The sequence below is a fragment of the Pseudomonas sp. Lb2C2 genome, assembly GCF_052112205.1.
Classification (GTDB): domain Bacteria; phylum Pseudomonadota; class Gammaproteobacteria; order Pseudomonadales; family Pseudomonadaceae; genus Aquipseudomonas; species Aquipseudomonas kilonensis.
Genome location: NZ_JAUTYW010000001.1, coordinates 632,516 through 689,196, shown reverse-complemented (window position 1 = coordinate 689,196; position 56,681 = coordinate 632,516). Strand labels below are relative to the sequence as shown.

The 56,681-nt window shown below is 60.0% G+C and carries 55 protein-coding genes (2 of these 55 running past the window's edge); 33 read left to right on the top strand and 22 right to left on the bottom strand.

What is annotated here, in order from left to right; translation table 11 throughout:
* On the bottom strand, positions 1–150 hold the 5' portion of the coding sequence (locus Q7F16_RS02930) for a type II toxin-antitoxin system PrlF family antitoxin (RefSeq protein WP_079303373.1). It extends 108 nt beyond the left edge of the window; 150 of the gene's 258 nt are visible here — the first part of the coding sequence; it begins with the start codon at positions 148–150; its stop codon lies beyond the left edge, outside the window.
* A 180-nt stretch (positions 151–330) separates the two neighbouring features.
* Between Q7F16_RS02930 and Q7F16_RS02925 the strand changes: the two genes are divergently transcribed.
* Positions 331–738 (top strand): ACT domain-containing protein, encoded by a 408-nt coding sequence (locus Q7F16_RS02925; protein ID WP_046062431.1) that lies wholly within the window; start codon positions 331–333, stop codon positions 736–738.
* Positions 739–919: 181 nt separating this feature from the next.
* On the opposite strand, the gene Q7F16_RS02920 is transcribed toward Q7F16_RS02925, so the two are convergent.
* Positions 920–1,420: an Lrp/AsnC family transcriptional regulator gene (locus Q7F16_RS02920; protein ID WP_046062430.1), complete on the bottom strand. Its 501-nt coding sequence runs from the start codon at positions 1,418–1,420 to the stop codon at positions 920–922.
* Between the two features lie 119 nt (positions 1,421–1,539).
* Here Q7F16_RS02920 and Q7F16_RS02915 point away from each other — a divergent pair, with 119 nt between their 5' ends.
* From Q7F16_RS02915 to Q7F16_RS02900, 4 genes are all read left to right on the top strand, one after another.
* A complete protein-coding gene (locus Q7F16_RS02915; protein ID WP_046062429.1) occupies positions 1,540–2,574 on the top strand; it encodes a histone deacetylase family protein in 1,035 nt (344 codons plus the stop codon).
* A 50-nt stretch (positions 2,575–2,624) separates the two neighbouring features.
* Positions 2,625–3,680: an ornithine cyclodeaminase gene (locus Q7F16_RS02910; protein ID WP_409555595.1), complete on the top strand. Its 1,056-nt coding sequence runs from the start codon at positions 2,625–2,627 to the stop codon at positions 3,678–3,680.
* A gap of 175 nt (positions 3,681–3,855) precedes the next feature.
* A complete protein-coding gene (locus Q7F16_RS02905) occupies positions 3,856–5,271 on the top strand; it encodes an amino acid permease (RefSeq protein ID WP_409555594.1) in 1,416 nt (471 codons plus the stop codon).
* A gap of 96 nt (positions 5,272–5,367) precedes the next feature.
* Positions 5,368–5,913, top strand: coding sequence for a hypothetical protein (locus Q7F16_RS02900; RefSeq protein ID WP_046062426.1), 546 nt, complete (start codon positions 5,368–5,370; stop codon positions 5,911–5,913).
* 42 nt (positions 5,914–5,955) lie between these two features.
* Here the strand turns inward: Q7F16_RS02900 and Q7F16_RS02895 are convergent, their stop codons facing one another.
* On the bottom strand, positions 5,956–6,591 hold the full coding sequence (locus Q7F16_RS02895; protein WP_046062425.1) for a hypothetical protein: 636 nt from the start codon (positions 6,589–6,591) through the stop codon (positions 5,956–5,958).
* A gap of 313 nt (positions 6,592–6,904) precedes the next feature.
* On the opposite strand from Q7F16_RS02895, the gene Q7F16_RS02890 reads away from it, so the two are divergent.
* The 4 genes from Q7F16_RS02890 to Q7F16_RS02875 all read left to right on the top strand — a co-directional run bounded on the left by Q7F16_RS02890 (position 6,905) and on the right by Q7F16_RS02875 (position 11,228).
* A complete protein-coding gene (locus Q7F16_RS02890; protein ID WP_046062424.1) occupies positions 6,905–7,882 on the top strand; it encodes a helix-turn-helix transcriptional regulator in 978 nt (325 codons plus the stop codon).
* Positions 7,883–8,019: 137 nt separating this feature from the next.
* Entirely contained in the window at positions 8,020–8,895 is an 876-nt protein-coding gene (locus Q7F16_RS02885) for a transporter (RefSeq protein WP_024618960.1), read from the top strand.
* Between the two features lie 22 nt (positions 8,896–8,917).
* Positions 8,918–10,081: an MFS transporter gene (locus tag Q7F16_RS02880; RefSeq protein ID WP_046062423.1), complete on the top strand. Its 1,164-nt coding sequence runs from the start codon at positions 8,918–8,920 to the stop codon at positions 10,079–10,081.
* Positions 10,082–10,115: 34 nt separating this feature from the next.
* Entirely contained in the window at positions 10,116–11,228 is a 1,113-nt protein-coding gene (locus tag Q7F16_RS02875) for a class II histone deacetylase (protein WP_409555593.1), read from the top strand.
* A gap of 98 nt (positions 11,229–11,326) precedes the next feature.
* On the opposite strand, the gene Q7F16_RS02870 is transcribed toward Q7F16_RS02875, so the two are convergent.
* From Q7F16_RS02870 to Q7F16_RS02845, 6 genes are all read right to left on the bottom strand, one after another.
* Positions 11,327–11,827: a lipocalin-like domain-containing protein gene (locus Q7F16_RS02870; RefSeq protein WP_079303377.1), complete on the bottom strand. Its 501-nt coding sequence runs from the start codon at positions 11,825–11,827 to the stop codon at positions 11,327–11,329.
* A gap of 71 nt (positions 11,828–11,898) precedes the next feature.
* On the bottom strand, positions 11,899–13,221 hold the full coding sequence (locus Q7F16_RS02865; RefSeq protein ID WP_409555592.1) for an NTP/NDP exchange transporter: 1,323 nt from the start codon (positions 13,219–13,221) through the stop codon (positions 11,899–11,901).
* Between the two features lie 70 nt (positions 13,222–13,291).
* Positions 13,292–14,338 (bottom strand): SDR family oxidoreductase, encoded by a 1,047-nt coding sequence (locus tag Q7F16_RS02860; RefSeq protein ID WP_409555591.1) that lies wholly within the window; start codon positions 14,336–14,338, stop codon positions 13,292–13,294.
* Positions 14,339–14,383: 45 nt separating this feature from the next.
* A complete protein-coding gene (locus Q7F16_RS02855; protein WP_052719931.1) occupies positions 14,384–14,644 on the bottom strand; it encodes a DUF2790 domain-containing protein in 261 nt (86 codons plus the stop codon).
* Between the two features lie 128 nt (positions 14,645–14,772).
* Positions 14,773–16,146 carry a heavy metal sensor histidine kinase gene (locus tag Q7F16_RS02850; protein ID WP_409555590.1) on the bottom strand — a complete coding sequence of 458 codons (1,374 nt, stop codon included), beginning with the start codon at positions 16,144–16,146 and terminating at the stop codon, positions 14,773–14,775.
* Positions 16,146–16,850, bottom strand: a complete 705-nt coding sequence (locus tag Q7F16_RS02845) for a heavy metal response regulator transcription factor (protein ID WP_046062417.1) — start codon at positions 16,848–16,850, stop codon at positions 16,146–16,148. The genes Q7F16_RS02850 and Q7F16_RS02845 overlap by 1 nt, the downstream gene beginning before the upstream one ends.
* A 548-nt stretch (positions 16,851–17,398) precedes the next feature.
* On the opposite strand from Q7F16_RS02845, the gene Q7F16_RS02840 reads away from it, so the two are divergent.
* From Q7F16_RS02840 to Q7F16_RS02805, 8 genes are read left to right on the top strand one after another with little or no spacing between them, the layout of a single operon-like run.
* Positions 17,399–19,624, top strand: coding sequence for a type VI secretion system Vgr family protein (locus tag Q7F16_RS02840; RefSeq protein WP_409555589.1), 2,226 nt, complete (start codon positions 17,399–17,401; stop codon positions 19,622–19,624).
* A 16-nt stretch (positions 19,625–19,640) separates the two neighbouring features.
* Positions 19,641–20,099, top strand: a complete 459-nt coding sequence (locus Q7F16_RS02835; protein ID WP_409555588.1) for a DUF6484 domain-containing protein — start codon at positions 19,641–19,643, stop codon at positions 20,097–20,099.
* A gap of 12 nt (positions 20,100–20,111) precedes the next feature.
* Positions 20,112–21,254 carry a DUF2169 family type VI secretion system accessory protein gene (locus Q7F16_RS02830; RefSeq protein WP_409555587.1) on the top strand — a complete coding sequence of 381 codons (1,143 nt, stop codon included), beginning with the start codon at positions 20,112–20,114 and terminating at the stop codon, positions 21,252–21,254.
* Positions 21,251–22,315, top strand: coding sequence for a 3-oxoacyl-ACP synthase (locus Q7F16_RS02825; RefSeq protein WP_409555586.1), 1,065 nt, complete (start codon positions 21,251–21,253; stop codon positions 22,313–22,315). Before Q7F16_RS02830 ends, Q7F16_RS02825 begins: the two co-directional genes overlap by 4 nt.
* Positions 22,312–23,229 carry a DUF4150 domain-containing protein gene (locus tag Q7F16_RS02820; protein WP_003201902.1) on the top strand — a complete coding sequence of 306 codons (918 nt, stop codon included), beginning with the start codon at positions 22,312–22,314 and terminating at the stop codon, positions 23,227–23,229. The genes Q7F16_RS02825 and Q7F16_RS02820 overlap by 4 nt, the downstream gene beginning before the upstream one ends.
* Entirely contained in the window at positions 23,229–24,095 is an 867-nt protein-coding gene (locus tag Q7F16_RS02815) for a hypothetical protein (protein WP_200899326.1), read from the top strand. The genes Q7F16_RS02820 and Q7F16_RS02815 overlap by 1 nt, the downstream gene beginning before the upstream one ends.
* A gap of 15 nt (positions 24,096–24,110) precedes the next feature.
* Positions 24,111–25,370 (top strand): TIGR02270 family protein, encoded by a 1,260-nt coding sequence (locus Q7F16_RS02810; protein WP_409555585.1) that lies wholly within the window; start codon positions 24,111–24,113, stop codon positions 25,368–25,370.
* A gap of 60 nt (positions 25,371–25,430) precedes the next feature.
* Complete coding sequence (locus Q7F16_RS02805; RefSeq protein WP_046062411.1) at positions 25,431–26,210, top strand: SDR family NAD(P)-dependent oxidoreductase; 780 nt, start codon at positions 25,431–25,433, stop codon at positions 26,208–26,210.
* 29 nt (positions 26,211–26,239) lie between these two features.
* On the opposite strand, the gene Q7F16_RS02800 is transcribed toward Q7F16_RS02805, so the two are convergent.
* On the bottom strand, positions 26,240–27,121 hold the full coding sequence (locus Q7F16_RS02800; protein ID WP_409555584.1) for a LysR family transcriptional regulator: 882 nt from the start codon (positions 27,119–27,121) through the stop codon (positions 26,240–26,242).
* Positions 27,122–27,273: 152 nt separating this feature from the next.
* Here Q7F16_RS02800 and Q7F16_RS02795 point away from each other — a divergent pair, with 152 nt between their 5' ends.
* The 11 genes from Q7F16_RS02795 to Q7F16_RS02745 all read left to right on the top strand — a co-directional run bounded on the left by Q7F16_RS02795 (position 27,274) and on the right by Q7F16_RS02745 (position 39,529).
* Positions 27,274–28,482 carry an MFS transporter gene (locus Q7F16_RS02795; protein ID WP_409555583.1) on the top strand — a complete coding sequence of 403 codons (1,209 nt, stop codon included), beginning with the start codon at positions 27,274–27,276 and terminating at the stop codon, positions 28,480–28,482.
* A gap of 136 nt (positions 28,483–28,618) precedes the next feature.
* Positions 28,619–29,638, top strand: a complete 1,020-nt coding sequence (locus Q7F16_RS02790; protein WP_028236876.1) for a LacI family DNA-binding transcriptional regulator — start codon at positions 28,619–28,621, stop codon at positions 29,636–29,638.
* Positions 29,622–30,626, top strand: a complete 1,005-nt coding sequence (locus tag Q7F16_RS02785; RefSeq protein WP_046062408.1) for an ABC transporter substrate-binding protein — start codon at positions 29,622–29,624, stop codon at positions 30,624–30,626. The genes Q7F16_RS02790 and Q7F16_RS02785 overlap by 17 nt, the downstream gene beginning before the upstream one ends.
* Positions 30,627–30,641: 15 nt before the next feature.
* Positions 30,642–31,496, top strand: a complete 855-nt coding sequence (locus Q7F16_RS02780; RefSeq protein ID WP_409555615.1) for an ABC transporter permease — start codon at positions 30,642–30,644, stop codon at positions 31,494–31,496.
* Positions 31,493–32,287 carry an ABC transporter permease gene (locus Q7F16_RS02775; RefSeq protein WP_046062407.1) on the top strand — a complete coding sequence of 265 codons (795 nt, stop codon included), beginning with the start codon at positions 31,493–31,495 and terminating at the stop codon, positions 32,285–32,287. Before Q7F16_RS02780 ends, Q7F16_RS02775 begins: the two co-directional genes overlap by 4 nt.
* Complete coding sequence (locus Q7F16_RS02770; RefSeq protein WP_046062406.1) at positions 32,284–33,315, top strand: ABC transporter ATP-binding protein; 1,032 nt, start codon at positions 32,284–32,286, stop codon at positions 33,313–33,315. The genes Q7F16_RS02775 and Q7F16_RS02770 overlap by 4 nt, the downstream gene beginning before the upstream one ends.
* Positions 33,316–33,340: 25 nt before the next feature.
* Positions 33,341–34,171: a phosphodiesterase gene (locus tag Q7F16_RS02765; RefSeq protein WP_046062405.1), complete on the top strand. Its 831-nt coding sequence runs from the start codon at positions 33,341–33,343 to the stop codon at positions 34,169–34,171.
* 178 nt (positions 34,172–34,349) lie between these two features.
* A complete protein-coding gene (locus Q7F16_RS02760; protein ID WP_046062404.1) occupies positions 34,350–35,669 on the top strand; it encodes an OprD family porin in 1,320 nt (439 codons plus the stop codon).
* Between the two features lie 194 nt (positions 35,670–35,863).
* A complete protein-coding gene (locus tag Q7F16_RS02755; RefSeq protein ID WP_235399579.1) occupies positions 35,864–36,676 on the top strand; it encodes a MipA/OmpV family protein in 813 nt (270 codons plus the stop codon).
* A 126-nt stretch (positions 36,677–36,802) separates the two neighbouring features.
* Positions 36,803–37,276: a (2Fe-2S)-binding protein gene (locus Q7F16_RS02750; RefSeq protein WP_014338368.1), complete on the top strand. Its 474-nt coding sequence runs from the start codon at positions 36,803–36,805 to the stop codon at positions 37,274–37,276.
* Positions 37,277–37,288: 12 nt separating this feature from the next.
* Positions 37,289–39,529 carry a xanthine dehydrogenase family protein molybdopterin-binding subunit gene (locus tag Q7F16_RS02745; protein ID WP_409555582.1) on the top strand — a complete coding sequence of 747 codons (2,241 nt, stop codon included), beginning with the start codon at positions 37,289–37,291 and terminating at the stop codon, positions 39,527–39,529.
* Positions 39,530–39,575: 46 nt separating this feature from the next.
* Here Q7F16_RS02745 and Q7F16_RS02740 read toward each other — a convergent pair whose 3' ends face one another.
* From Q7F16_RS02740 to Q7F16_RS02725, 4 genes are all read right to left on the bottom strand, one after another.
* Positions 39,576–40,484: an AraC family transcriptional regulator gene (locus tag Q7F16_RS02740; protein WP_095962736.1), complete on the bottom strand. Its 909-nt coding sequence runs from the start codon at positions 40,482–40,484 to the stop codon at positions 39,576–39,578.
* A 243-nt stretch (positions 40,485–40,727) separates the two neighbouring features.
* The gene (locus Q7F16_RS02735; RefSeq protein ID WP_046062400.1) at positions 40,728–41,474 is read right to left on the bottom strand and encodes a YkgJ family cysteine cluster protein; all 747 of its coding nucleotides are present in this window, start codon (positions 41,472–41,474) and stop codon (positions 40,728–40,730) included.
* A gap of 227 nt (positions 41,475–41,701) precedes the next feature.
* A complete protein-coding gene (locus Q7F16_RS02730; protein ID WP_409555581.1) occupies positions 41,702–42,778 on the bottom strand; it encodes an alpha/beta fold hydrolase in 1,077 nt (358 codons plus the stop codon).
* 187 nt (positions 42,779–42,965) lie between these two features.
* Positions 42,966–43,928, bottom strand: a complete 963-nt coding sequence (locus tag Q7F16_RS02725; RefSeq protein ID WP_409555614.1) for an AraC family transcriptional regulator ligand-binding domain-containing protein — start codon at positions 43,926–43,928, stop codon at positions 42,966–42,968.
* A 67-nt stretch (positions 43,929–43,995) separates the two neighbouring features.
* Here Q7F16_RS02725 and Q7F16_RS02720 point away from each other — a divergent pair, with 67 nt between their 5' ends.
* Positions 43,996–44,850 (top strand): sterol desaturase family protein, encoded by an 855-nt coding sequence (locus tag Q7F16_RS02720; RefSeq protein WP_409555580.1) that lies wholly within the window; start codon positions 43,996–43,998, stop codon positions 44,848–44,850.
* Complete coding sequence (locus tag Q7F16_RS02715) at positions 44,847–45,440, top strand: NADPH-dependent FMN reductase (protein WP_409555579.1); 594 nt, start codon at positions 44,847–44,849, stop codon at positions 45,438–45,440. The genes Q7F16_RS02720 and Q7F16_RS02715 overlap by 4 nt, the downstream gene beginning before the upstream one ends.
* A gap of 28 nt (positions 45,441–45,468) precedes the next feature.
* Here the strand turns inward: Q7F16_RS02715 and Q7F16_RS02710 are convergent, their stop codons facing one another.
* Positions 45,469–46,980: a methyl-accepting chemotaxis protein gene (locus Q7F16_RS02710; RefSeq protein ID WP_046062395.1), complete on the bottom strand. Its 1,512-nt coding sequence runs from the start codon at positions 46,978–46,980 to the stop codon at positions 45,469–45,471.
* Positions 46,981–47,160: 180 nt separating this feature from the next.
* On the opposite strand from Q7F16_RS02710, the gene Q7F16_RS02705 reads away from it, so the two are divergent.
* Positions 47,161–48,309 carry a MalY/PatB family protein gene (locus Q7F16_RS02705; protein WP_046062394.1) on the top strand — a complete coding sequence of 383 codons (1,149 nt, stop codon included), beginning with the start codon at positions 47,161–47,163 and terminating at the stop codon, positions 48,307–48,309.
* Between the two features lie 57 nt (positions 48,310–48,366).
* Here the strand turns inward: Q7F16_RS02705 and Q7F16_RS02700 are convergent, their stop codons facing one another.
* Entirely contained in the window at positions 48,367–48,771 is a 405-nt protein-coding gene (locus tag Q7F16_RS02700; RefSeq protein WP_046062393.1) for a VOC family protein, read from the bottom strand.
* Positions 48,772–48,958: 187 nt separating this feature from the next.
* On the opposite strand from Q7F16_RS02700, the gene Q7F16_RS02695 reads away from it, so the two are divergent.
* On the top strand, positions 48,959–49,816 hold the full coding sequence (locus Q7F16_RS02695) for an SDR family oxidoreductase (protein WP_409555578.1): 858 nt from the start codon (positions 48,959–48,961) through the stop codon (positions 49,814–49,816).
* 178 nt (positions 49,817–49,994) lie between these two features.
* On the opposite strand, the gene Q7F16_RS02690 is transcribed toward Q7F16_RS02695, so the two are convergent.
* From Q7F16_RS02690 to Q7F16_RS02680, 3 genes are read right to left on the bottom strand one after another with little or no spacing between them, the layout of a single operon-like run.
* Positions 49,995–50,444 (bottom strand): DUF421 domain-containing protein, encoded by a 450-nt coding sequence (locus Q7F16_RS02690; RefSeq protein WP_046062391.1) that lies wholly within the window; start codon positions 50,442–50,444, stop codon positions 49,995–49,997.
* A gap of 7 nt (positions 50,445–50,451) precedes the next feature.
* Entirely contained in the window at positions 50,452–50,970 is a 519-nt protein-coding gene (locus Q7F16_RS02685; RefSeq protein WP_046062390.1) for a hypothetical protein, read from the bottom strand.
* 9 nt (positions 50,971–50,979) lie between these two features.
* Entirely contained in the window at positions 50,980–51,480 is a 501-nt protein-coding gene (locus Q7F16_RS02680; RefSeq protein ID WP_409555577.1) for a CinA family protein, read from the bottom strand.
* Between the two features lie 167 nt (positions 51,481–51,647).
* On the opposite strand from Q7F16_RS02680, the gene Q7F16_RS02675 reads away from it, so the two are divergent.
* A complete protein-coding gene (locus Q7F16_RS02675; protein ID WP_409555576.1) occupies positions 51,648–52,259 on the top strand; it encodes a Yip1 family protein in 612 nt (203 codons plus the stop codon).
* 163 nt (positions 52,260–52,422) lie between these two features.
* Here the strand turns inward: Q7F16_RS02675 and ligD are convergent, their stop codons facing one another.
* The 3 genes in view from ligD to Q7F16_RS02660 are tightly spaced (each overlapping or abutting the next) and all read right to left on the bottom strand, a layout consistent with a single transcriptional unit that may run on beyond the window.
* Positions 52,423–55,005 (bottom strand): DNA ligase D, encoded by a 2,583-nt coding sequence (ligD, locus tag Q7F16_RS02670; protein ID WP_409555575.1) that lies wholly within the window; start codon positions 55,003–55,005, stop codon positions 52,423–52,425.
* The gene (locus tag Q7F16_RS02665) at positions 55,002–56,165 is read right to left on the bottom strand and encodes a carboxylate-amine ligase (RefSeq protein WP_409555574.1); all 1,164 of its coding nucleotides are present in this window, start codon (positions 56,163–56,165) and stop codon (positions 55,002–55,004) included. Before Q7F16_RS02665 ends, ligD begins: the two co-directional genes overlap by 4 nt.
* Positions 56,137–56,681 carry the 3' portion of a methyltransferase gene (locus tag Q7F16_RS02660; RefSeq protein WP_409555573.1) on the bottom strand. The gene runs 469 nt beyond the window's last position, so 545 of the gene's 1,014 nt are visible here — the last part of the coding sequence; its start codon lies off the right edge, out of view — the gene reads right to left on this strand; it ends in the stop codon at positions 56,137–56,139. Before Q7F16_RS02660 ends, Q7F16_RS02665 begins: the two co-directional genes overlap by 29 nt.

Below are 56,681 nucleotides of genomic sequence, written 5' to 3'. Positions count from 1 at the left end.
CAAGAAGTCCAGCATCTGGAATACGGCACAGTCTTCTTTCGAGGGTTCAATCCCTTCCAAATGCCGTGATCGGTCCACCTTAAAAAGAAAACCATTCAGAAAGGCTACGGTTTGAAGAACGGACCATGCCATGGCCCCCAGATACTTCATGTACACCGCATCATGCCCTACACGCGCTTGGCGCTCTCATATCGCTAAGCCCCCATTCGTTCGCCATATGCTCAACATCTGCAACATTAGATTTGCTAATCCTGCATCATAAAAATTAACTTTTCTTATCAGAAAAATCGCGGAGACTAGGGACGTCAACAATCAATAGAGCCTTATGAAATGTCGGGTGAAAAATCAATAGCAAAACTACTCCACGGCATGAGCCCTTCATTGAATGAGGGTAACTATGTCTTCTGCACTGTCAAAAACAGCAACATCCTTGAGGGGCAGGAAGTGCTGGGGAGCTTTCGGGAGAAGGAAGGCGTAACGGTAATCCTCGAGCAATCCGCAGCTCTGGCGCTTGGTCTTGAATTCGAATATGTCGCCGCCTGGATTACCTTGACCATCCACTCGGCGCTGGATGCTGTTGGCTTGACGGCTGCCTTTGCAACCGCTCTGGGCAATGCTGGCATCAGCTGTAATGTCATCGCGGCTTACTACCACGACCACATTTTTGTGGGCAAAGATGATGCGCAGAAAGCAATGGATGTTCTGCAGGAGCTCGCGCGATCTGGATCTGGTGACTAAAAAGCACCTCGAAGCATTCGCGGAGCGCTATTGAAAATGCTTGGCGCAAAGGCAAAAGCCACTCTCAATGCCCATTGTTGTGCCTCATCGGAGTTACCCTCCTCCCCGCCTATGCTGAGCATCCTTTGATGCAAACGGCTTAAAGCAGTGTGCTTAATAGAGGGCAAGATCGTCAACCCACTCACTCCTTGCTCGATTTGGGTATCGCAATACGGCTACTGGTCTTGACCTCGCGCAACGCCAGGCTCGACTGAATGGATGCGATACCCACCTGGCGCCGGAGCACCTGCTCGATAAAGTCACTGTAGCTATCAAGATCCTCTGCCAACACTTGCAACACGTAATCGGCATCGCCGGTGATCTTGTGGCAAGACAACACTTCAGGTAATTGCGCAATCACCGCCTCGAAGGCGTCGGGAGCGTGATCGGCGTGGGTGGAAAAACGGATGTGCACGAACGCCATGATATCCAACCCCAGCATGCGTCGATCAAGGTTGGCCTGATAGCCCTTGATCACGCCCGCTTCCTCCATTCTCTTACGTCGGCGCCAGCAAGGCGTGAGGCTTAACGACAGGCGTTCACTGAGCTCGGCGTTGGAAATGCTCGCATCATCTTGCAGCAATGTGAGTATCGCCAGGTCCGTCTCGTCGAGGCTGATGCGTTTGGATGATTTTTTCTGCATTTTGCGAATCCTGAGTAAAAACGCCCGAAAAATCTAGAAAACCACGAATATAAAGCAAAGAAAGCGCATCCAGTCCAGAACAGAATATTTGCACTGGTTCACATTAACGGATGCGCAGAATGTTTACAGTTTTCAGTGATTCCCACCGTTTGCACCACGGCACCGAATTGAAAGACGGCGTGCTCAAGCCGTCGTTCGAACAGCCCAGCCGGGCCGATACCGTCCATGATCGAGTCAAGCAGGTAGGCCTTGGCCAGATCGTCGAACCACGGGCATTTGACCGGTCGTGTTACGTCAATGCCCACAGCGAGCGCTACGTCAGCTTTCTTGAAAGCGCATGGTCGGAATGGTGTGCGACCGGGCGTACCCACGACGCCTTGCCGCTGGTATGGCCAGTGCGCGATTTGTCCAACGATCAAGTCCCGACTTTCATCGACGGAAAGCTCGGCTTCTTCGCCATGGATGCCGGTTCTCCGATTACCGCGACCACATGGCAAGCCGTAAAGACCAGCGCGGACATCGCCCTCACCGGCCTGGCGCTGATCGATGAAGGCCACGACAGTGCCTTCGCCCTGTGCCGTCCGCCCGGCCATCACGCAGCGCGTGAGTACATGGGCGGTTATTGCTATCTCAATAACGCCGCCATTGCCGCACAACAGGCCATCACTCAAGGCGCAAAAAGTGTCGCTGTACTGGACGTCGACTTCCATCATGGCAACGGCACCCAGAATATCTTCTACGAACGCAGTGATGTCATGTTCGTGTCGTTGCACGGCGAACCTGAGGTGTCTTATCCGTACTACTCAGGCTTCAGTCACGAAGTCGGCGTCGGCCATGGCGAAGGTTACAACCTCAACTACCCGTTGCCGAAAAACACCACCTGGGAAAGCTATCGCAATGCCCTGCTCCACGCCTGCAGGAAACTCCAGCAATTCGCCCCTGAAGTACTGGTTATTTCACTCGGCGTCGACACGTTCAAGGACGACCCCATCAGCCACTTCCTGCTGGAAAGCGAAGATTTCATCGGCATCGGCGAGCTGATAGCGGGTGTGGGTTGCCCCACTCTGTTCGTGATGGAAGGCGGCTACATGGTCGATGAAATCGGAATCAATGCGGTCAATGTGCTGCATGGTTTCGAGAGCAAACGCAGCTGAGTCATCCCCTGCCCCGCAACGTTTTTACTAATGAACCGGAGAATAAAAACATGACTCTTTTCATAGACGTCGATCATGCCGCACGCCTGTTCGCCACGGTGGGCATCCGTCGCGCAATCCGCGAAATGGCAGATTACATCGAAGCTGATTATTCACGTTGGGCGCAGTTTGATAAGTCGCCTCGCACCGCCAACCATTCGGCCAAGGGTGTGATCGAGTTGATGCCGACCGACGATGGCCAGCGGTACTCGTTCAAATACGTCAATGGTCATCCGGACAACGGTCAAAGCAACTTGCTGACGGTCATGGCCTTCGGGGTCCTGGCCGATGTCCACAGCGGCTATCCAACCCTGCTCAGTGAACTGACGCTGACCACCGCTGTGCGCACGGCGGCGACCTCCGCCTTGGTCGCGAAGTCCCTGGCGCGCCCGGATGCAAGCATCATGGCCATCATCGGCAATGGCGCCCAGAGCGAATTTCAGGCCCTCGCCTTCCATGAAATGCTATCGATCAAGGAACTGCGCATATTCGATATCGATCGTGACGCCTCGCTTAAGTTGAAGCGCAACCTGGCCGCGTTCCCGGATCTTGAAGTAATCCTGGCCGGCTCTGTGCAAGAAGCGGTCAAGGGCGCAGACATCATCACCACGGTCACTGCAGATAAAGCCTACGCAACGATTCTGACGCCCGAGATGATCGAGCCCGGCATGCATATCAATGCCGTAGGGGGCGACTGTCCGGGGAAAACCGAGCTGCACGCCGAGATCTTGCGTAACGCCCGGGTCATCGTTGAATTTGAACCTCAGACCCGGATTGAAGGTGACATCCAGCAATTGGAAGCCGACTTTCCCGTCGTCGAGTTTTTCCGGATTGTTCAGGGCGAAATCAAGGGCCGCGAGAACGACGCACAGGTCACCGTGTTTGATTCGGTGGGCTTTGCCCTCGAAGACTTTTCGTCATTGCGCTACGTGCTAGACCTGGCCCAGGAGCATGCAATCGGTGAGCGCATCCACCTGGTGCCGACGCCTGCCAACATAAAAGACCTCTACCAAATCCTGGATCAGCAGCCAGCAATCGTCCCCTCACGCCTGCGCACAGTGAGCTGAAAACCCTAGGCGATGCCCCTGAGCAAAGTGCCAAGGGGCTACGTACCACTGTGGGTACGCGGCAAATCTCGCTCTGCAAAAACAACCACCGTCAGTAGCCGTTGCATCTCTAACAAATACGCAAGACACCACTTTTCTGCCAAAACTCAAAAACATAAAATCAAGAGGTTTTGTAATGAAATCAACTCCCTCAGGGCTGATTGAACAGCCCGCGCTGCAGCGCACCCTCAGCAATCGTCACATTCAGTTAATGGCCATGGGAGGCGCCATCGGTACAGGCCTGTTCATGGGGTCCGGGAAGATCATTGCCCTCTCGGGCACGTCGATCATCCTCATCTACATGATCATCGGTCTGTTCGTTTATTTCGTCATGCGTGCCATGGGCGAAATGCTGCTCTCGAACTTGAACTTCAAAACCTTCGCGGATTTTGCCGGTGCCTACCTCGGCCCGCGCGCGGCATTCTTCCTTGGCTGGTCGTATTGGTTGAGCTGGAGCGTCGCGGTGATAGGTGATGCCGTCGTGGTCGGCGGATTTTTTCAGTATTGGTTCCCCGATGTACCTGCCTGGATACCGGCCATCGGTATGCTGATGACACTGTTCGCCTTGAATGTGCTGACGGTCAGGCTTTTTGGTGAAGTGGAGTTCTGGTTCGCGATCATCAAGATCATTGCCGTCATCACCCTGATTGGCGTCAGCATGGTGCTGATTGCCAGCTCCTTTGTCTCACCCAGCGGTGTTACTGCTTCGCTGAACCACTTGCTGGATAAACAAGCCGCGTTCCCCAACGGCCTGTTCGGTTTCTTTGCCGGTTTCCAGATGGCAATCTTCTCATTTGCCGGCACCGAACTGATCGGTACTGCCGCCGCCGAAACCCGCAACCCCGAGAAGACGCTACCGAAAGCCATCAACTCGATTCCGCTGAGAATCATCCTGTTTTATGTGCTGGCACTGGCCTGCATTATTGCAGTGACTTCGTGGCAACAGGTTTCGCCCAACAAGAGCCCTTTCGTCGAGCTGTTCCTGGTTGCAGGTTTTCCCGCGGCAGCCGGTATCGTCAACTTTGTGGTGCTGACGTCTGCCGCTTCCTCGGCCAACAGTGGTGTATTTTCGTCTAGCCGCATGCTGTTCGGACTGGCCAACCAGGACAACGCTCCGGGGATTTTCCGACGTCTGTCGAGCAATAGTGTGCCTCTGCTGAGCCTGGCGTTCACCACACTGTTAATGCTCGTGGGGGTGCTGCTGCTTTTCATCGTTCCTGAAGTGATGACCGCATTCACCATTGTTTCTACTGTATCGGCAATCCTGGTGATTTTTACTTGGTCGACCATCCTTGCATCGTATATCGCCTATCGCAAAAAGCGACCTGAGCTGCACGCGAAATCGGCCTATAAAATGCCTGGCGGCGTACCAATGGCCTGGTTTTCCTTGGCGTTCCTGGGCTTTGTTCTTTGTCTGCTGGCATTGAGACCTGATACCCGTATTGCGTTGGTGGTCATGCCGGGTTGGTTCATCTGGTTGGCAATTGCTTACCAACTGACCTGTTCCAGAAAACCTAAAACCGCTGCCGAAGCTGCCAGTCAATACGGCTGAGATGTTTGGGTGCAGCGTAAACCGCAACTCATTCTTGATAGCTTAAGGCCATCTGTCGATAATCACGCCTTCTAAAAAAGCACATAAGGATTTGCTGTGAAGAAGCTCTACTTGGCTCTACCGTTCTGCGCGCTGCTGCTACAAGGCTGTGGCGTGACCATGACCCGCTATGAACCCAACTTTCAGAACGTTCAGCAGCTCAAGCAAAATGCACCCATGCAGCCCTTGCGCGAGACGCAGGTGAATGCGGATTCAGGTCAAGGGTCGCTGATGGTACGCCTGAACCCGATTTCGTCGCCCGAGGGCAGTGTTCCACTGCACATCCAGGCCGCGATCAACGATGAGCTCCGTCAGGCCGGTCTGTTGGACCCTCGTGCTGACCGGCAGCTGCAGGTTCAGTTGGTCAAGAGCCAGCTCACCGCAGGCATGAGCAGCGGCCATGGCGAAGTGGCTGCGCGCTTCACGCTGCGTAAAGGTGATCAGGTTCTATACGAAACCACTAAGGATGTGCAGCGTGATTGGGACAGCAGTTTCTTCGGTCCGATCGCCATTCCGGCGGCCGCGAACAACTACAACCCTATGCTGCAAGACTTGCTCAAGAGCTTGTACAGCGACCCGCAGTTCACTCAAGCGTTGAAGTGATCAAAAAAAAGAGCCGCGATTGCGGCTCTTTTTCTATTGGTGTCAGCCCCGTGGAATATGGGTGTCGACAGCGGAGTATTTTATGCGGTTGTTGTCGACCCAGTTCTTCAACAGCGCATTGACCTGGCGGTTGAAGGTGTCGGTGATGGCCGCCTTGGGCGTATTACCTGCCAGGGGCAGGAACCAGATGCCCATCCAGGTGTTGACCGCATCATGATTGCTGGTCTTGCCCAACGGCTGACCCTGCTCGTCCAGGGTTTCCAGGCTCATGGTGTATTGGTCGGTCGCCAACGCAGGAATGATCGTGAACGTGAAGCCACTGAGGAACGCCAGGACCATTTGTCCACCGCCTGGCGCATGGTTGTAGACCTTCAATCGAAGACTGTAATCGCCTGGTTGCTTCTGGAATTCGTCAAAGACCACGCGCCCAAAAAGCCCTGATTCATCGAAGGTTCGCTTCAGGTCGGGTTTGAGCATGTCGCGAGCCTGCGGCACCTCGGTGGCCTTGGCATTGTCGGGATCGCCCTGATAGAAATCGAAATCGACATAGACATTCGGCTTGTTCGAGTAGCTGGCCATCGAAGGCAGATTCACGGGGGCTACTTCATCTTTGGTGAAACTGGCGCATCCACTCAGGCTCAAGGCCAAGACGAGGCCCATGGCTTTTGCAAATTGCATATCGACTTCCTTGCGTAATTTGACTGATGCCGCTCACAGAGAGGGGCATGAATTCTAGCGGGATACGCTTAAAAGCAAAAGGCCATCACCTAGGGGCCTACGCCGGCCACCGTTTGGACTTGCGGATTTCATATCTGGCGTCCACAGGCGGAAGAGCTCCCTCCGGGCACTATCATCATGCATCTGTAGGATGGCGATCCTCCTTGAACCCGCCGATACTCGACCCAGGCCCTGCCCCACGTCAAAACGACGTTCCGGCCCTCAATGACTTCGTGACGAAAACAATAAAAATGTCGCACAGAGGTACATACAAATGAGCCGTCATGATCATGGTCACGCCTGCCTCCTCGAGGCCTTCAGCGCAATGACACTGGAGCTTCAGCGCCTGGCGCAGGACAAAGACATCGAGCATTTCCACGAAGCAGCACTGAGCTGCATCAGCCAACTGCTGCCCTTCGACAGCGCCTGGTGGGGCCGCGGAGCAATGATTGACGGATTACCCGAAGAACACAGCTCCTATCTCCACAAACTGCCCCGTAGTTATCTGTCGGACTGGCAGTCGATTCGTCATATCGATGTGACCGTCACCAGGGCTCACGATGTTCCCGGGCAAGCCGTCGTTGTCGACATGCGTAACCCTGCCAGCGGCCCCGGGCTCAACTGGCTCGGCGAGACCTACGCCATTGGCGAATTGCTGTGCGTGGTGTACATCGACCCGCAAACCCATCTCAGCGATCACCTCGCGCTCTATCGCGCGACCGACGCGGCACGCTTTACCGAGCAGGACTGCCTGCTGTTGAACAACCTCATGCTGCACCTGGTGGCGGCGGTGTCCGCCAATCAGATTCGCACCCTGGTGGCCATGCGCGAAGCTCTCACCCACCCACGCAATCTCGCGCTAGCCGTGTGCGACCGACGCGGCACCCTGCACTGCGCAGAACGAGGCTTCGTCGACTTGCTGTTGAGCGAATGGCCGGACTGGAGCGGTCCTTGCCTGCCGGTGGCGATGGACGCCGACGGCTATGAAGGCAAGCACTTGCAGGTCGAGGCCTCGACGGTCGGCGATCTGCTCCTGCTGGCCGCCCGCAGCCGCACGGTGCTGATGCAACTGAGCCCACGGGAAAACGCCGTGGCCCAAGGCTTCGGCGAAGGCAAGACCTACAAGGAAGTCGCCCGCGACCTGGGCATGTCCCCCAATACCGTGCGCCACCACATCCGCGCTATCTACAGCAAGCTCGGGGTCAAGGACAAAGCCCGTATCGCCCATTTGCTGCATGCCCCGCCTGACTGATCCGCACCGCTGACTCGCGCTGACTTTTTCGCTGTCGTTTTGACGGCCACGGGACACCTTTGCCCTTTTTTTGCCCCTCTGCCACCTACGGGCGAGCCATTGCCCAAACAACAACTCAAAGAAGAGATGCAATACCCATGACCAACACGTTCACTCGCAATACAGCGCTGGCCCTGATCGGCGGCTTGTCGAGCCTGCACGCCAGTGCCGCCGACCTCAACGCCCGGGATTTTTTCGGCGCGCCTTCGGGCACCAACCTGGGCCTGCTCTATCTGCCGGCAAGCCGAGCTGACGACTTCCATGGCCCGGCCGACAGCACCGGCAAGGCCGACCTGAAGGTCAACGCCATGGCTTACCGCCAGGTATTTTTCACCGACATCTGCGGCACGCTATGTACGCCACAGTTCATCGTGCCCTTCGCCGACATCAACGCGCGCCTGCCAGGTGCCAGCCAACACACCGGGGAAAGTGGCTTTGGCGACCCTCAGGTCGGCGGCACCCTGTTCTTGATCAATGACCCTGCCTCACGCACTTACAGCGGATTGCTGACGCTGATTACGCTGCCGATTGGCGAATACCACAACGACAATCCAGATGTATCGCCCGGCGCCAATCGCTGGGGGGCCACCTTCGTTTACAACTACACCCAGGGCATCGGCGAAAAATGGGTGTTGGAAGCCAACCTCGAAGCCCAGCTCTACGGCAAGAACGACGACTACTTTGGCAGCGATCTGAAGCAGGACCCGTTGTATCGCCTGCAAGCCTTTGCCTCTTACGACTTTACGCAAAGCACCTACGGTGCTTTGCGGCTGATCCACGCCGATGGCGGTGAACTGCGGATCAACGACCAGCGTATCGATGACACCCACAAGCGCTACACCCAAGTGGGCTTCGAAGTCGGCCACTGGCTGGATAAACAGAACCAAGTGATGTTCGGCCTTTCCCAGAACGTCGCCACCGACAACGGCTATCACGGCACCGACGCACTGCTGCGTCTGGTCCATGTGTTCTGAACTCATTTATCGGAGCTTGCCCATGAACACCCAGACCCAACCGCTGGTGGATGAGCGTGTGCGCGTATCATCTCAACGGGCGCTGCTGGCAGCCATCGTGCTGTTCGCCGCGATCACCCCGACCATTCTCATGACCGCACCGGCCATCGCGGCGCAACTGGCGACTCAATGGCAGTTGAGCCCGTCACAGATCGGCGATCTGTTCTCCACCGAACTTGGCGCCATGAGCCTGGCCACCCTGCCCGCCCTATGGTGGCTGAAACGTATCGACTGGCGCCGCGCCGCATTTCTGGCTGGTGTCGTATTCATTGCAGCAAACCTTTTATCAGTGCTTGCTGCCGACTACTCGATACTCCTGGCATTGCGCTTTTGCAGTGCCCTGGCGGGCGGTTCATTGATGATCATCTGCCTGTCCAGCGCCGCGTCAACAGCCAATCCCGGCCGAGTCTATGGGTTATGGGTGCTGGGGCAACTGGTCGTCGGGGCGATCGGTTTGAGCATTCTGCCTCGGCTCTTCGAACACTTCGGGCTATCGGCGTGCTACGTGATCCTCGCAGGGTTGATGGCGGTCTTTTTGCCACTGGCCCGCTATTTTCCGCAAGGCAGCCCGTCGGCTGAAACAAGCGCCGAGCACGTCGCCATCGCCTCGCGGTGGAAAGCCGCACTGGGCATTCTGGGGGTCTTGAGTTTCTACATTTGCCTGGGCGGTGTGTGGACCTTTATTGGCTCCATCGCCACCCAGGCAGGTATCTCCGCCGAGTCCAGCGGCAGGGTTCTGGCGCTCGCCACGGTGATGGGTATTGTCGGAGCGGGCTGTGCCTCACTGATCGGCGACCGACTGCCACGCTTGCTGCTGTTGCTGCTGGGTTACGCGCTGATGGCCGGCTCAGTGCTATTGCTGCGGGGCCAACCCGAAATAATGCGTTTTGCCGTGGCGGCGCTGCTGTTCAAGTTCACCTGGACCTTCATCCTGCCGTTGATCCTCGCCTGCCTGGCCGACCTCGACCGCTCCGGAAAACTGATGAACGCCTCCAACCTGGTGATCGGCGGTGGCCTGGCTATCGGCCCGACAGTGGCGGGCCGGCTGATCGAAGCCAGCGGCGGTTTCCAATCGCTGCTGATCGGCGGGACGTGCATCACCCTGCTGTCCCTGGCGTTGATGCTCGGCAGCCGCCCAAACGCATGAATGGCCTTATTACCCTAAAGAAAATGGAAAGACGATGAGCCGAAAAAGTGCATTTTTCTTCGACGAACTCAGCCTCTGGCACAGCGCCGGGCTGCACGCCTTGACCTTGCCGGTTGGAGGATGGGTGCAACCACCTGCCGCCGCGGGCCACGCTGAATCGCCGGAAACCAAACGTCGCCTGAAGAGCCTGCTGGACGTTTCCGGCCTGACCCGTCATTTGCAGGTACGCAGCGCCAACGCGGCGACCGATGAAGATCTGCTGCGGGTTCATACACCCGGTTACCTGCAACGCTTCAAGACGATGAGCGATGCCGGGGGCGGTGAATTGGGGCCGCACGCGCCCATCGGGCCTGGTAGTTATGAAATAGCCACGCTTTCTGCCGGGTTGGCCATCGCAGCGGTCGATGCCGTGCTCGTCGGGGAAGTCGATAACGCGTACGCACTGTCGCGCCCGCCGGGCCATCACTGCCTCGCCGACAGTGCCATGGGCTTTTGCTTCCTGGCCAACATTGCCATCGCCATTGAAGCCGCAAAAGCCCGCCGTGGCCTGGGCAACGTCGCGGTGATCGACTGGGACGTACACCATGGCAACGGCACGCAATCCATTTTCCAAGAGCGTGGTGATGTGCTGACCATTTCACTGCACCAGGACGGCTGTTTCCCGGCAGGTTACAGCGGTGAAGCTGATCGCGGCCGCGACGCGGGGTTGGGCGCGAACATCAATATTCCGTTGCCGCCCGGCAGCGGCCATGAGGCTTACCTGTACGCGATGGAACGCATCGTGATTCCTGCGCTGGAGCGCTTCGAGCCCGCATTGATTATTGTCGCCTGCGGTTACGACGCCAACGCTGTCGATCCGCTGGCTCGCATGCTATTGCACAGCGACTCGTTCCGGCAAATGACCAGCCTTGTGCGCAAAGCCGCTGAACGCCTGTGTCAGGGCCGTCTCGTTCTGGTCCACGAAGGTGGGTATTCCGAAGCGTATGTGCCGTTTTGCGGGCTGGCGACCCTTGAGGAACTGGCGGGCGTGAGGACTGCGGTCACAGATCCCATGTTGGAATTTGTACAATTACAGCAACCGAAGGAGGCGCTTGCGGCGTTTCAGCGGCACTTGATCGATGAGTTGGCCGAAGCACACCAGGCCTAGCAGCTGACAATGTGGCGGGTCAGCTCCACGGCCCGAGCGTGACGCAAAATCCGATGCCATGACAGGCATCGGATTTTTTTCGGGAAGACGCTTCGCAATTACCTGACACGCTCAAAAACGATGTGAACCTTCGCCCCATCCGGGCGGCGAAAATCTTCTACCATTCGGTTGCCATCGACCTTCAACTGCAGGTCGTCCCGGGTGCGCACAGCGCCCACCCAGTTCGGGAACGTAGACCCTTCGACAGTGTTGCCTGTGAACTCACCGTTCTGGTCGACGGTATATCGCCCGAAAAACCCGATGCTCCCCGCCATCGCTGCCCGGTTTTCCTCATCGGTGCCTTCGCCACGAACGTTGGATCGAAACGCCGGCACGCGTGGATCCGTGAGTACTTCGACAAACGTCAGCTCTGGCGTGAAGACGAGCCAACCATGAGGATCGGGGCCATAAGCATTCGATTTAATGCCCTGGCTCTCAACGGTTGCACTGACCATGCGCCATGTTCCGACCACGGAATTCTCTTTGCCCGCAAACACACTGGAGCACCCCGAGAAGGCAATCACCGCTACGACCGCCAGTACCTTGTTTTTCAGACTCATCCGCGTCACCTTTCCTCGCCGCAACGACGCGGCAGACAATAGAGTGGGTTTCATTCTGGTCGGCACGGTCTTCATGCCCTGGCCGAGATGGTCGCCAAACGTAGCTCCCGCAACGTGGCATTATCCGCCTTCCGCCCCAGTTGCCAGCCCAAGTAACCCCACAGCAGTGCGCAACAGGCGCCGATTATCGCGGCCAGACCGGCCCCCTGCCCTAGCAGGTCGAGCAGACTCTTGGCCCAGCCGCTCATGGCGTCCCCTGCGCGATAAACCACGGTGTCGATGAAGTTCTTGGCCTTGTATTTACTCTCGGCATCCAGCGGCGCGAACAGCATTTCCCTGCCCGGTCGGACGAACGCGTACTCACCGATTCGTCGCACGATCATCACCGCCGCCAGCAGAGCGAACCCCGGCGCCAACGCCAGGCCGAGGAAGCCAATGCACATGAGCAGCGGCACGACGGCCAACAAAGCGCGCACTCCCAACTTCGGCGCGATGCGGCCGGTGATGAACAGCTGGGACAGCAACGCACCGGCCTGCACGATGATGTCGATGGTGCCGAAGATACGTACTTGCGCCGCGCGATCGGGATAGAGCTCGGCCACCAGGCGCGCCTGTTCGAAATAGAGAAAGGTGCTGACCGTCGCCAACAACACGACAAACCCGGCGATGCCCAACAGGTAAGGTGACCTGAGCACCGCCGTCAGGCCACTGAACGGATTACCCTGCAATGGCTGCCGGGGGCTTTGCGTCGGCGCAGCGCCGGGACGGCCAGCCCCGCCCGTTTCGCGCCACCCCATCAACACCCGTTTCAACACCAGCGTGGCACCGAGCAACAAGGCCGCCAGAAACATCAATCCCGAGGCGCCGAGGGGGCCGATGAGCAGCGCGCTCAGGGCCGGACCCAACAGACCGCCGACGCTGGCGCCCGCGGCGATGAAGGCGAACAGACGCTTGGCCTGCTCGCTGTCGAATACATCTGCCATCAGGCTCCAGGCCACGGATACGACGAACAAGTTATAAACCGAGATCCAGACGTAAAAGACCCGGGCCAGCCAGACACTGTCCGGCTGGAACTGGAATAACTCGACGAACATCAGCAGGTTGAAACCGAAGAAGCCGTACACCCAGTCGATCAGGCGCAGGCGCGGAACTCGGGAACTGAGCCAGGCGAACAACGGCACGGCTGCCAGCATGACCAGGAAGGTCGCGGTAAACAGCCATTGCAGATTCTCCACCCCCGCCGCGATGCCCATCGATTCACGGATTGGGCGCAGCATGAAGTAACCGGTGAAGAGACAAAGGAACAGCAGGAACCCACACAGCGCCGGACGCAACTCACCGTCGCGGGCGTTCAGGGCGAGACTCAGCCGGTGCAAATAGGGAGGCGCAGTCATAAGGAACTCCGGGGAGATGGCAACAAGACAAAGGCCAAGCGCGGGACGGACGCCCGCGCCCAGGGTTGCATCAGCGATAGGTCACACCGGTCAGTCGCTCGGAGACGGCCCAGAGTCGTTCGGCATCGGCCTGCGTGCTCGCGGCGGGCGGTGTCTTGGCGAACCCCAACGGACCGCGTCTTTCTCCGTCAGCGGTCGGGCCGTAGTAAGCCCCGCCCATGGCCTGTGCAGCAGTGGCGGCATATAAGGTGGGCAACGCCCCTTGTGCCGCTGAGTGGTACGCGTCACGGTCCTTTGCCCAGCGCCGACCGAACTCGCTGTCGAGACCTGGCCCCCGTGCGACCAACTCGGTGACCGCAACGCCGGGATGCGCCGCCATGCTGCGAATGCCCCAGTTTTCAGCATCACTGCGTCGCTGCAAGGCAAATGCCCAGTGCAGGACGGCCAGTTTCGATTGTGCGTAGGCCGCGTACGGGTCGTACTTCTGCTCGCTCTGAAGGTCATCAAGGTTCATCGCGCCGCGCGCTGCGGCAATGCTGGACAGGCTCACCACGCGGGCATCCTGGCTTTGACGCAGGAGCGGCACCAACAGGCCGGTCAGCGCGAAGTGCCCCAGGTAGTTGGTGGCCAACTGAAGTTCAAAACCATCCGCGGACGTGCCCCGCTCGGGCGGCGCCATGACGGCGGCATTGTTGATCAATACGTCGAGGCGCGGCAGCCGCTGATTGAGACGCTGGGCCAGGTCGCGCACCGATGAAAGATCAGCCAGGTCCACGTTCTCGAACAGCACCTTGGCGTCGGGCACGGACTCGCGGATACGCGCAATGGCCTGTGCGCCGCGCTCCGGGTTGCGCGCGGCGATGATGACCTCGGCGCCGGCACGCGCCAAGGCCAGCGCATCCTCGTAGCCCATGCCGCTGGTGCCACCGGTGATCAGGACAATCCGGCCTTTCTGGGACGGTATGTCGCTGGTCGACCAGTCTGGTTTCGGTGTAATGCGATCGGAAGCTTCGATACTCACCGCACTGAGCAGCGCGACGCCCGCGGCGAGGATTCGAGTCAGTCTTCCAAGCCGGCTCATGCGGCCAATGGTGGGTGTTGTTATGCTATTCCACATGGTGATGGTCCCTGTCTGAATAAATGAACCGGCATCGCCGGACGGTCACTGTGTCGAGCACGCCTGCGCCAACTGCAGAAAGCTGACGCGTTTCTTTACCCCTTGGGTGTTCAAGTAGGTCATCTTGGCTTGCACGACCTCGCATACCGGCGATGTCGCCGCCTCGATATGAATGACCCTGGCGATGTCCAGCGGCATGCCATATTCGTAGGCCGGGAACTGCGTTTGCTCTTTGGCGAGCAGCGGCGAGCCGCTCAAGGAGATGACTGCCAGCAGGCCGGCAATCGACAGGTTTCGAATGTTCATAGTGGGCTCCACGACACTGTCCTCGTTGGGATGGTCGTGGCACTCTAGGCGGGGGCGACTGACGTCAAGGTGACTGCTGGCTGACGGGAAGATGTCAAACGCGGGCGGACTTTACTCGCAGGCGGCGACTAGCGCGTCGCCTGGCTCATCAGGGAAAATCCAAACGTATTGAGCCCATCCTTGCTGTGGGCGAACACCCGCCCACCGTGCATGGACGCCACCGCCCGCACGATGGAAAGGCCCAGGCCATGGTGGGCATCGCTTCGCGCCCTGGCGGTGTCGGCGCGATAGAAGCGCTCGAACAAACGCTCCAGGTGCACGTTGTCGATGGGCTCCCCGGCATTGGAAACGCTCACCTCGACCTGCATGCCGTGGCTGGCCAGCGTCACCGTGATGGTGCTTGTCGGCACCGCGTATCGCGCCGCGTTCTGTATCAGATTGGCCAGGGAGCGGTGAAAGAGGCGTCGGTCGATGCACACGCGCATGTCACCTTGGATCACCACGCTCAGCTGTTTGTCGTGCAGGACCGGCTCCAGATACTCCACCGTCTTCGACGCCTCTTCATAAAGCGAGACATCACTGAGCTCGGTTGCCCGCTGCCCACTCTCGGCCCCGGCCAGGAACAGCATGTCATTGACGATGGTGCCCATCCGTTCCAGCTCTTCGAGGTTCGACTGCAGCAAGTCCTGAAGCTCGCTCACCTCGCGCCCGTGGGCCAATGCCACCTGGGTCTGTCCGATCAGGTTGGTCAGGGGCGTTCGCAGCTCATGGGCCACATTGGCGTTGAACCCTTCGAGCTGACACCAGGCCGCTTCCTGGCGCGCCAAGGCGCCGTTGAATGACACCGCCAGTTCCTGCAATTCGCCTGGCAGCGCCTCGGTGTCCAGTCGTTGCTTCGAATCCCCCGGCGGCAGGCTGTTGGCTTGACGGCTCAAGCGCCTCACCGGTCCCAGGCCAAAACGCGCGATCCAGTAACCGAGCAGCGCAACCAGCCCGATGCCCAACGCCGAGGTCAGGATCAATATCTTGGTGAAGTGGTCCAGGGTCTTCAGAAACGGCGTTGAATCCAGCCCCACGATAAAACGCAGTTCCGGACGGTTGCCCATGGGGGGAATGGTCTTGAGCAACACCATCATGGGCCGCTCTTTCTCAGGCAGGTCGACGGTAAACAGCCCATCGGCACGCTTCGACCAATCCTGGCCGTCCGGCATCGCCCCGCCGTAACTGAAGGCTGGGTTGTCCACCAGGATCCAATAGCGGACCCGTTCATCCGCAGGCGTCAGGCCGTCGAGCTTCTGGCGCAAACCGACCCAGAACGTCGGCGAATCGTATTTGGCGAGCACCGGGTCGAGCACGGAATGGCGCAGGATCAGCTCGTTCTGCATCTGCTCATCGAGCGATTGCTTCAAGGAACAGCGCAACAGCGTCGCGCTGATCGACATGATCAGCAGGACAGCGAGGGCGAACATCAGGGCAAGCCGCTTGGCGATCGATCTTTTCATCAAGGCGTTCCACTTTGCCTGCTATCGACCTCGCGGCTTTCCAGCACATACCCCATGCCGCGGACGGTATGTAGCAGCTTGCGCGGATACGGGGTATCCACCTTGGCGCGGACGCGCTTGATCGCAACCTCGACCACGTTGGCATCACTGTCGAAATTCATGTCCCAGACCTGCTCGGCAATCATCAACTTGGAAAGGATCTCGCCCTGATGCCGCGCCAACAGGCTTAACAGGGAGAACTCCTTGGCCGTCAGGTCCAGCCGCAGCCCTCCCCGGGTCACCTTGCGCGCTTGCAGATCGACCTCCAGGTCGTCGATGCGCAAATGCGTCAGGTCAACCGTGTCACCGGCGCGACGACGTATCAAGGCCTGGATGCGTGCGACAAGTTCGGCAAACGAAAAAGGCTTGCCCAGGTAATCATCGGCCCCCTCGCGCAGTCCTCGAATGCGGTCATCCACCGTCCCCCTGGCCGACAACATGATGACCGGGGTTTTCTTGTGCAGGCGCAGTCCTTGCAACACGTCGTAGCCGTCCTTGCCCGGCAGCATCACATCCAGGATCACGACGTCGTAGTCCCATTCCAGTGCGTAATGCAGGCCATCGATACCATTTGTGGCAACGTCGACAATGTAGCCAAGCTCGGTCAAACCACGATGGACGTAGGAGGAGGTTTTTTCTTCGTCCTCGACAATGAGCAAACGCATCGGGTAACGCCTCTCTTAAAACGGTGCCACAAATTAGGAGACCCAATAGTCGATCCCCGATGTTTGGCTGGGTGCTGATGCTTCAAGCCCCCTGCAAGATCGCCTGGATGTACATTTTCCCCAGTCTAGGCCGCGAAGGTGTCCGCAGGCTGACCGCTTCCTGACATTCTTGTCAGAAAGGCGTCAAGGGCCGAGTCCGTCATTCTTCCTGAGTTATTCGATTTTGGAATTACAGTTATAGCTAACGAAACTACGTGGAGGACCTTCCGTCACCTATCTTGACGTCAGGTATCGGTCCCAACCGGGGCGATGCTGGAACGTTATCTAACGGGCTCCAGACATACGTTAATCGGCAGGATAAGGATCTGCTCGTACGTTCAGTTTGATTGAAGACCGCAAGACCGATAAGGAGATCCCCCTGTGGTGGATGTGCAGCAATTGTTGGACTCGATTCCCCCTGGCATCCCCTATGGCGACGACTATGGGTGCGATGCCACCCTCTTTACGACGGCCAACTGACGCCCGAACCCGAGCCAAGGAAGCCGCTCATGGCAATCACGCAAAACACCCGTTTGGTACAGGTCGACAGTCCTCTCGGCGGCGATGTCCTGTTGTTGCAAGGCATGGACGGCAGCGAAGAGCTGGGGCGGTTGTTCCACTACGAATTGGACCTGACCTCCGAAGACCGGGCGATCACGTTCGACCAGTTGCTGGGCAAGCCGATGGGCCTGACCCTGGAGCTGTACGACGGTGGCAAACGCTACTTCCACGGCATTGTCTGCAGTTGCCGGCAACTGACCGGGCACGGCCAGTTCGCCGGTTATCGCGTCAGTCTACGGCCCTGGTTCTGGCTGCTCACGCGCACCTCCGACTGCCGGATTTTCCAGAACAAGACCGTGCCGGACATCATCAAGCAGGTGTTCCGCGACCTCGGATTCTCCGATTTCGAGGACAGCCTGAGCGGCAGCTACCGCGAGTGGGAATATTGCGTGCAGTACCGCGAAACCAGCTTCGATTTCGTCAGCCGGTTGATGGAGCAGGAAGGCATCTATTACTACTTTCGCCATGAAGAGGCGCGTCATGTGCTGGTGTTGGCCGACGCCTATGGCGCCCACACCACGGCACCCGACTATGCCTCGGTGCCCTTCTATCCGCCCGATCGGCAAATGCGCGAGCGCGATCATTTCTACGACTGGCAACTGGCGCGGGAAGTACAACCTGGCTCGCTGGCGCTGAACGACTATGACTTCCTGCGCCCGCGCGCCAGCCTTGAGGTGCGCTCCAGCGTGCCGCGCAACCACACCAACGCCGACTACCCGCTCTACGACTACCCGGGTGAATACGTCCAGAGCAACGATGGCGATCACTACGCCCGTACCCGCATCGAAGCCATTCACAGCCAGTTCGAGCGTGTGCAATTACGCGGTCGCGCCCGCGGCATCGGTTGCGGTCATGTGTTCACGCTGACGGGATACGACCGTGCCGACCAGAACCGTGAATACCTGGTGGTGACCGCCCGTTATCAGATCCGTCAGGATGCCTATGAAAGCGGCCAGTCGGACGTCGACGAACAGTTCGTCAGCGAGCTGGACTGCATGGATGCCAACCAGGCCTTCCGCCCTCTGCCCCTCACGCCCATGCCCATCGTCCGTGGGCCGCAGACCGCTGTGGTGGTAGGTCCCAGTGGCGAGGAGATCTGGACCGACCAGTATGGCCGGGTCAAAGTGCATTTCCATTGGGATCGCCATGACCAGTCCAACGAAAACAGCTCCTGCTGGATTCGCGTGTCCCAGGCCTGGGCCGGCAAGAACTGGGGCTCCGTGCAGCTCCCGCGGATCGGTCAGGAAGTGATCGTCAGTTTCCTCGAGGGCGATCCGGATCGGCCTATCATCACCGGCCGCGTCTACAACGCCGAACAGACCGTGCCCTACGGATTGCCGGCCAATGCCACCCAGAGCGGGGTGAAAAGCCGTTCAAGCAAGGGCGGTTCACCGGCCAACTTCAATGAAATCCGCATGGAGGACAAGAAAGGCGCCGAGCAGCTGTTCATCCACGCCGAAAAAAACCAGGACATCGAGGTCGAGAACGACGAGACCCACTGGGTGGGCCACGACCGCAGCAAGACCATCGACAACGACGAGACCGTGCACGTCAAACACGACCGCACCGAAACCGTCGACAACAACGAAACCATCACCATCGGTGTGGATCGCAAGGAAAAGGTCGGCAATAACGAAACCATCTCCATCGGTGTGAACCGTACCGAGGATGTCGGCAGCAATGAGAAAATCACCATCGGCGCCAATCGCACCGAGAACGTGGGCAGTAACGAGACCATCACCATCGGTGCCGACCGCACGGAAAAAGTCGGTGCCAACGAGAAAATCACCATCGTCAGCAACCGTACCGAGGACGTGGGCGGCAACGAAACCATCGGCATCAGCGGCAACCGTAACGAAACGGTCCAGGGCAACGAAGGCATCGAGATCAGCGGCAACCAGAGTACCCAGATCGGCCAGAACGAGTCCCGCGACGTGGCCCAGAACCGCAGCACCAACATCAAGCAGAACGACAGCCTGGACGTGGGCAAGCACTTCTCCCTCAACGCCGGCGACTCCATCAGCCTGACCACGGGCGCGGCGAGCATCACCATGAAGAAGGACGGCACCATCGTGATCAGCGGCAAGAACATCACCATCGACGGCTCCGGCGCCATCAACATCAAGGCGAACAAGAACGTGGTCGTCAAAGGCCAGAAAATCCTGCAGAACTAGCCACGGAGTGGGCGCCATGACCGTTGAATATCATTTAGCCGTTTCCTCCACCGCCACGCCCTCGCGCGTGGATGGCGTTGTGATTGGGGTGCTGCTGGATGTGCCCAGTGCAGATGCCCCTGTGGTGGCCTTCCCTGGCTGCCCCGGTGAAACCGGCCTCGCCGCGCGCACCACCACCCCACTCGCCCGTGAAGACATCGGCGCCCAGGTCGCGCTGATGTTCGAGGCCGGCGACCTGACCCGGCCGCTGGTGATCGGTCGCATCCAGCGTTTGCCGCAAACCACAACGCCAGCCGTCGCCCACCTGGACGGCGAGCGCCTGGAGTTCACCGCGGAGCGGGAAATCGTCCTGCGCTGCGGCAAGGCGAGCATCACCCTCACCCGCGAGGGCAAGATACTGATTCGAGGGACCTATCTTTCGAGCCGATCATCCGGTGTGAACCGCATCAAGGGCGGCTCGGTACAGATCAACTGAGGCAGTGACACCATGGAATTGGTAAACAAGACCCGCTTTGTCGGCGGCTATACGACCTCAACCGATAAAACGGGCCGTGAATGGCTGGTCGTGGTGGCGAAAGGAACCTATGGTATTCCAGATCACCCTGGACATCCGCTGCGCCTGCTCGAACAACAGGTTCCGCTGATCATGGCCGATGTATTCCCAGGGGAGCCCAGCGAATCAGCCGCGTTATACGAAAACGATTTTGCGCTGCACAAGCCCCGCTGCGATGTTCTGCTCAATGGTCACTGCCACGCCCCCAATGGAGAGCCGGCGACGGAGGTGAACGTGGCGCTGAAAGTGGGGACTCTCGTCAAAGCATTCAAAGTGATTGGGGCACGAATCTATGAGGATAGCGCCCTCTCACACTCGATAAGCAAACCTGTTCCATTCACCACGATGCCGATTACCTACGCGCAGGCTTTTGGCGGCGTGGATCGCACGCATGCAGACCCGGCGAAACACAAATGGTACCCATGGAACCCGGTTGGAGCCGGATTTTACCCCGCAGCAAACAGTGCCCAGACCAATGGCTTGCCGCTCCCAAATACCGAAGAACTGGACAGGCCGGTCACCGCCCCCCACGAACATTACAAGCCAATGGCATTTGGCCCGATTGGTCGAGCATGGCGGCAGCGTATCCAATGGGCCGGCACTTATGATCAGGCGTGGCTTGATCATCAATTTCCATTCCTTCCCGAAGATTTTGACTTGCGCTATTTCCAATGTGCACCCGAGGACCAGCAAATCGATTATCCCCGGGGGGGCGAAGAGGTCGCGTTGCTTAATCTGAGCGATAAAGGCCGTTCGGCATTCAGGCTTCCGGCAAACCTGAAACTAGCGGTGCTTGTCGTTTTTCACGACGACAGCACACGGGAAGCAGCCGCCGTGGTCGACACCGTCATTCTTGAACCTGGCGCGAATCGCCTGACGCTGACATGGCGAGCCTCTTCGCCCCTCGGGCGCAACATCAAGGAGGTGGCCAAGGTCATCGTCGGGCAAACCGCCGATCAGTTCGAACAGGCCAAGGCCAACGAAGAACGCATGCGAGGAAAACAACACTTCAAGTCATTGGCTCAACTCATCGCGTGGACTAAGGAAGCCTATCCTCCCGCGGAAGAGGAGATATGACCCCCATGCAGGGGCACGCCCTCTTCATCACCAGCATGGGCATGGCGTGTCCCGTGGGCTTATGCGTCGCCAGCGCCTGTGCTGCCAAGCGCGCCGGGCTGTCAGCACTCCAGGAGCTGCCGTTTTTTGACAACGCGTGCGAACCCATCGTCGGCGCGGCTGTGCCCAGCCTTGACCTGGCGCTGCCGGCAGCAGCGCGCATGTCCGGACTCATGATGCATGCACTGGTCGAGTTGATACAGGGTGCGCCGAAGCTGGATTGGACAGAAGTGCCATTTCTCCTGTGCCTGGCTGAACCGGAGCGCCCCGGAATCAATATCAGGGAAATAGCCCAGGCCGTCATACAGGACATATCTTCCAAGTTGGGCATACAGTTCCATCCAACGCATTCCAGGGTCATCCCCTCCGGCCATGTTGCCGGCATGCATGCCCTTCATGAAGCCAGTCGATTAATGCAGGAAACACGGGTTCCCGCCTGTGTGGTGGCAGGTGTTGACTCGCTGCTCAGCGCCTTGACGCTGCAGTGGCTGGACGAACATCGCCGGCTGAAAACGGCCACTCACAATGACGGCTTGTTTCCTGGTGAAGGGGCCGCGGCCATCCTGATTCAGGCCTATCGGCAACCTGGTACCTGCCTGCAAATCTCAGGCCTGGGCTTTGGGCAAGAAGAGGCGTCTCTTTTGTCGAGCAAACCCCTGCGAGCAGGCGGGCTGACCGACGCCGCTCGTACGGCGCTCGCACAGGCCAAACTGGGTCTGCATGAAATTGATCTGCGCCTGTCTGATGTCACGGGAGAGCAATACGGGTTCAAGGAACTTCCGTTGATGGAGGCCCGGCTTTTTCGAACAGTCCGAAAAGAGGATCAACCACTGTGGCATTGGGCAGAGGCCATGGGTGACACCGGGGCCATTGCTGGAATCGTCCAATTGATACTCGCCGACCAGGCGTTTCGCAAAGGCTATGCACCGGGAACCACCGCGATCTGTCTGAGCAGTGCCCTGGCCGGCGCACGCGCCGCCGCCGTCGTGCGCGACCTTAGCCAGCCAGAGGGGGACCTATGAGCTGCGACGTTTACGCAAATGGCGATGAGATTGCCTGCAAAGCGGGTGGCGGCAAGGTCATCGCGGCGTTCCCGGATGTCTGCCTGACACCACCACCGCCTCCGGGAGGGCCAATCCCGGTGCCCTATCCAGACACCTCGTTTTCCAAGGACATGAAGAAAGGCAGCAAGACCGTCAAGATCGAAAACAAGGAGATCATGTTAAAAAATCGCTCCTTCTATAAAACCTCACCGCTGGGCGATGAAGCCGCCACAAGGAGCCAGGGTGCCGGCGTCATCACTCACGTCATCACCGGCAAGACCTATTTTGTCTCATGGTCAATGGATGTTCTTTTCGAAGGCCAGAACGTAGACCGACATACCGATCTCACCACATCGAATCATGCCAGCCCCGCAGCGAATGCGGCCGTGCCCATGGTCAACACCGCCAAATACAGTCCGGTGCAACAAGACGCCAAGGTGCCGGGCAAACACAAATGTGAATGTTGTGGCGGCGCGGCGCACTCCAAGGCTCAAGCGAACGGGGAGTACATGACGGAGGAGCAATTCTACGGCACCGCACAAAATCCCAAGAATGCAGCTGTCCTCGCCAAAGTCCGGGCCAACCCCAAGTGCAGGCACCTGTTGCCACCCGCCGGAAAGCAACCGAGCGGCTGCAATAAGTACTACGTAACGAGCAAACGGGAGAAGGCCAACATTGAAAATGATTGGGCGATTAACAGACCAGGCTATATGCGTTGGAAAACAGAAGTGGGCCAGGGAGAGCCGGTGGCGCATAGAGTCCCCAAGGCGGCCGGAGGTTGTCCGGCCGGGCAAGGGAATCTCGCCCCTACTGGCAAGAAGTGTGAGAAGCTCGAAGGAGAGCTGAGTGCACTTCAAGAGACACGCATCAATAGTTTTCCAAGGCCCGAATGATGAAAGCCTCTATTTACAAGCACACCCAAAGACCTGGTTTCCTTCAAGACAGCTTCTATTGGAAGGGGCGTGGATATCACTACAGTGGCCCCACTCCGGCAGAAGTGTTGTCACCTGACGGATGGATGAGCAATGACCCGTGGATTGCACTTGCTGCGATTCTCGAACAGGCCAAGCACGGCGATTACAGCCACGTATCCCAACTGCGCAAATGGATAGTGGACCCCAGTTGCGATCCAACGCTGGTATCGGCCTGCCTCGGCCTGACCGCTGATGCAGGGCTCGACACTGACCTGGATTTCCTTGCCGAGCTCATACTCGAAGGCCCCACTTACCTTCGCATCGAGGCGTGCCTGGCAGCCCAGTGGTCTGGTGTGCTGTGGCTGATACCTTTCATGGTTGAGGCATGGCGTACGTTTGCACGTCGGGCCGACCGAGCCGCCGTGGAAGCCAATTTAACCAATCTGCTTGACCCCATCGAAAACGAACCCGAGTTCTTTGACAGTGGCCTGAACGAAGTCGATTACAAAGCGGCTGTCGATTCACGACTTAGCGAACTGCAGAACGCTTATGGCAGCGATCGCTGCTCAATTTCCGGGGGGATGCCCGTCGACATGAACAAACAAGTCTGGGTCATGAGAAAGTCCCTGGTTCCTTCAGGCACTGACGAATGGATCGATTGGAGCAACTTTCTTATCTGGAGGCGTAAATTCGAGGTGTATTCCGGCGTCGACTGTTCCAGCTTCTACGGAAAAAACGGCGAGTTCCAACCGCTGAATGCGGCCGCTGTCCTGGACCGGTACATGGCCTCTCCCCTGCACTTCGAAGTCGGTAAACGTTACTTCTTTGGAAACCTGGTGCCGTAACAAGACAGAGACGTCATGGTCCCCATCTCATCAATGATCGAGCAACACGCCGAAGAAGCTTGCTTCCTCATCCTCCTGCACGATCACGCCGTGCGCGCGCCCCACTATGACCTTGACGACCTCAGCAAACTGGACGAACGCATCGACGCTCATCTCGATGGTCTGCGCATTGCTGGCTCAACAGGCCTGGAGACTCTGCTGACCCAGCTCGGCCCGCACACCGTCGGCGAGATGTTCGCCAGTGTGCTGCTGGCCTTCGAGGCGGCCAATGCGAAGGGGCTGTCGCTGCTCAGCGAGCACTTAAGAAGTGCCACGGAAACTGAACGAGGTTACCTGATGGCCCTGGGGTGGCTCGACTGGGAACGGGTATCGCCCTGGATCGAGCGCATGCTCGCCTCCCCCGAGCCTTTGTTTCACCGCCTCGGCCTGGCGGCCTGCGGCATGCATCGCCAGAATCCCGGCCCTATTCTGCTGACCGAACTGGCTCACGCCGACCCCAGCGTGTTGGCACGTGCCGCCCGTACTGCCGGCGAACTGCGCCGGCGTGACCTGCTGCCGACGATTCGTACCCATCGTCTACATGAGAATGCGGCCACGCGCTTCTGGGCCAACTGGGCCACCGCACAGATGGGCGACGAGCAAGCCCTGGAGCCATTGCGACAATTCGCCGAACAACCGGGCGAGTTCCAGTATCGCGCGCTCTGTGTATTGCTGGCTTGGCAGGAACGCGAGCCCAGCGTTGCCTGGATACGCCAGTTGGTACAGGATCCCAGGGATCGGCGCATCGGCATCCAGGCCCTTGGGCTGCTAGGCGATCCGGTCTGCGTACCGTGGTTGATCCAGCAGATCAGCGACCTGCCCTATGCCCGGGTCGCCGGTGAAGCCTTCAGCCTGATCACCGGCGCTGACCTGGCGCTACTCGACCTGGAACTGCAGGCCTTGCCGGATTTCGATGCGGGCCCGAACGATGACCCTGAAGACCCCAATGTCGCGATGGACCCCGATGAAAACCTGCCCTGGCCCGACCCGCAGGCAATTGAAAGATGGTGGCAAGCCAATAGCGGACACTTCCCGGCAGGTACTCGTTATATGCTGGGATTGGCCCATAGCGAACACAGCTTTCAGCAAGCCCTTATCCACGGCCAGCAACGTCAGCGCATCGCCGCCGCCTGCGGCATCGCCCGCTATCGGCCAAACGAAGTGCTTTTCCCCACGAGCGCACCGGCCTGGCGGCAAAAGCGCTTGTTGGGTATGACAGCAGCGTTTGGGCGTTGACCAGGCGGTCTATGTCGCGCTTCGACGCCCGGCAATTACTTATGACCCTGTGGAGGCAGCATGCCAAACGTAACTTTACAGAACCCTGTGGCACTCATCAGTGGGGTTGGAAGCGAGATCGGAATCGGCATGGCGATCGCGCGCAGACTGGGTACTGCAGGTGCCAGACTGATCGTCACCGCCAGCAGTGCGCGAATCAATGATCGAGTCGCAGAGCTGCGTGCCGAAGGGTTCGAAGTCCAAGGCCGGGCCCTCGATCTTACCGATGAAAGCCAGGTACGTGAGTTCATGGCGTGGGCAGAGTCCCTCTGGGGGCGGATCGATATCCTGGTTAACAACGCGGGCATGGCCATGCAAGGCAGCCCGGAGTTTTTTTCCGACTTGGCAAGCATGGATCTGCACACCTGGAACCTGACGCTGGCGCGAAACCTGACCACGGCTTTTCTGCTTACACGGGCAGTGCTGCCCGGCATGCGGGCGCGTCGATACGGGCGCATCGTCAACATCAGTTCCACTACCGGAACCCGCTGCAGCAACCCCGGCGAAGCGGCTTACAGCGCCGCGAAGGCCGCTATGGTTGGAATGAGCATGAGCCTGGCGCTGGAAGTCGCCCAGCAAGGGATCACTGTAAACAGCGTCGCTCCCGGCTGGATCACCACAGGATCGACCACCACAGAGGAAGCCAAAGCGGCCGAATACACGCCGATGGGCCGCGCCGGACGTCCCGAAGAGGTCGCTGCACTGGTTGCTTTCCTTGCGTCTTCAGAGGCGAGCTACCTCACGGGCGAAGTCATTGTGGTGGATGGTGGGAACTGCCTGGTCGAGAACAAGGCTCCTTGATCCCCCCCCTCGCGATAGCGGTGGTTCAGTCACTTGAACAATTCACTGTTCATGAAATCAATGAACACCCGCAGTTTTGGCGCCAGGTGTTTGCTTGAAGGCCAGAGCATGCGGAAGGTGTTCTGATGCCGATTGAACTCGTCGAGGACGGTGACCAGTTCACCGCTGGCGATCGCCTCACGCACAGTGAAATCCGGCACGCAGGCAATCCCCAGCGCGTCATGCACCACGTGCAGCAATGCCTCGGTGGTGTTGCAGACCAGGGTGGCCGGCAGGTTGAGATCCGGCTCCCCGTCGCTGTTTACCGGCCAGACCTGCATCCTGCCAGTACTGGGAAACTTGTATAGCAGGCAGGCATGGCGCTGCAGATCCGTCGGTACCTGAGGCATGCCGTGTTCGGCGAAGTACTGGGGCGAACCGACCACAACCAGCTTGAACGTGCCCAACGGGCGGGACATCAGCCGGGAGTCGTTCGGTTCTCCGGTCCGAATGACGACATCGAAACCTTCCTCGATGATGTCCACCAGCCTGTCGGAGAAATCCAGGTCCAGTTCGATACTGGGGTAGCGGCGCATGAAGGCGATCAGCGTCGGCATGACCAAATCGGCAACCAGGGGCAAACTCACGCGCAGTTTGCCCCGTGGTGCTTGGTGGGTTTCCGACAGTTCCAGTTCGGCCGCTTCGACTTCGCAGAGAATGCGTCGGCAACGCTCGAGGAAAAGCGTTCCTTCCGCCGTCAGCGTGATACTGCGCGTGCTGCGATGAAACAGCCGCACACCCAGCCGTTCCTCGAGCCGGGCGACGCTTTTGCCCACCGCCGAAGACGAAATGCCAAGCGCCCTGCCCGCCTCTGAAAAGCTGCGGGTTTCGGCCGCGCGAACAAAAAAACCAATCCCGCTCAGTGATTCCACGCCAGGCTCCAATTGCGGACATTTTTTCCGATGTGTTGCGCACTCTAGCATTCTTGTCTCGCCAAGGAGCGGCACTTACCGTAGTCGGCACTTATCAATCTGCGATTGACGCCGCCATCTGGCGGGTCAGAAGCGTTTCAAGCAGGTGACACATGACGATTGCCAATACCCATATCGACACTGGTGCCGAGGTCGTTCAAGACGCTGCGCCGCTCCCCATCGGATCACTGTTTGCCCTCGCGCTGGCGGCGTTCGTGACCATTCTCACCGAAGCCTTGCCCGCCGGCCTTCTCTCACAGATCAGCGAAGGGTTGGCTATTTCCGAAGCCCTCGCCGGCCAGTTGGTCACGGTCTACGCGATAGGTTCCTTGCTGGCGGCCATTCCCTTGACGGCCGCGACCCAAGGCATGCGGCGCCGGTCGCTCTTGCTGGTGTCCATTGCCGGTTTTGCCGTGGCCAATACGGTGACGACGCTTTCGTCCCATTATGGCTTGACGATCGTTGCGCGCTTGCTGGGTGGCGTATCGGCCGGGCTGCTCTGGGCCTTGTTGGCCGGTTATGCCGCCCGTATGGTGCCCGAGAGCCAGAAAGGTCGGGCGATTGCGATTGCCATGGTGGGCGCACCCTTGGCGTTATCCCGGGGCGTACCGGCCGGCACCTTGCTCGGTAATTTGATCGGTTGGCGGATGAGCTTTGCCATCATGAGCGTGTTCGCCGTCGCCTTGATGGTCTGGGTGCGACTCAAGGTGCCTGACTTTCCCGGGCAAACCACCGGCAAACGCCTTGCGTTGCGCCAGGTCTTCACCCTGCCGGGCGTTCGCTCGGTGTTGTTCGTGGTGCTGGCTTTTGTCCTGGCGCACAACATTCTCTTTACCTATATCGCGCCGTTCCTGATGACGGCGGGCCTGGGCGAGCGGATCGACCTGGTTCTGCTAGTCTTCGGGGTCGCATCGTTGCTGGGCATCTGGGTCGTCGGCGTGCTGATCGATCGCCATCTACGGGCGTTGACCCTTGCCAGCACGGCGCTGTTCGCCATCTCGGCACTGACGCTAGGCGCCATGAGCGACAACCCTGCCGCGATCTATATCGCGGTAGCGGCCTGGGGAATCGCCTTTGGAGGGGCCGGGACGTTGTTCCAGACGGCAATCGCCAAGACGGCCGCAGAGGCAGCGGATCTCGCCCAGTCGATGTTGGTCACGGCCTGGAACGTCGCCATTGCCGGTGGCGGGATCGTGGGGGGCGTGCTGCTCGATCACCTCGGTGTCGTTGCCTTTGCGCCTGTGCTGGTCGCTCTCTTGCTGCTGACGTTGGCGGTGGTATGGTCCGCCAGGCAGTACGGGTTTACCGCAAGCCTGCGCTGAGTCTGCACATGCGCCCTGGATAGCCCCCAACGATAGATATCAGCCACTGACATCAAATTGTCATCACTGCGTCGCCAAAACGCCATAAGCCCTGAGTACTGTCCTCGCCAATGAGATCGATCTCAAGCGAGTGACAATGACTGATTTGAAAGAAGTGGCACGTTTGGCTGGGGTCTCGCGGGCAACCGCGGCCCGCACCTTTGCCTCCCCTGAAGTGGTGCGTCCGGCCACCCGCGAGCAGGTGTTCGCCGCTGCGCGCCAACTGGGTTTTCGGCCCAATCGTCTGGGCCGCCAACTGCGCCTGCAGGTGACCAAGCTGATCGGCGTGGTGGTCCCCAACCTGCTCAATCCCGTGTTCGCCGAACAATTCCAGGCCATGGAGCGCGCTGCGCGCTTGCGCGGCTACAACCTGCTCCTGGCGACGACCGACTACAGCAGCGAGCGCGAAAGCGTGGTGGTCGAGGAGCTGTTGCGCCAGCGCGTCGATGGCCTGGTCCTCACGGTGACCGACGCCGAGAGCAACCGCGTGCTGCAAAGCCTGGACAACGAGGACACGCCTTTTGTGCTGGCCTATCACCAGCCGGGCAATCCGGACTACAGCGCCGTGTCGGTGGACAACCGCGCCGGCATGGCCCTCGCCACGCGCTATCTGCTGGAAGCCGGGCATTGGCGCATTGGCATGGTTGCCGGCCCTGCCCTGCAATCGGATCGTGCTCGCCTGCGTTACGCCGGTTATTGCGACGCCATGCGTGAGGCCGGTCTCGACTGCCTGCCGGTGATTGAAATGCCGGCCCATACCCAAGCCGACTTCGCCGCCATCGAGCCACTGCTGCAAGGCCCGCAAGCCCTCAGTGCATTGGTTTGCTCCAACGATCTGTTGGCAATCAGCCTGATTGCACAACTGCGCCGCAACGGCTGGCACGTCCCCCAGCAGCTTTCGGTCATTGGCTTTGACGGCATCGCCCTCGGCACTCAGATGCACCCGACGCTGTGCAGCGTCGTCCAGCCTATCGAGGCCCTGGCCTGCACCGTGATCGACCAACTGCTGGCGCAGATCGGCGGCGCCGCACCGGTTTCCCATTGCCTGCCCTGCCATATCCGGCCGGGCGAAAGTACTCAACCCTACGAGGAGACGCTTGATGATCCGCTTCAGTAAAACCCTGGCGACGTTGCTGCTTTGCGGCGTTGCCAGCCTGGCCCAGGCTGCCGAAACGGCGATTTGCTACAACTGCCCACCGGAATGGGCCGACTGGGGCACGCAGCTCAAGGCCATTGCCGATACCACCGGCGTGCAGGTCCCGCTGGACAACAAGAACTCCGGGCAGGCCTTGGCACAACTGGTGGCCGAGCAGGCCGCGCCAGTGGCGGATGTGGTGTATTACGGCGTGACCTTCGGTTTGCAGGCGCAAAAAGCCGGGGTGGTCGGCACCTATAAACCCAAGGGCTGGGAGCAGATCCCGGTCGGTTTGAAGGACCCGCAAGGACACTGGTTTGCCATTCACTCCGGCACCTTGGGCATCATGGTTAACGTCGATGCGCTGGGCGGCCTGCCCGTGCCGCAAAGCTGGGGTGATCTGCTCAAGCCTGAGTACAAAGGCATGGTCGGCTACCTTGATCCGTCCAGTGCGTTCGTCGGTTACGTTTCTGCGGTAGCGATCAACCAGGCCATGGGCGGTAGCCTCAATGACTTCACGCCAGCGATCGATTACTTCCAGAAACTGGCGAAAAACTCGCCCATCGTGCCCAAGCAGACCGCTTATGCGCGGGTGTTGTCCGGGGAGTTGCCGATCCTGGTCGATTACGATTTCAACGCCTACCGGGCGCGCTACAAGGACAAGGCCAACGTCGCTTTCGTGATTCCCAAGGAAGGCAGCATCAGCGTGCCTTACGTGATGAGCATCGTCGACAACGCGCCCCATCGGGCCAACGCCGAGAAGGTCCTGGATTTCGTCCTGTCCGAGCAAGGCCAGGCGCTCTGGGCCAAGGCGTACCTGCGGCCAGTGCGAGCGATGAAAATGCCTGCCGACATCGCCGCGCAGTTCCTGCCGGATAGCGATTACGCCCGGGCCGGCGTGGTCAACTACGAGCAGATGGCGGCGGCGCAGGAAGCCTTTTCCGCGCGTTACCTGAAAGAGGTCAAGTAAGTGACCGCCTCGGTAATAAAAGCCCGGGGAGTCTCGTCGGGCCAGGCCACGGTGCCGCGTTTGCGGCTGACCGCGGCCTGGGCCCTGGCGCCTGCGGCAGCGGTGCTGTTCGCCTTCTGGCTGTTGCCGCTGGCGCATCTGATCGTGCTGGGCGGGCAACGTCGCGACGGCGGCGAAAACGGTTATTGGCAGGTCCTGGGCAGTGCGCAATACCTGGGCAGCCTGGCACAGACTTGCCTGCTGGCTCTGGCGACAACCCTCGCGGCGCTGTTGGTGGGAGGCATCAGTGGGGTTTTCCTCAGTCGCCAGCGCTTCTTCGCTCGTTCGCTGTTGGTCGCCTTGTTGACCTTCCCGCTGGCATTCCCCGGTGTGGTCGTCGGTTTCCTGGTGATTCTACTGGCTGGGCGCCAAGGCTTGTTCGCCAGTCTCGGTCTTGAGCTGGCAGGTGAGCGCTGGATCTTCGCCTACTCGCTGATGGGCCTTTGTATCGGTTACCTGTACTTCTCGATTCCGCGGGTGATCCTCACGGTGATGGCCGCTTGCGAAAGCCTGGATCGCAGCCTGGAAGAAGCCGCCCATTCATTGGGCGCCGGCCACTGGCGAGTGATCTGCGATGTCATCGTCCCAGGCCTGGCGCCGGCGCTGGTCTCGTGCGGAGCGATCTGCTTTGCCACCTCCATGGGCGCGTTCGGGACGGCCTTCACCTTGGGCACCCGCCTGAACGTGACCCCGGTGGCGATCTACAACGTGTTCACCAACTACGCCAATTTCGCCGTGGCCGCTGCGCTGTCGGTGGTGCTGGGGGCGCTGACCTGGGCGGTGCTGCTATTGGCCAGACGCCTGGCGAAAAACTCGAGGACAGTCTTGTGAGACGCTCAACACTGTTCATCGGCCAGTTGCTGTTCACCCTGCTGGTCTGCGCGTTCATGTTGGTGCCGGTGCTGATGTCGCTGCTGGCCGGGCTGACACGCAATTATTTCCAGGGCGTGTCCAGCGGCCTGACGTTCGATTGGCTGGTGCAAGTCTGGCAGGCCTATTCGCCGACGGTCTGGCTCTCCCTGCAACTGGCCGTGGCCTGCGCACTGTGCGTCTGCGTGGTGGGTGTTCCGGCGGCTTATGCACTGGTACGGATGAACAACCGCTTCAGCCGCGCGTTCGAGGAGTTGATGGTGCTGCCGGTGGCGATGCCAGGCCTGGCCAGCGCCCTGGCATTGCTGCTCACCTATGGGCAGTTTGGCGGATTTCGCAGCAGCTGGCTGTTCATTCTCGTCGGCCATGTGCTGTTCACCCTGCCGTTCCTGGTGCGCCCGGTGATGGCAGTGATGCAACGCCAGCACTTGCCCGTCCTGGAAGAAGCAGCGGCCAGCCTTGGTGCCGGGCCGTTGCGACGATTCTTCAGTGTGGTGGTGCCTAATTGTCGGGCAGGGATTCTCGCCGGGGTACTCATGGTTGTCACGCTGTCGCTGGGCGAGTTCAACCTGACCTGGATGCTCCACACGCCGATGACCAAGACGCTGCCGGTGGGCCTGGCCGACAGTTATGCCTCGGCCAGGCTGGAAGTCGCCAGCGCCTACACCCTCATATTCCTGCTGATGATCGTGCCGCTGCTGATTGCATTGCAGGCCATCAGCGCACGCCTTTCCCGTGGAGAAAAACGATGACCGGAACCACCATTCGCCTGGCGGGTTGCCGCAAGGCGTTCTCGGACGGCACCGTTGCCGTGCATGACCTGGACCTGACCATAGAGGCCGGCGAAACCCTGGCGATCCTCGGCCCGTCCGGTTGCGGTAAAACCACCACCCTGCGGCTGATCGCCGGGCTCGAACGCCCGGATGTGGGGCAGGTGTTTTTTGGCGACACCGACGTTACCCGCCTGCCCATCGAGCGGCGCGACGTGGGCATGGTGTTCCAGAACTATGCGTTGTTTCCCAACCTGGATGTGGCCGGCAACATCGTCTATGGCCTGAAGATTCGCGGCATGGCGCCTGCCGAACGGAACAAGCGCTGCTGCGAGCTGCTGGAACTGGTGGGCCTTCAGGACCATGGCAAGCGCAACATCCATGAGCTGTCCGGCGGCCAGCGCCAGCGGGTCGCCCTCGCCCGTGCCCTGGCGCCCAAGCCCCGGGTATTGCTGCTCGACGAACCCTTGGCGGCACTGGACGCGCAATTGCGTGAGCGCCTGCGCAGCGAGCTGGATCAGTTGCTACGCCATCTGGGCATTACCGCCGTGTTCGTCACCCACGACCAGGGCGAGGCCATGGCGCTGGGCGATCGGATCCTGGTCATGGAGCGCGGGCGCGTCGCGCAATTGGCCAGCCCACGGGAAATCTATCAGCAACCGGCCAACGCTTTCGTCGCCAGTTTTGTCGGCAACCTCAACGCTTTTCCAGTGCTCAAACACACGCCCCTGGGCTTGAAAGTCCATGGCGGAGAGTTGCCATGGCTGGGTGCCGGGTTGCCCGCCACCGTCTATTGCCGTCCCGAGCATTTGCGGGTGATGGACAACGAGGGGCATCTGCGCGGGCGCCTGGTGGGCCAGTTTTTCCAGGGAGCCCAAAGCCGCCTGTTGGTGGACGTCGGCGCCGCCCAACCATTGCTGGTGGACAGCACCGACGGCGTCATACATACCCCCGGTGCCCTGGTTGCCTTGGCCATCGAGCCGCAGGTGCTGTTCACCTTGTCATCGTGATATTCGTGTTTTCAGAGGGCATATTTTGAATCATCCGTTTCTCATTGCGCAGATCAGCGACCTGCATCTCAAGGCCGGGGAAAAACTGACCTATGGCGTCGTCGATACCCTCGCCGCGTTGCGTCGTGCCGTTGATCATTTGAATACCCGGGTGCCGCGTCCCGACATCGTGGTGATCAGTGGCGACCTGGTGGACTTCGGTCGCCCTGATGAATACGCCGTGCTGCACCCCGAACTGGCGCGCCTGCACATGCCTTGCTACCTGGTGCCCGGTAACCATGACAACCGCGAACATTTGCGGGCGGCGTTTGCCGATCATGACTACTTGCCAAGCGTGGCTGGGGCTCCGTTGGATTGGGTGGTCGACGCGCATCCGCTGCGCCTGATCGGCCTGGACAGCACCATTCCCGGCGGCCATGGCGGCCGGTTGCTGGACAGCCAATTAAGCTGGCTCGATGAACAGTTGGCCGGTCGTCCCGACGTGCCAACGCTGCTGGTCCTGCACCATCCGCCGTTTATCAGCGGCATCGGCCACATGGACCGCGAACCGTTCATCAACGCCTCGGCGCTGGAGCAGGTCATCGCCCGTCATCCGCAGGTAGAGCGCCTGCTATGCGGGCATTTGCATCGGCCGATGCAGCGACGCTTTGGTGGCAGCCTGAGCTGCGTGTGTCCCGGCACCTCCCATCAAATTGTCCTGGATCTACAGCCAACCGCTCCCGCGCATTTCAACCTGGAACCACCCGGCTACCTGCTGCATCACTGGCATGGACAGGGGTTGGTGACCCATAACGGCGTGTTTGGCGAATATCCCGGGCCGTACCCCTTTTATGACGCTCATGGATTGATCGACTGATAACCCAGGGACTTTCACTGATGACATTCTTTGGAGATTTATCCCCTACCCCACTCTATTCATTGAAGATTTTCTAACGAGTCATTTAACGCATCGGCCCATCAGGTGATCGGCCGAGAGCTTCCTGCTGCCTTTTCAACATGCCCGGAACAGTGATTCCGCGGTGGAGTTCGTCCTGATGAAAGCCCTATTTCAAGTACTGAGTGTTTTAACTGGCGGTGTGAGTCTGGTCCTGAGTCCATTGGCGTCTGCTGATTTTATCAGCGACAGCAAAGCCAACTTGAACTTGCGCAACTTCTACTTCAACAACGATAACCGTGATGGCGCTGCCGCACCTTCGAAGACCGAAGAATGGGGCCAGGCCTTCATGCTCAATTATCAATCCGGGTTCACCGACGGTACCGTGGGGTTCGGCCTGGATGCCATGGGTCTGCTGGGCCTGAAACTCGACAGCGGCGCGGGCCGTCATGTTGGCGGCTCGATGTTCCCAAACGATGGTGACAAGGCGGCGGACCAATGGTCGCGTCTCGGTGCAACCGCGAAGATGCGTGTTTCCAAGACCGAACTGCGTTATGGCACTTTGCAGCCGAAGCTGCCGATACTGGTTTCCAACGATGGCCGCCTGCTGCCGCAAACCTTCGAGGGTGGCCAAGTCACCAGCAATGAAATCGACAACCTGACGTTTACCGCCGGGCAACTGGAACACGCCACCGGCCGTGCTTCCAGCGACAGTGCCGGCCTGGCCGTGGCGGGCGGTAGCCAGGAAAGCAACAAATTCACCTTTGCCGGTGGCGATTACAAACTGACCAAGGACCTGACCGCCCAGTATTACTACGCCAATCTGGAAGATTATTACCAGCAGCACTTCGCCGGTTTGCTGCATGTTTTGCCACTGGGTGAATACGGCTCGTTGAAAACCGACCTGCGTTATTTCAAGACCACGTCCGATGGCAAGAACAGCAGCGCAGCCGGTCGCGCCAGTGGTTACAAACTCGGCGGCTATACCAAGGACGGCAGCGGTGAAATCGACAACGATACCTGGAGTGCAGCGTTCATTTACTCGTTGGGCGGCCATGCCATTACCGCCGGCTATCAAAGCGTGTCCGAAGACAGCAACTTTACACAACTCAACCAGGGCGGCCTGGTGGGCAAAGGTGAAGGCGGCGCGAGTCTTTATCTATACACCGACCGCACCATCCAGACATTCATCCAGGCCGGTGAGCGCACGGCATTCGCCCAATATGCCTATGACTTCGCAGGGCTTGGTGTGCCGGGCTTGAAGGCGTCGGTGATGTACCTCAAGGGCGACAACATCCAGACCGCCAGCGGCCAGGATGCCAGTGAATGGGAACGTGATATTTCCCTGGACTATGTGATCCAGAGCGGCGCGTTGAAGAACGTCGGTTTCGGCTGGCGCAACGGCATGTCGCGAAGCGATATCGCTCGTGACCAGGATCAGAATCGCCTGATCGTGAGCTATAGCATTCCGTTGATGTAAGCGGTCAGTACTGTTCGGGGCCAGGGAGTGGAACTTGCACGTGACGCTCTCCTGGCTCTACACACGCCTGCTCCAAGGCGATCGGTGATTGCACGGGGCCTCCCGCAAATCGGGCGTGGTAAGTATCCAGTAAGGAGAAGTTTTCAACGATAGGAGTGCCTTCATCCTATCCACTGGAGATCTCCATGCATTGCGTGCCCCTGTTTCCCTGTAAACCGTCGAGAGAGATCCGGCTGAGCGCGGCCACTTCAGTATTCGTGCTCGGTTTGTGTTCGTCGATGGTCGCGCTTGCTGCCGAGCCCGCAAACACTGATCCGTCCTCATCCTGGGGCCTGGGTATTGGCGCGGTCAGCAGCCAGCAACCGTATACCGGCATTGATCGGGAGAGCCAGGCCCTTCCGCTGATCTACTTTGAAAATGAATACCTACGTGTGTTTGGCCCAACCGCCGAGATCAAGCTCCCCAGCCTTACCATCAGCGACACTCAGCAACTCGATTTCAACATCGTGGGTGAATACGATTTCAGTGGGTACGACGATGACGATGCTCGAATACTCGAGGGCATGAGCGATCGCAAAGGTGGCTTCTGGGCCGGTGCCAAGGTGCAATGGCACAACAATCTGGCCGATGTCAGCGCCCAATGGCTAGCCGATGTCTCGGGCAACAGCAATGGGCAGCGCTTCAGCCTGGGATTGGAGAGGTCTTGGCGTTTGGGTGAGCATGTCAGGCTCACGCCGCGGCTGACGGCAATGTGGCAGGACAAAAAGTACGTCGATTACTACTTTGGCGTTCGCGACAGCGAAGCGCGTATTGATCGTGCGGCCTATGAAGGGAAGTCTGGCCTCAACACCGAATGGGGTGTTCGTGGGGATTACATGTTCGATAAACAGCATTCCCTATTTCTCGACGTCAAGGCAACGAGCCTCTCCGATGAGATCAAGGACAGCCCGCTGGTGGACCGTTCCACCGAAAACAGCGTGTTGTTCGGTTATCTGTACCGTTTCTGATGAGCGTGAACACCTGGCTCGGCTGATTCGCACGATCAGGCAAGCATCCGCCCGGATTGTGCAATCAGCCCCATGCAATTGTTCCTATAGTAAACCAGAGCCAAACCATCTGGAGCTGGTCCCCCTATGAGCGCCCTGAACATAAACGGCCGTGAATACACGGTCGACGTAGACCCAAGCACCCCGATTCTTTGGACCTTGCGCGACACGCTGGGCATGACCGGCACCAAGTTCGGCTGCGGCGCGGCGCTGTGTGGTGCCTGCACCGTGCACCTGGATGGCCAGGCCATTCGTTCCTGCGTGACGCCCATCGCCGCCGCTGAAGGCAAGAAGATCACCACCATCGAAGCGGCAACCAACGGCAGTGATCCGGTCGGCAGCGCCGTGCACGAGGCGTGGGTCAAACACGACGTAGCGCAGTGTGGCTACTGCCAGAGCGGCCAGATCATGAGCGCGACCGCTTTCCTCAAGGCCCAGCCCAAGGGCAAGCAGCCCACGGCCGCCGAGATCGACTCGGCCATGGCCGGCAATATCTGCCGCTGTGGCACCTACGCCCGAATCCGCGCCGCGGTGGCTGATGCCGCCAAAACCCTTGCCTGATCGGAGCTGACCATGTTGAACGAGATTTTTCCGAACGAGCAGCCTCGCGCCTTGCAACACATGCTTGAACGCGACGAGGCTGACGGCCCCGCTGCGCTGCCCCGCCGCAGCTTTCTCAAGATCGTCGGCATCGGCGGGCTGGCCTTGGGTGCGTTTCCACACCTGGCCCTGGCCCAGGAGGCCAATGGCGCCGTCGCAGCGCCGCTCAAGCCGACCCAGCAGCCCTCCGCATTCGTACAGATTGCGCCCAATGGCGAAGTCACGGTGACCATCAACCGGTTGGAGTTCGGCCAGGGCGTGCAGACCGGCTTGCCGATGATTCTCGCCGAGGAGCTCGATGCCGACTGGAGCCTGGTGCGCAGTCGCAACGGCAGCAACGACGCCGCCTACATGGACCCGGCCTTCGGCATCCACCTCACCGGCGGCTCCAACTCGATCAAGAACAGCTATACCCAGTACCGCGAACTCGGCGCCCGTGCTCGCGCCATGCTGCTGAGTGCCGCCGCCGCACGCTGGAACGTCGACGTGGCGAGCCTGAGCACTCAAGCCGGCATGGTACTCGGCCCGGCCGGCCGTAAAGCGAGCTACGGCGAGTTGGCCGAAGCCGCGATGGCGATGCCCGTGCCCGAGCAGATCACGCTCAAGGATCCCAAGGATTTCCGCATCATCGGCCAGGCCACCACCCGTATCGATGCCAAGGCCAAGAGCAGCGGTCAGCAGAATTTCGGCATCGACATGCATCTGCCGGGGCAGCTCACGGCGGTCGTCGCCCGGCCTCCCGTGTTCGGCGCCAGGATCGCCTCCCTGGATGACGGCGCGGCACGTGCAGCGAAAGGTGTAAAAGCCGTGGTGCGCGTACCGCTGGACGGTGGTGCCGAAGGTGTTGCGGTGGTTGCCGACAGTTACTGGCAGGCAAAGCTGGCACGCGATGCGCTGAAGGTGGAGTGGGATGCGAGCGCTGTAGAAAAAGTGGACAGCGAGAAACAATTGGCTCAATACCGGGAACTGGCGGGCAAGCCGGGTCCGTTGCACTTTGATGCCGACATGACGCCGCTTGCCAGCGCGCCGCATCAACTGGACGCCGAGTTCGTGTTTCCCTACCTCGCCCACGCGCCGATGGAACCCCTCAATTGCACCGTGCAGCTTGCCGGGGATAGCGCTCAACTGTGGGTCGGTACGCAGTTCCCCGGCGGTGATGGTGCCGCGGCTGCCAAGGTGCTGGGCCTCAAGCCAGAGCAGATCCAGGTGAACGTGCAGACCGCTGGCGGTGGTTTTGGCCGGCGCGGCGTGCCCACCAACGATTTCGTCGTACTGGCTTGCGAGGTCGCCAAGGCCGCCCGCACCGCCGGGGTCAACGCCCCTATCCGCACCCTGTGGAGCCGGGAGGACGACATCAAGGGCGGTTACTATCGCCCTATGCACCTGCACCGTGCGCGCATCGGTTTTGACGACAGCGGCAAGGTGCTCGCCTGGGACCACGCCCTGGTGGGCCAATCGATCATCACCGGCACCGTGTTTGGCGGGCGCGTGAAAAATGGTATCGATCCAACTGCAACTGAAGGCCTGCGCAACCCTTATCCACTGCCCATGCGGCTGACGGTTCATCACCCCAAGCTCAACGTTCCCGTGCTGTGGTGGCGCAGCGTGGGCTCCACCCACACGGCGTTTGTGATGGAAACGCTGATCGACGAGATTGCCCGCACGACCAAACAGGATCCAGTGGCCTACCGGATGAAGCTGTTTGGTGAGCAGAGCCCGCGCCATCGCGAGGCGCTGCAATTGGCCGTGGACAAGAGCGAGTATGGCAAGCGCCAGTTACCGGCGGGCCATGCCTGGGGCGTGGCGGTCCACGAGTCGTTCAGCTCGGTGGTGGCCTACGTCGTCGAAGCCTCGGTGCAGGACGGCCGTCCGGTGCTGCATAACGTGACGGCCGGTGTGCACTGCAACCTGGCCGTCAATCCACGCAGTGTCGAGGCCCAGGTCCAAGGCGCGGCGCTGATGGGGTTGTCGATGTGCCTGCCAGGTGGCGCGATCACCCTGAAAGATGGCGTGGTGCAGCAGAGCAACTTTGCCGACTTCAGCGTGCCGCGCATTACCGACATGCCGACGTTTGCCGTCCAAATCGTGCCCAGCGCCGAGCCTCCTACGGGGATGGGTGAACCCGGCCTGCCGGCACTGGCCCCGGCTTTTGCCAACGCGGTGGCGAGCCTGACGGGTAAACCGTTGCGTGAGTTGCCTTTCAAGTTGGCGTGACCGGGGTGTGAGGCTGTCTGGTCGCAAGGCCAGGCATGCCTCACAATCACAAGCGAATGCGCTTGATGTCCCGTTGCGGCGGCGCCCCGAAGAGACGGCTGTATTCACGGCTGAACTGCGAGGCACTTTCATAACCAACCAAGCCCCCTGCACTGCTCGCGTCGACGTTCTGGCTCAACATCAACTGCCGAGCGGCTTGTAGCCGTAGCTGCTTCTGGTATTGCAACGGACTCATACCGGTCACGGTGCGAAAATGCAGGCGAAACGTGGAAGGACTCATGTGAGCTTGTGCCGCCAGATCGTCCATGCGCAACGCTTGGCGAAAATTCAGTTTCAGCCAGGCGACGGTCTTGGCAATGTGCTGGCTGGGTGACCCGGCAGCGATCACATGCAGCAACTGCGGCGCGTGGGCACCGCTCAACAGGCGAGCGATGATCTCTTCCTTGATCAGCGGAGCCACTGTCTCAAGCAGCGGCGGCTCCTCCAGCAGGTCTATCAAGCGTCGCAGGGCGTCCAGCACCCCGGCATCCAGCGCTTGTACGGTAATCGGTCGAAACGCGTCGTCCCTCATGCGTTGTGACAACTGCATGCGCTCGGCCACCTGCATCACCATCGTGCTGTCGAATCTCAGCATCATGCCCAGGAATGGCTTGGCGACGCTGGCTTGGGAAACATGGGAAATGACCGGCAGATCCACGCACGTCACCATGGACTGGCCGGGCGCGTAGGTCAGTATCTCGTCCCCGATCATGGCTTGCTTGCGGCCTTGCAAGGTCACGCCGATGCCCAGGCCGTAGATGCAATGCATCGGCGCGGTGATTGCTTTGCGCCGATGCAGGCTCAAGCCGGCAATGGCGGTGATCTGGTCGCCTTCGCTGGGCACAAGCTGGCTGACCGAGCCGGCCAGGCGACTGATGTCGCTGGCGCCCTGGTCGCTGTTGAAATCGGTGTGCACATTTCACTCCTTGAAAACATCGGGCCCACGACTTGCGGTGATGGCGAACAATGTTCGGCATCACCGCAAGTCGTTGATCAATATGGACGCAGTATGCTGGGTCGGCGGTTCGAGTCGCTTGCCTGATTGGCGCAATTTCTTGCACGATTCAACGATCCATAGCCAGCATCAGTCACATCCATCTAGATATGACAAGATGTTTCAATGGCGTGAGATGCACAAAATGATGGCTTCTCCGGGGGGCTAAAGATTCTGGAAGATATAGCCGGTTGACCGTTGATCATCCAGCGCGACACCCACTTGCCCCAGTCGTTGAGCCAGGGCCGGCGTCTCGACCCGCACTTTCCAATCCCGGCGAGCCGGTGCCACGGGGGCGCGGTCGTAGCGATTGATTGCCTCAGCCAACTGCACTCGATCAGGCAAGTACACCGCCAGCGCGTTGCCCTTCCAAGCCGCGACGTTCATGCCCATCGCTTCACACAGCGCAATCTTGGCCTGGGCATCATCCCTGTCCGCCTGGCGGGAACGTTCGATCTGATCGGCCAGGACCGGATCGACGACACGGTCGGTAAACAAAACCTCGCCCGTCTCCCAGACTTCGGGAGGACAGATCTTGTCGGCTGGACGCAAGGCAATGAGCGGATTGATTTCCATTGGGTAGATTCGACAGACCAACGGCCGTTCTTCATAGATACCGCAACGGCCATCGTCGCCGAGATTGCGGCACTGCGTCAGCGCATTGCCCGCCAGTACCGCAACGACTCGAATCTGGGCATCGCCACTGGTGACTTCCACGGCCCGTTGGGCGCTATGGGCGAATTGTAGAGGCTCCGAAGGCCAGGTCGACTCGTCGAACGCCTCCAGTACGACCGCCACCTCATGTCCGCGTTGCAGCCACTGCCTTGCCTCGTCCAGCGTCAGTGGAATCAGCCGACCCTTGCAGCAAATCCCGCAGCCGTTGCAGGCAAAGCGGATCGCGTTGTTTTCCATATCAAGCACTCGCACACATGTTTTCGATGGCCTAAAAAGGCCCCTGCCACTCGGATACAGCTGTGGCAGGGCCTCAGGGCCGCGAGAGTATGTGGAGCGAAATGCCAATCCGCTTGCCGGATCCGCCGGCATGCTTGCCTGATCCAAGGTGATTTCAGGTATCAGCCCTTGGGAGGAAAATCCGTTGTTTCAGGCAACCCTTCACTTCAGAGGCTGGGAACGCGGCATCATTGAAGATGATCGGCGTCGATCACCGCCTGGGCGAACGCCTGCGGTGCTTCTTGCGGCAAGTTGTGGCCGACGCCACCATCGATCAGGCGATGTTCGTATTTGCCGGTAAAACGCTTGGCATAGGCTTCGGCAGGCGGGTGGGGAGCGCCGTTGGCGTCGCCTTCCAGAGTGATGGTCGGCACGCTGATCGACGGGAACATCGCCAGTTTCTTTTCCAGCCCATCGTATTTGGCTTCGCCCTTGACCAAGCCCAGGCGCCAGCGATAGTTGAAGATTGAAACGGCGACATGATCGGGATTTCGCAAGGCAGCGGCGCTTCGCTCATACGTTGCGTCATCGAAGTTCCACTTTGGCGACGCCAGCTTCCAGATCAGCTTGGCGAAGTCGTAGGTGTTTTTCTCGTAGCCCAGGCGACCACGCTCTGTCGCAAAGTAGAACTGATACCACCACTGCAGTTCGGCGGCCGGTGGCAGCGGTGTCTTGCCGGCCTCTTGGCTGCCGATCAGGTAGCCACTCACCGCCACCAGCGCCTTCACCCGCTCCGGCCAAAGGGCCGCGACAATGTCGGCGGTGCGTGCGCCCCAGTCATAACCGCCGAGCACGGCCTGCTTGATCTTCAGTGCGTCCATGAAATCAATCAGATCGCTTGCCAGTGCAGAAGGCTGGCCGTTGCGCAGGGTCTTGGCCGCCAGGAAACGCGTATCGCCATAACCGCGAGCATACGGAATCAGCACGCGATAGCCCTTCTCTGCCAGCGCCGGTGCCACATCCGCATAGCTGTGGATGTCGTAAGGCCAACCGTGCAGCAGGATCACCACCGGCCCGTCGGCGGGACCGACCTCGGCATAGGAAACGTCCAGCAGGCCGGCCTTGACGTGCTTGAGCGGGCCGAACGAAGTGTGACTGCCGGGGGTAATCGCGCCGACTGTGCTCGCGGGCACATCGGCCGCGCTTGCCTGGGAAGCGCTCAATCCCAATGCACCCAGCTGCATCATCGCGAACGCCAGCACGGTTGGCGCGAACAGGCGGCGATGCCGGGATGCGGATGTAGGATTCAACAGAGGTGTGTCCATGTGGAGCTCCTTGCAAACGACGTGGGGTGGGCCAATGAGACGGGCTTGGGCTGTCTCGATGGGCCCCATTTGACGTCGGCCAGGTATCGCGCATGTGTCAGCGACGGCCTTGAATGAAATCGTCCGTATCAACAATGGCCTTCGATACACAGAGATACATTCGTATCAGGAGGGCTGGATGGTTGCCTTACTTAACGGCACGCCATCTGCTTCGTGCATGCAGGTACGCGGTCGTATCGCTGTAACCCAGCTGAGCGGCAATCTGCGCCAGGGATTCGCCCTGCATTTCCAAAAGCAACTCCAGTTCGCCGCGAACCTGGTCGAGCAACTGCCTGAAGGTCGTGCCTTGCTCCTCAAGGCGTCTGCGCAAGGTTCTCGGCGTCTGGTGCAGTGCTTGCGCCAGATCGACCAGCGTTGGCGTTTCGCCTCTGGCCAGTGATCGCCGAACACCATCGGCCAGCCTGGCCGACCAGCCGGTGAAATGGCGATGCGCGGCAACCCGACGGTCGAGTTCCTGGGTCAACAGTTCCAACATGCCGTGATGACGCGTCTGCATCGGCAGGCGTGCGCTTGGGGCATCGAAGTAGAAACAGTTGACCGGGCAGTTGAACTCGACACGGTCGCCGAACCATTGGTTGTATTGGGCGTAATACGAGGGCCGCGAATGGGCGAATTGGGCGAGAGCCGGTCGTACGTCCTGTCCCGTTCCTCGCCGTAATTGCGTAACGGCCATCACGCCATAGTGCTCTACGACGTACCGCGCCAAATCCCCCGGCGCATCGACACTCAACTCGACACCCAGGCCGTTTTCGTCATTGAGCAAGCGCACCGTATCGGTGTCCGAGGCGAGCGCGGCGTAGCGTGCCCAAAGCTGCATGGACGACAAGACGTCAGGGCTGTACAGGCAAAGATAAGCCAGGACGTGCCAGTCCTGAGGCTTAAATAACGCAAACAGTTTCAAGCCGATCGCCGGATCGACACGCGCCGCTTCGCGCCAGAGCTGATCCAGCTCGATCAGGTTGTAGTCTTTTTGCCTCCCGCCAGCGTGACTGTCCAGGAAGCGCTCCAGCACCTGGCCCAATTTGCCCCGGTGAAAGCGTTGGGGTGAACGATTGACCGCTTCTCGCTCGATTCTGTCCGTTTCGCGCATTGGGAGGGCTGACTCGCTGGCTTCTAATGAAATGGCATTGCCCGCTGGGGCCTTAATCGAGAGTGCCATGAATACAACAATGCTCGCCAATAATCCTTCTGCAGTCGTGGCCGGGATATTCCTCGCCTTCATTTTGCTGGAACTTGCTTGCTCGGCCTTGCGCCAGTCATCGGCCGGCAGGCGTGATGTACTGATTGAAGTCATCGGCTCCGGGATCCTGGTTGCAATCACCTTCCCCGCCGTCATGTGGCTGAGCGGCAAGTTGCTCAGCCTGGTTGCCCCGCAGATGAAAGACGCGCTGGTGACGATCCCCTGGGCCGCCGGGTTCGTGTTGTTCCTGTTGCTGGACGACATGACTCAATATTGGTGGCATCGCCTGACTCACCGGGTTCCCGCCCTCTATGCGTTGCATCGCGCCCATCATTCCGCGCCCTACATGAGTGTCCGGATCGTTTACCGCAACAACAGTTTTTATTACCTGCTCATGCCCGGGATCTGGCTGTCCGGCATGCTGATCTACCTGGGCCTCGCGCCGGTCTACTACGTTTACCTGATCATCAAGATGACTGTTATTTTCGCGGCGCACAGCAGTGTTGCATGGGATGACAAGCTTTATGGGGTTCGTGGTTTGCGGCCTGTGGCCTGGCTTCTGGAGCGGATAATTTCCACCCCGTCCACCCACTCTGCCCACCATGGCTTGACGGCCGAGGACGGTGTCACCCATTACAAAGGCAACTTCGGCAACCTGTTGTTTCTATGGGATGTGCTGTTCGGGACGGCAAAGATCACGCGCCGACGCCCGCCAGCCTATGGAATCGAGCATTTGTCACCGATCAGTTGGCAAGAGGAATTGTTCTGGCCTGTCGTGCGCTCACGCCGTACCGCGCCCAAGGCCAGCGCACAACCGGAGGTGACGCAATGAGCCGCCATATCGTTGTGCTGTCGGGCTCCAGCCGCGGGGACAGCCAGTCGCTCAAAGTGGCGCGCTATCTACGCCAGCGATTGGCGGATCTCAACCTGTGTAACGCCAGCGACTTGATTGACCTGGCCACCTGCCGATTGCCGCTTTGGCCGGAAAAAGACCACGATGAGGTGTGGCGTACCCAACAGTCGATCCTCGCCAAAGCGACGGCACTGATCGTGATCAGCCCGGAGTGGAACGGCATGGCCTGCCCCGCGCTGAAGAACTTCTTCCTCTATGCGGGAATCAATGAGCTCGGGCACAAACCCGCGCTGCTGGTGGGCGTCTCGGCTGGACTTGGCGGTGCCTATCCCATCGCCGAGCTGCGTGCGTCGAGCTACAAGAATTGCCGGATCACGTATTTGCCGGAACATCTGATCATTCGGCAGGTGGAGTCGATGCTCAACGACCAGGAACCGGCCCACGAAGACGACAATCGCATTCGCGGACGTGCTGATTGGGCGTTGCGCATGCTCTGCCAGTACGAAGTTGCGTTTCGCGAGATACGGTTGGCCCTCGAACATCCTCCGGCGTTTGCTACCGGTATGTAGGCGCGGTCGTCACTGCAGATCCTGCCGCTCAGACCGTCCCGGCTTTGCCATGAAACGCTTGCCCCAACACCGCCAACCGCTCTGCCAACGGCGGCAGGCACTGACTGCTTCGAGTCAGGATGCCAATGTTGTCGGCATTGCGCTCAGCCACGGCCTGGACGCTTTGCAAGCGCTCATTGATACCCATTGATGCCTTGGATTGTTCCTGGGTGGTAGTGGCGATCAGGTCGTTGAAATGGTTGATCACTGCGATGTCTTCCACCACGGCGTGGAGCAGTTGCGAAGCGAGTTGGCTGGCGGACACGCAGCGCGCCACCCCATCGCGGCTGTCTTGCATGGCGACAGCGGCCTGGCGGCTGCCCTGCTGCAGCTTGGCGATGATCTGCTGGATTTCCGTGGTGGACGTCGAGGTCTTTTGTGACAGGGTCCGGACTTCGTCGGCCACCACCGCGAAGCCGCGGCCCTGCTCACCGGCCCGGGCGGCCTCGATGGCGGCGTTGAGGGCCAGCAGGTTGGTCTGCTCGGCAATGCCGTTGATCACATCCAGCACCTGGCCGATCTGTTGCGCCTGTTCAGCCAGGACTTGCACGGTTTCGTTGGTCAGGTTGATGCGCCCGGCCAGCTCGACGATCTCTTCTCGGGTCTGGTCAACCGTGCTGCGCCCGCGGTTGACCTGTTCGTTGGCCTGGCCGGCGCGCTGCAAGGTCTGGTCGACATGGCCGGCAATGTTCTCCATGGCCTGGACCAGATGGCTGATCGCGCCGCTCATCTGCGCCACTTCGTCGAGTTGGTGGCGGGCGCCGGTTTCCAGGGTCTGGCCGACCTGGGACAGGTCCTGGCCCAGGTCCGAGAGGTTTCGGGTGTCGCGTACCACGCCGTCCACCAATTGGGTGACCTGCTGGAGGAAATGATCGAAACGCTCGCTCGAGGAGACCTTGACGCCCTCGCTGTGCTGCCTGCCAGCGTCGTTGCTCAATTGCGCGGCCGCCACCAGAACCTTATCGAGCACATCCTGGTTTTCCGTGGCGTCCGCCAGGCTCTGGTTCGCCAGGTAAATCAGGATCACACTTTCCACCACCACGTAGAACGCGTGGAGAAAGATCATCGACCAGCCACCGTGGGCATCCATCACGAACACCGGATAACCCTGGTGTTGGAGCCAGTGAAAACCGAGGTGATGAACCGCAATGGTGGCGGCGGCCACGACAATTGGCAGCCAGTCACGGTAGAACGTCAACACGGCCAGCAGCACGAAAATCCCGAAGTGGAATTCGATCACGCCCCGGGTCTGGTTGATGTGCAATGCCGCCATGACCATCAACGCCACCGCGATAATGCAGCGCATGGCCCGGGTGCCGGCCAAGGCGCGATAAAGCGCGGTGCTCGCCACGCAGGTTGTCGCCCCCACCAGCAGCGCCTGGGTAAACGTCGAGTGCAGGAATGCCAGGCTCAGGGAATACAACAACGTGAGCCAAAGCAGCCCCAACATGATGCGATCGGCTTTACGGTGGTGATCGTTAAAGCGCACGGGCGATGTCATGGGGTCGTCCTTTTCAGAGACTTGGAGGGTCCGTTACCAATGCCGTTCACGTCTTGGCGGCGTATCGAGATGGAACTGTAACTGATTATCATCGATTGGTGGCATTGCGCCACCAAGCTTTTCTCACTGACCTTTGCTTTATGATGTTCGCCATCTCATGACTGACTGATGGAACCCCCCATGACTTTCGATTTCGACACGGTATTGGAGCGCCACGGCACCGGCAGTACCAAATGGAGCCGCTACCCGGCCGATGTGTTGCCGATGTGGGTCGCCGATATGGACTTCCCCGCCCCACCCGTGATCATCGACGCGCTGCACAAGCGCCTGGAACATCCGATGCTGGGCTACAGCGTGGCCCAGGACGATCTGCGTGCCGCCATCGTGGCCGACCTGTGGAGCAAGTACGCCTGGCGCGTCGAGCCCCAGCAGATTGTGTTCCTGCCGGGTGTCGAACCGGGTTTCAACATGGCGCTGCATGCCTTGGTAGAACCCCAGCAGAATGTCGTGGTGCAGGTGCCCAACTACCCGCCGCTGCGCAACGCACCGGGTCACTGGCAGTTGAACAAAGTGGAATTGCCATTCAACCCGGTCAACGGTGAATTCCACACGCCATTGGCGGCATTGCGCGAAGCATTGCAGGGCGGTGGCGCGCTGTTGCTGAGCAATCCTCACAACCCGTTGGGCAAGGTGTTTGACCGCCAGGAACTCAAGGCCGTGGCAGACATTTGCCTGGAGCAGGACGCTTGGATCATCTCCGATGAAATCCATGCCGAACTGTGTTTCGACGGCCGCGTGCACATTCCGACCGCCTCCCTCAGCCCGGAGATTGCCGAGCGCACCATCACCCTGATGTCCGCCAGTAAGGCCTTCAATATCGCCGGGTTGAAAACCTCGTTCGCCATTATCCAGAACGCCAAGCTGCGCGAACGGGTCAACAGCGCCCGGGCCGGCATGGTCGACAGCGTCAATGCCCTGGGCCTTGAAGCGACCCGTGCGGCCTATAGCGAAGCCGGCCCGTGGCTAGAGGCCTTGAAGGCGTATCTGCAAGCCAACCGTGATTACCTGGTCGAAGCGGTGAACTCCCGCCTGCCGGGCATCACCATGACCGTGCCCCAGGGTACTTACCTGGCCTGGCTGGATTGCTCCGGGTTGGGGCTGGATGACCCGCAGGGCTTCTTCCTGAAAGAAGCCAAGGTGGGGCTTAGTGCCGGCCTGGATTTTGGCGACGACGCTGGTCAGTTCGTGCGCCTGAACTTCGGCTGCCCGCGAGAGCTGCTGGAGGAAGGCATTGCGCGGATGGAGCGCAGCCTGAAAACCAGGGGCTGATCCAACAGGCGCCAACAATCCATTGTGGCGAGGGGATAAATCCCCTCGCCACAACAGTTACTCATGCATATCCGGCGCATGGACAAAGCACAGCTTGTTCCCCTCCGGATCACGGCAATACGCCCCGAAATAGCCTTCGCAATACTGTGGCCTCGGGCCGGGTGGGCCTTCGTCGATACCGCCCATGGCCATCGCCTGCTCCCAGGCGGCGCGGACGGTTTGCGGCGAGTCGGCGGCGAAGCTCACTTGCATGCCATTGCCCCAGGTGGCGGGCAGACCGTTGAATGGCAGCTGGACGAAAATCTGCGGCCAATGCTTGCCGGGCCGCTGCCAACCCTCCCCCGGCGGGCCCGAGTCGTGTTCACCCTCGATACGCTCCAGACCCAGGCAGCCGAGGACTGCGTCATAAAAAGCGACCATTTTCGGCAGGTCACGCGCACCGATCTGTATATGGCTGAACATTGTCCTGCTCCTTATCGAAACCCGTACTTTCATTGAAGCGTACAGTTTCATCCAGTGTTCGTCGCAGCTCTCTATTCACCGACGAAACGCCTGTCATCACGCTCATCGACTGGCAAGAAAATCCGACCGAACTCTGCCCGAAACCCCACAGTCCACCCTCCATCGCAACCAAGCCTGGAGAACGACAATGGTCGAATACCCTTTCCCACCTTTCCCGAAACAAAGCCAGTCAGTGCCCGGCAGCCAACGGAAAATGGATCCCTACCCGGATTGCGGCGAACAGAGCTACACCGGCTCCGGACGACTGGCGAACAAGATCGCCCTGATCACTGGCGCGGACAGTGGCATCGGTCGCGCCGTCGCCATTGCCTTTGCCCGTGAAGGCGCGGACGTGGCGATTGCCTATCTGGACGAGCATGAAGACGCCAAGGAAACCGCGCGCTGGGTCGAGCAGGCCGGGCGCCAATGCCTGTTGCTGCCCGGGGACCTGGCAAACAAAGACCAGTGCCGCAAAATCGTCGATGACACCGTCGCCCGCTTCGGGCATATCGACGTCCTGGTCAACAATGCCGCGTTCCAGATGACCCATGAAAGTCTTGAGGAAATATCCGACGAAGAATGGGTGCGTACGTTCGATATCAACATCACGGCGATGTTCAGGATCTGCCAGGCCGCGGTGTCGCACATGAAGCCGGGTGGCTCGATCATCAACACCAGTTCGGTCAACTCCGACATGCCCAAGCCGACGCTGCTGGCGTATGCCACCACCAAGGGTGCCATCGCCAACTTCACCGGCGGCCTGGCGCAACTGCTCGGCCCCAAGGGCATCCGTGTGAACAGCGTGGCACCAGGGCCGATCTGGACGCCACTGATCGTGGCGACCATGCCAGAAGAGGAAGTACAGAACTTCGGTTCCCAGACCCCGCTTGGCCGCCCCGGCCAACCGGTTGAAGTGGCGCCGATCTACGTGCTGCTGGCCTCGGACGAAGCCAGCTACATCTCCGGGACTCGCTATGGGATCACCGGGGGTAAGCCGATACTTTAAGCAAAGCGCAGTGTTTTACCTGTGGCGAGGGAGCTTGCTCCCGCTGGGCTGCGGAGCAGCCCTCAGATCTCACCAACACCACGTTGTCTGCCCGTTGGGGGCCGCTTCGCGCCCCAGCGGGAGCAAGCTCCCTCGCCACAACAGCCCCCCTGTCACAAAAAGTGCCCAGCGACAGCGCTCAGGACTGCTCCTTGGCAATCACCGAAATTTTCCCATTGCGCTCGATGATCGCGAACTTGATCTGCTCCAGGGTCTCGATACCCTGGCTCGAGCGCGCCGCTTCCATGATGTCGGCTTCTACCAGCCGGGCATGGCGCATCCGCCCCCGGAGGATTCGCCCGTCCTCGACGATGATGGTCGGACCTCCGTCGATCAGCCGCGAAACCCACGTGGAGCGCAGCTTCAGCAATGAGAATCCGACATCGATGGCAATCAGCGTCACGATTACCATCAGCGAATTGGTCATCGAGAAATCGTCCCCCAACAAGGCCTGTTGAGTGGCCTCGCCGATGATCATCAACAACACGAAGTCAAAGGTGGTGAGTTCTGCCAGAGAACGTCGCCCGGCAATCTTGAACAAGATCATCAATGCCGCATACATCGCGGCAGCTCGCAGCACCGAATCCATAGGTCACCTAAGGAAAAATGAACTGATTGAAACTGATCGTCGCGCCGCCGGAGACCGCGATGCGGCTGTGATAGGTGCCAAGCCCGTCGGCGAGCAATGACAGATGCAGGCTGGCTTGTCCCCGCTCATCGGCCTGGACCCAGAGTGTCATGCCCTGCCCCGCGCCTGCCGAGCGCACCGGCGTCGGTTGTAACGTTTGCACCTCGAAACCCTCCAGCCAGTCGCCGCCCAACTCAACTTCCAGCACGGCGTTGGGTTGACCCTTGAGCCGGATGATCATGGGATTGCTGGAGCCGTTTCGGTGGAAGGCCTCGTATTCGACGCCCAGGCTGGCGTCGTTGCTGTGCAGCTCCCGGCTGCTCAACGGCCCCTGGGAAAACAGCCCCAGCAAAGTCAGGATCACCAGCAGCACCAACACGTACCAGCCCACCCGCTCGAAGCGCCAGACCTTGTGCTGGAAAGCCATGTCTTCGCGCACCGGGAACTGGCGGCTGCGGTGGTCGTCCTGCTCGTATGGATCGGTCATGGTCTGTCCCTATCGACGCTCACCTGCCACGGCACGCTGGTGAAAGAACGGAAGTCGCTGCAACGCGTATTGCGCGGCCCACAATTGCACCTGGCCGCGGTTGCCAAAAAACCGTTCACAGCGGCTGAACAGCGCTCGCTGGCCGTTCACATCAAATGCCCAGGCAAAACACACGGTGCCGGCAGGTATACCGTCCTTGTCATCTGGTCCGAGCAGCCCGGTGGTCGCCACTGCGACATTGGCATTGGCGTCGCGCAAGGCGCCGAGGGCCATCTCCTCGGCCACTTCGCGACTGGTCAGATTGAAGGTATCGATAGTGCGTGGGCTGACACCGAGCAAGCGTTGCTTGGCTTCAGGGGAATACACCACATAGCCGCTTTCGATCAGTGACCCGCTGCCAGGCACCTCGGCCAGTAAAGTGACGATCTGCCCGGCGGTACAGGACTCGGCCGTGGTCAGGCGCAGGTCATGCTCACGTAGATAATCAACCAGGGTTTGGGCAACAGTCATGGCAGAAGGTCCTTCAGGGATGCTGATGGGTTGACCCCTGCTGTTGAGATTCATTCCCTTTGTCGCCCCGCCGCACAGGTGTTGGAAATAAATGAAACCCCTGACTTTTGCTGTACCTCAAACCCGTAAGGGCCTCATGCAGAGGCCGTCCCGATCAGGAGGTCGTCATGTCTGCACCTTTCGTCAAACTGTTCACGCACCCTGAGTACGCCTGGACAGACATTCGCGAGCAGGAACAGGCTCATCCGCGCCATTACCTGGCTCATCTGCTATTGCTGGCCCTGATTCCGGCAGTGTGCCTGTTCATCGGAACCACCTGGACCGGTTGGAGCCTGGCCGAAAACGAAACGGTACGGCTCAGCCGCGCCAGCGCGTTTCAGTTGTGCGTGCTGCTGTACCTGACCATCGTGGTCGGTGTTGCGCTGATGGGATTGTTCATTCGCTGGATGTCCCGCACCTTCGACGTCCGTCCGACAGTCAACCAATGTATCGGCTTCGCCGCCTACACCGCGACGCCATACTTCCTGGCCGGGATTTTCGGGCTCTACCCGAATCGCTGGCTGGCGGTGGCGGTCTTGTTGCTGGCCTCGGCCTACTCGACATTCCTGCTATTCGTCGGATTGCCCAAGTTCATGAGCCTTCGGAAAGAACAGGGCCTGCTCTACTCGGCGAGTGTCTGGGGCGTCGGCTTGCTGGTCCTGGTGACAATCCTGGTGGAAATGATCCTGCTATGGTTCAACTACCTACAGCCGGAATATCTGCGACTGCCGGTGGGCTGAAGGTGAGACTGCAGCCGCCAATGACGGCGGCGTTGCAGTGCTCATCGCGAGCAAGCTCGCTCCCACAGGAAAAACGCGGTCTCATCAAGAAGCAGGTCGGCTGTTAGGCCGCCTCGCGGTGGACGTTGATCTCGGCGCCCCGTTAACCCCCCTATCAAACACACTACTTATCCGTCTCCCTCATACCAATACGCCTACGCATCTCAGCCGTAATACTCTGCCGAGTTCTCTTAAGCCCAGCCCAAGGCTCATGCCCAACTTGCGCCAGACGCTCATGAACGTTATGCACATTCCACAAGTTCGCCCCCTTGAGCTCGGCCACCTCCTCACGAAAAACAGGCACCGACACCGGCAACCCTTCCCGGGTCCGAGCGGCGTAGGCACAGATGGTGGTGGCACCCAACCCATTGCGCAGGTAATCGATGAAGATCCGCCCTACCCGATTCTTCGGCCCGGACACCGCCGAAAAACGGTCCGGCAGGAGCTTGGCCATGTGACTGACGATCGCATGGCTGAACCCCTTGACCTCGTCCCAGCCCAGTTTGCGCGTCAGCGGCACCACCACATGGATGCCCTTGCCACCGCTGGTCTTGAGAAACGCCTTGAGCCCCAGCTCATCGAGCACCGATAACGTGAGCTGCGTCGCCTCGACCATGCTTTTCCAGGGCAAGGCCGGGTCCGGGTCAAGGTCGAGGACGAAACGGTCAGGCTTGTCCAGATCAACAGAGGTGGCATTCCAGGTGTGCAGTTCCACCGTGCTCATCTGCACCGCGCCGATCAGTGCCTCAGCGTTGTTGATGATCATCACCGGCTGCCCGGTCAGTTCCTTATCCAGACTGGTGATGCCGGGAATCGCCAGGCGCTCGGCGTTTTTCTGGAAGAACAGCTCCCCGGCGATGCCATCCGGCGCCCTGACCAAAGCCACCGGGCGATCCGCCAGTTCCGGCAGGATGAATTCGGCCACGCTGGCGTAGTACTCGGCCAGTTGCAGCTTGGTGGTGCCGCTGCTGGCGTCAATGACTCGCTCCGGGTGGGTGATGCGGACCTTGCCGTCCATGGGCGATACCACGTCTGGTTCAGATTTGGCCCGGGTTTTCTTCTCTGCGGTGGTTTTTTTCACAGGCTTGGCCTGCTCCTGGGTAATCTCCTTGGCCGGCTTGTCGTCGCGCAAGCCATGGAAGACCGCATGGCGCACCGAACCTTCCTTGGTCATCTCGGCAAAGGCCACTTCGGCCAACAGCGTCGGTTCGAGCCAATGCACGCCCTTGGCTTCGTAGCCGGTGGGCGGATTCGCCACGGCGGGCTCTTTCCTCTCCAGGGGCAGTAGTCGCTGGTAGATGCTTTTAAGGGTGCTTTCGTTGAACCCGGTGCCGACCTTGCCGGCGTAGCGTAACTGGCCGCTGTCGACATCATGCAGCCCCAGCAGCAAGGCACCGAAGGCGCTGCGAGCGCCCTTGGGATCGCTGAAGCCCACCACCACGAACTCCTGGCGATTCTTGCACTTGAGCTTGATCCAGTCGTTGCTGCGCCTGGACACATAGGCACTGCCGATGCGCTTGCCGATCAACCCTTCCATCTGCATCTGGCAGGCGCTGTTGAGCAGTGCTTCGGGGGTTTCCTCGAAAGCATCGGAGAACCGCAGCAAGGGGCTTTCATTGGGCTCCAGCACCGCAGCCAGTGCGGCCCGGCGCTCTTGCACCGGCACTTTGCGCAAATCCATGCCGTTAAGGTAAGGCATGTCGAACAAGTAGTAAGCGATCTTGCCGCTGCTGCCGGCCTCAAAGGCATTCTGCAAGGCCTGGAAGTCCGGCACGCCCTGGTCGTTGGCAACCACCATTTCGCCGTCGAGCCAAGCCGATTCCAAGCCCAGCGCAGCCAAGGCTTCGGCCTGTCTTGGCAATTTATGAGTCCAATCATGGCCGTTGCGGGTGAGCAGCTTTACATCGCTGCTTTCAATGCGCGCCATGACCCGGTAACCGTCGAACTTGATCTCATAGAGCCAATCGCCGTCGGGCGCGCTTTCCACCAGCGTTGCCAGTTCCGGCTTTAGGGTTTCCGGCAATGGTCCTGTGACCGCACCGCTTAGGGTGGTTTTCGAGGGGCGTTTCGGCGATTTCAGCTGGACGGCTTTCTCCGCTTGTTTCACCGCTGCTGCAGCGGCCTTGCCGCGGCGCTTGGGCACGAGGGTGCGATCGCTGAGCACGCTGTCCGGCTCGGCCTGGACCACGTCGTATTCGCTCTCGGGCCGGGCGGCCTGGTCCTGATGCTTGATCAGGAACCACTGCTCCTGCTTGCCGGGCATGTGGGTGCGCACCAGGTTCCACAGGCCGCTGAGCTTTTCGCCTTGCAGTTCGAACTTGAGCCGGCCTTTTTCATAGGCCTCATGGGGATCATCCTGGGGAATCCAGACGCCCCGGTCCCAGACGATAACGTCACCGGCACCGTAATGGCCCTCGGGGATGTTGCCTTCGAACGTGGCGTAATCCAGCGGATGGTCTTCGACATGCACCGCCAGGCGCTTGGCTTTCGGGTCCAGGGAGGGGCCTTTGGGCACCGCCCAGCTCTTGAGCGCACCGTCCAATTCCAGCCGAAAATCGTAATGCAGCCGCGAGGCGTCGTGTTTTTGAATACAGAACTGCAAGGCATGGGCGGTTCTTGCCGATTTGCGCGAGCGCTTCGCCGCCGGCTCCGGAGTGGCGGCGAAGTCGCGCATGCGGTTGTAATCATCCAGGGTCTTGCGGCTCATGCACCACCTGCCACCTGTTGCAACGCCGGATCAGCGACCGGCAGCCCGGCGGTTTCCGCGAGTAATTGATCGACCACGCGGCACAAGGCCTGTTCGACGGAATCGCCCAGCAGCAGCCCCTGTTCGAAGAGGACGATTTGCCGGTCGGCGCTGGTGCCTTCCTGCACCATGCGGCGCACCTGCTTGAACACGTCCTGGACACCCAGCTCCGCTGCGGTCTCACCGAAGGTTTGCTCGGCCAGGGTCAGCCATTCACCGATCAACATCGGCTGCTCCTGCCCCTCGACGATAAACTCCGCGAGAATCCCGTGACGCTTGGCCCGCCAGCGATTTTCCTTGAGGACCCACTGGGACATCTGGCTGTAGTGGGCGCCAGGCCGGCGTTGCGCCACGGCATGGGCCACCATCAGGCGAAACAGCGAGACCAGACAGAGGACGTCGTCGACCCGAGGACAGGCGTCACAAATGCGCAGTTCCAGCGTGGGGTAACGTGAGGAAGGCCGTATCACCCACCAGCAATCGCTGGGTTGGCGAATGGACCCGGTGCGCATGAGCATGTCGACGTAGCTGGCGAACGCCGACTCGTCTTCGAAAAACTCCGGCACGCCCATGCGCGGCCATTCATCGCAGGCCACTTGTCGATAGCTGCTGAAGCCACTGTAGCCACCGTTCCAGAACGGCGATGAAGCGCTCAGGGCCAGGAACATCGGCAACCAGGGCAGGATCTCATTCATGACCCGCACCCGATCCTGGGTGGCCGGAACTTCCACATGGACATGCAGGCCCGACAGCACGCTGCGCCGCGCCACCCGCTGGTAATCATCGAACAGTTGCTGGAAATGCAGCTCGTCGGTCGGCTGCAGCACTTGGGTCGTCATCGGATGTGAACCGGCGCTGAGCAGGCCCAGGCCATACGGTGCCAACCGCTGGTTCAAGCCTGTACGCACCTGGCTCAGGTAGTCGGCAGCCTCGGGCAGGCTGCGAAAGATGGGCGATGCCATCTCGACCTGGCACAGGAACATTTCATGGGCGAAATGCTTGCCCAGCTCGGCCTGGCACGCAGCGACAGCCTCCGCGGGTGGTTCACCCGGCATGCAACGGGTTTGCAGATCGGTGATGAAATACTCCTCTTCAATGCCGAATTTCATGCGCCTGTTCATCGATAATCCCTCCGATAGCCCCGCCGATACCTGCGCCAATGCGGGTTACAACCAACGCCACCACGGCGATCCTTTCCACGTCCTGATAACCCGGCGTCAGCAATTCCTCACCAAACACGTCCGGGTCCAATTCCTTGTAGGTCCAGCCGAAATCCACCGAGTCACACCATGGGCCCAGTGCTTCCAGGAACGGGTCGCGCCCATCCACCATCGCCACGCCGGTGTAGAGCACCAGCGAGCCGCCCGGTGTGAGCCTGGGCAAGGCCTGTTCGACGATGCGCAACGACAGCCCGGCGCCCAGTGCGCCGCCGCCATGGCGATAGGCGCGCTCGGATGGATCAGCCATGTACGGCGGGTTGGCGACGATCAGGTCGAAGTTGCCTGGCACGTCCTGCAGCACGTCGCTACGAGCGACCTCGACATTGCCCACCTCGGCCAGCGCGGCGTTCACAGCACTCAGGCGCAAGGCTTGCGGGTTGATGTCCACCGCCAGCACTTGCGCTTCACGCCGGGCGC

Bases quoted from the DNA above. Each gene is read 5' to 3' on its own strand.
- Q7F16_RS02925 (WP_046062431.1), top strand. From the start codon at position 331: ATGTCGGGTGAAAAATCAATAGCAAAACTACTCCACGGCATGAGCCCT.
- Q7F16_RS02920 (WP_046062430.1), bottom strand. From the start codon at position 1,420: ATGCAGAAAAAATCATCCAAACGCATCAGCCTCGACGAGACGGACCTG.
- Q7F16_RS02915 (WP_046062429.1), top strand. From the start codon at position 1,540: ATGTTTACAGTTTTCAGTGATTCCCACCGTTTGCACCACGGCACCGAA.
- Q7F16_RS02910 (WP_409555595.1), top strand. From the start codon at position 2,625: ATGACTCTTTTCATAGACGTCGATCATGCCGCACGCCTGTTCGCCACG.
- Q7F16_RS02905 (WP_409555594.1), top strand. From the start codon at position 3,856: ATGAAATCAACTCCCTCAGGGCTGATTGAACAGCCCGCGCTGCAGCGC.
- Q7F16_RS02895 (WP_046062425.1), bottom strand. From the start codon at position 6,591: ATGCAATTTGCAAAAGCCATGGGCCTCGTCTTGGCCTTGAGCCTGAGT.
- Q7F16_RS02890 (WP_046062424.1), top strand. From the start codon at position 6,905: ATGAGCCGTCATGATCATGGTCACGCCTGCCTCCTCGAGGCCTTCAGC.
- Q7F16_RS02885 (WP_024618960.1), top strand. From the start codon at position 8,020: ATGACCAACACGTTCACTCGCAATACAGCGCTGGCCCTGATCGGCGGC.
- Q7F16_RS02880 (WP_046062423.1), top strand. From the start codon at position 8,918: ATGAACACCCAGACCCAACCGCTGGTGGATGAGCGTGTGCGCGTATCA.
- Q7F16_RS02875 (WP_409555593.1), top strand. From the start codon at position 10,116: ATGAGCCGAAAAAGTGCATTTTTCTTCGACGAACTCAGCCTCTGGCAC.
- Q7F16_RS02870 (WP_079303377.1), bottom strand. From the start codon at position 11,827: ATGAGTCTGAAAAACAAGGTACTGGCGGTCGTAGCGGTGATTGCCTTC.
- Q7F16_RS02865 (WP_409555592.1), bottom strand. From the start codon at position 13,221: ATGACTGCGCCTCCCTATTTGCACCGGCTGAGTCTCGCCCTGAACGCC.
- Q7F16_RS02860 (WP_409555591.1), bottom strand. From the start codon at position 14,338: ATGTGGAATAGCATAACAACACCCACCATTGGCCGCATGAGCCGGCTT.
- Q7F16_RS02855 (WP_052719931.1), bottom strand. From the start codon at position 14,644: ATGAACATTCGAAACCTGTCGATTGCCGGCCTGCTGGCAGTCATCTCC.
- Q7F16_RS02850 (WP_409555590.1), bottom strand. From the start codon at position 16,146: ATGAAAAGATCGATCGCCAAGCGGCTTGCCCTGATGTTCGCCCTCGCT.
- Q7F16_RS02845 (WP_046062417.1), bottom strand. From the start codon at position 16,850: ATGCGTTTGCTCATTGTCGAGGACGAAGAAAAAACCTCCTCCTACGTC.
- Q7F16_RS02840 (WP_409555589.1), top strand. From the start codon at position 17,399: ATGGCAATCACGCAAAACACCCGTTTGGTACAGGTCGACAGTCCTCTC.
- Q7F16_RS02835 (WP_409555588.1), top strand. From the start codon at position 19,641: ATGACCGTTGAATATCATTTAGCCGTTTCCTCCACCGCCACGCCCTCG.
- Q7F16_RS02830 (WP_409555587.1), top strand. From the start codon at position 20,112: ATGGAATTGGTAAACAAGACCCGCTTTGTCGGCGGCTATACGACCTCA.
- Q7F16_RS02825 (WP_409555586.1), top strand. From the start codon at position 21,251: ATGACCCCCATGCAGGGGCACGCCCTCTTCATCACCAGCATGGGCATG.
- Q7F16_RS02820 (WP_003201902.1), top strand. From the start codon at position 22,312: ATGAGCTGCGACGTTTACGCAAATGGCGATGAGATTGCCTGCAAAGCG.
- Q7F16_RS02815 (WP_200899326.1), top strand. From the start codon at position 23,229: ATGAAAGCCTCTATTTACAAGCACACCCAAAGACCTGGTTTCCTTCAA.
- Q7F16_RS02810 (WP_409555585.1), top strand. From the start codon at position 24,111: ATGGTCCCCATCTCATCAATGATCGAGCAACACGCCGAAGAAGCTTGC.
- Q7F16_RS02805 (WP_046062411.1), top strand. From the start codon at position 25,431: ATGCCAAACGTAACTTTACAGAACCCTGTGGCACTCATCAGTGGGGTT.
- Q7F16_RS02795 (WP_409555583.1), top strand. From the start codon at position 27,274: ATGACGATTGCCAATACCCATATCGACACTGGTGCCGAGGTCGTTCAA.
- Q7F16_RS02790 (WP_028236876.1), top strand. From the start codon at position 28,619: ATGACTGATTTGAAAGAAGTGGCACGTTTGGCTGGGGTCTCGCGGGCA.
- Q7F16_RS02785 (WP_046062408.1), top strand. From the start codon at position 29,622: ATGATCCGCTTCAGTAAAACCCTGGCGACGTTGCTGCTTTGCGGCGTT.
- Q7F16_RS02770 (WP_046062406.1), top strand. From the start codon at position 32,284: ATGACCGGAACCACCATTCGCCTGGCGGGTTGCCGCAAGGCGTTCTCG.
- Q7F16_RS02760 (WP_046062404.1), top strand. From the start codon at position 34,350: ATGAAAGCCCTATTTCAAGTACTGAGTGTTTTAACTGGCGGTGTGAGT.
- Q7F16_RS02750 (WP_014338368.1), top strand. From the start codon at position 36,803: ATGAGCGCCCTGAACATAAACGGCCGTGAATACACGGTCGACGTAGAC.
- Q7F16_RS02745 (WP_409555582.1), top strand. From the start codon at position 37,289: ATGTTGAACGAGATTTTTCCGAACGAGCAGCCTCGCGCCTTGCAACAC.
- Q7F16_RS02735 (WP_046062400.1), bottom strand. From the start codon at position 41,474: ATGGAAAACAACGCGATCCGCTTTGCCTGCAACGGCTGCGGGATTTGC.
- Q7F16_RS02730 (WP_409555581.1), bottom strand. From the start codon at position 42,778: ATGGACACACCTCTGTTGAATCCTACATCCGCATCCCGGCATCGCCGC.
- Q7F16_RS02725 (WP_409555614.1), bottom strand. From the start codon at position 43,928: ATGCGCGAAACGGACAGAATCGAGCGAGAAGCGGTCAATCGTTCACCC.
- Q7F16_RS02720 (WP_409555580.1), top strand. From the start codon at position 43,996: ATGAATACAACAATGCTCGCCAATAATCCTTCTGCAGTCGTGGCCGGG.
- Q7F16_RS02715 (WP_409555579.1), top strand. From the start codon at position 44,847: ATGAGCCGCCATATCGTTGTGCTGTCGGGCTCCAGCCGCGGGGACAGC.
- Q7F16_RS02710 (WP_046062395.1), bottom strand. From the start codon at position 46,980: ATGACATCGCCCGTGCGCTTTAACGATCACCACCGTAAAGCCGATCGC.
- Q7F16_RS02705 (WP_046062394.1), top strand. From the start codon at position 47,161: ATGACTTTCGATTTCGACACGGTATTGGAGCGCCACGGCACCGGCAGT.
- Q7F16_RS02700 (WP_046062393.1), bottom strand. From the start codon at position 48,771: ATGTTCAGCCATATACAGATCGGTGCGCGTGACCTGCCGAAAATGGTC.
- Q7F16_RS02695 (WP_409555578.1), top strand. From the start codon at position 48,959: ATGGTCGAATACCCTTTCCCACCTTTCCCGAAACAAAGCCAGTCAGTG.
- Q7F16_RS02690 (WP_046062391.1), bottom strand. From the start codon at position 50,444: ATGGATTCGGTGCTGCGAGCTGCCGCGATGTATGCGGCATTGATGATC.
- Q7F16_RS02685 (WP_046062390.1), bottom strand. From the start codon at position 50,970: ATGACCGATCCATACGAGCAGGACGACCACCGCAGCCGCCAGTTCCCG.
- Q7F16_RS02680 (WP_409555577.1), bottom strand. From the start codon at position 51,480: ATGACTGTTGCCCAAACCCTGGTTGATTATCTACGTGAGCATGACCTG.
- Q7F16_RS02675 (WP_409555576.1), top strand. From the start codon at position 51,648: ATGTCTGCACCTTTCGTCAAACTGTTCACGCACCCTGAGTACGCCTGG.
- ligD (WP_409555575.1), bottom strand. From the start codon at position 55,005: ATGAGCCGCAAGACCCTGGATGATTACAACCGCATGCGCGACTTCGCC.
- Q7F16_RS02665 (WP_409555574.1), bottom strand. From the start codon at position 56,165: ATGAACAGGCGCATGAAATTCGGCATTGAAGAGGAGTATTTCATCACC.